This window comes from Marivita sp. (assembly GCF_022763305.1).
Classification (GTDB): Bacteria; Pseudomonadota; Alphaproteobacteria; order Rhodobacterales; family Rhodobacteraceae; genus Marivita.
The window spans coordinates 1-44,336 of the sequence record NZ_JALEGT010000096.1; the positions used below are offsets into that span (position 1 = coordinate 1).

At 63.5% G+C, this 44,336-nt stretch carries 41 protein-coding genes and 1 pseudogene; 28 read left to right on the forward strand and 14 right to left on the reverse strand.

Features of this window, described 5'->3' with window-relative positions; translation table 11 throughout:
• Positions 1-342: 342 nt before the first annotated feature.
• Positions 343-768, forward strand: a pseudogene (locus MRY75_RS16960) (transposase); the annotation flags it as partial.
• Here MRY75_RS16960 and MRY75_RS16965 read toward each other — a convergent pair.
• Together MRY75_RS16965 and MRY75_RS16970 are read right to left on the reverse strand one after the other, a co-directional pair.
• Positions 746-1,795 carry an AAA family ATPase gene (locus MRY75_RS16965; RefSeq protein WP_292309189.1) on the reverse strand — a complete coding sequence of 350 codons (1,050 nt, stop codon included), beginning with the start codon at positions 1,793-1,795 and terminating at the stop codon, positions 746-748. The pseudogene MRY75_RS16960 and the gene MRY75_RS16965 sit on opposite strands and share 23 nt — an antisense overlap.
• 421 nt (positions 1,796-2,216) lie before the next feature.
• The gene (locus tag MRY75_RS16970) at positions 2,217-4,508 is read right to left on the reverse strand and encodes an adenosylcobalamin-dependent ribonucleoside-diphosphate reductase (RefSeq protein WP_292309190.1); all 2,292 of its coding nucleotides are present in this window, start codon (positions 4,506-4,508) and stop codon (positions 2,217-2,219) included.
• 204 nt (positions 4,509-4,712) lie between these two features.
• Here MRY75_RS16970 and MRY75_RS16975 point away from each other — a divergent pair, with 204 nt between their 5' ends.
• From MRY75_RS16975 to MRY75_RS16985, 3 genes are all read left to right on the forward strand, one after another.
• Positions 4,713-5,144: a DUF1489 domain-containing protein gene (locus MRY75_RS16975; protein ID WP_292309191.1), complete on the forward strand. Its 432-nt coding sequence runs from the start codon at positions 4,713-4,715 to the stop codon at positions 5,142-5,144.
• A 93-nt stretch (positions 5,145-5,237) separates the two neighbouring features.
• On the forward strand, positions 5,238-6,104 hold the full coding sequence (yghU, locus tag MRY75_RS16980) for a glutathione-dependent disulfide-bond oxidoreductase (RefSeq protein ID WP_292309192.1): 867 nt from the start codon (positions 5,238-5,240) through the stop codon (positions 6,102-6,104).
• Between the two features lie 72 nt (positions 6,105-6,176).
• Positions 6,177-7,496, forward strand: coding sequence for an AarF/ABC1/UbiB kinase family protein (locus MRY75_RS16985; protein ID WP_292309193.1), 1,320 nt, complete (start codon positions 6,177-6,179; stop codon positions 7,494-7,496).
• A gap of 53 nt (positions 7,497-7,549) precedes the next feature.
• On the opposite strand, the gene hisG is transcribed toward MRY75_RS16985, so the two are convergent.
• From hisG to hisS, 3 genes are read right to left on the reverse strand one after another with little or no spacing between them, the layout of a single operon-like run.
• The gene (hisG, locus tag MRY75_RS16990; RefSeq protein WP_292309194.1) at positions 7,550-8,242 is read right to left on the reverse strand and encodes an ATP phosphoribosyltransferase; all 693 of its coding nucleotides are present in this window, start codon (positions 8,240-8,242) and stop codon (positions 7,550-7,552) included.
• Positions 8,239-9,318: an ATP phosphoribosyltransferase regulatory subunit gene (locus MRY75_RS16995; protein WP_292309195.1), complete on the reverse strand. Its 1,080-nt coding sequence runs from the start codon at positions 9,316-9,318 to the stop codon at positions 8,239-8,241. Before MRY75_RS16995 ends, hisG begins: the two co-directional genes overlap by 4 nt.
• A 17-nt stretch (positions 9,319-9,335) precedes the next feature.
• Positions 9,336-10,820: a histidine--tRNA ligase gene (gene hisS / locus MRY75_RS17000; protein WP_292309196.1), complete on the reverse strand. Its 1,485-nt coding sequence runs from the start codon at positions 10,818-10,820 to the stop codon at positions 9,336-9,338.
• A 211-nt stretch (positions 10,821-11,031) separates the two neighbouring features.
• Between hisS and MRY75_RS17005 the strand changes: the two genes are divergently transcribed.
• The gene (locus MRY75_RS17005) at positions 11,032-11,232 is read left to right on the forward strand and encodes a SlyX family protein (protein ID WP_292309197.1); all 201 of its coding nucleotides are present in this window, start codon (positions 11,032-11,034) and stop codon (positions 11,230-11,232) included.
• Positions 11,233-11,243: 11 nt separating this feature from the next.
• On the opposite strand, the gene MRY75_RS17010 is transcribed toward MRY75_RS17005, so the two are convergent.
• Positions 11,244-12,257, reverse strand: coding sequence for a hypothetical protein (locus tag MRY75_RS17010; protein ID WP_292309198.1), 1,014 nt, complete (start codon positions 12,255-12,257; stop codon positions 11,244-11,246).
• Positions 12,258-12,342: 85 nt separating this feature from the next.
• Complete coding sequence (dnaE, locus tag MRY75_RS17015; RefSeq protein WP_292309199.1) at positions 12,343-15,843, reverse strand: DNA polymerase III subunit alpha; 3,501 nt, start codon at positions 15,841-15,843, stop codon at positions 12,343-12,345.
• A 148-nt stretch (positions 15,844-15,991) separates the two neighbouring features.
• Between dnaE and MRY75_RS17020 the strand changes: the two genes are divergently transcribed.
• The 15 genes from MRY75_RS17020 to pepT all read left to right on the forward strand — a co-directional run bounded on the left by MRY75_RS17020 (position 15,992) and on the right by pepT (position 30,397).
• Positions 15,992-16,297 (forward strand): hypothetical protein, encoded by a 306-nt coding sequence (locus MRY75_RS17020; RefSeq protein ID WP_292309200.1) that lies wholly within the window; start codon positions 15,992-15,994, stop codon positions 16,295-16,297.
• A 74-nt stretch (positions 16,298-16,371) separates the two neighbouring features.
• Complete coding sequence (locus MRY75_RS17025; RefSeq protein ID WP_292309201.1) at positions 16,372-16,701, forward strand: metalloregulator ArsR/SmtB family transcription factor; 330 nt, start codon at positions 16,372-16,374, stop codon at positions 16,699-16,701.
• On the forward strand, positions 16,698-17,159 hold the full coding sequence (locus MRY75_RS17030) for an SRPBCC domain-containing protein (protein ID WP_292309202.1): 462 nt from the start codon (positions 16,698-16,700) through the stop codon (positions 17,157-17,159). Before MRY75_RS17025 ends, MRY75_RS17030 begins: the two co-directional genes overlap by 4 nt.
• A complete protein-coding gene (locus MRY75_RS17035; RefSeq protein ID WP_292309203.1) occupies positions 17,156-17,623 on the forward strand; it encodes an SRPBCC family protein in 468 nt (155 codons plus the stop codon). The genes MRY75_RS17030 and MRY75_RS17035 overlap by 4 nt, the downstream gene beginning before the upstream one ends.
• 169 nt (positions 17,624-17,792) lie before the next feature.
• Positions 17,793-19,193, forward strand: a complete 1,401-nt coding sequence (xdhA, locus tag MRY75_RS17040) for a xanthine dehydrogenase small subunit (protein ID WP_292309204.1) — start codon at positions 17,793-17,795, stop codon at positions 19,191-19,193.
• Complete coding sequence (gene xdhB / locus MRY75_RS17045) at positions 19,190-21,637, forward strand: xanthine dehydrogenase molybdopterin binding subunit (RefSeq protein ID WP_292309205.1); 2,448 nt, start codon at positions 19,190-19,192, stop codon at positions 21,635-21,637. The genes xdhA and xdhB overlap by 4 nt, the downstream gene beginning before the upstream one ends.
• Positions 21,627-22,568, forward strand: coding sequence for a xanthine dehydrogenase accessory protein XdhC (xdhC, locus tag MRY75_RS17050; RefSeq protein ID WP_292309206.1), 942 nt, complete (start codon positions 21,627-21,629; stop codon positions 22,566-22,568). Before xdhB ends, xdhC begins: the two co-directional genes overlap by 11 nt.
• Complete coding sequence (locus tag MRY75_RS17055; RefSeq protein ID WP_292309207.1) at positions 22,535-24,058, forward strand: ABC transporter ATP-binding protein; 1,524 nt, start codon at positions 22,535-22,537, stop codon at positions 24,056-24,058. The genes xdhC and MRY75_RS17055 overlap by 34 nt, the downstream gene beginning before the upstream one ends.
• Positions 24,045-24,215: a hypothetical protein gene (locus MRY75_RS17060; protein WP_292309208.1), complete on the forward strand. Its 171-nt coding sequence runs from the start codon at positions 24,045-24,047 to the stop codon at positions 24,213-24,215. Before MRY75_RS17055 ends, MRY75_RS17060 begins: the two co-directional genes overlap by 14 nt.
• On the forward strand, positions 24,212-25,297 hold the full coding sequence (locus MRY75_RS17065) for an ABC transporter permease (protein ID WP_292309209.1): 1,086 nt from the start codon (positions 24,212-24,214) through the stop codon (positions 25,295-25,297). The genes MRY75_RS17060 and MRY75_RS17065 overlap by 4 nt, the downstream gene beginning before the upstream one ends.
• The gene (locus MRY75_RS17070) at positions 25,297-25,602 is read left to right on the forward strand and encodes a hypothetical protein (protein WP_292309210.1); all 306 of its coding nucleotides are present in this window, start codon (positions 25,297-25,299) and stop codon (positions 25,600-25,602) included. The genes MRY75_RS17065 and MRY75_RS17070 overlap by 1 nt, the downstream gene beginning before the upstream one ends.
• Positions 25,593-26,525: an ABC transporter permease gene (locus MRY75_RS17075; RefSeq protein ID WP_292309211.1), complete on the forward strand. Its 933-nt coding sequence runs from the start codon at positions 25,593-25,595 to the stop codon at positions 26,523-26,525. Before MRY75_RS17070 ends, MRY75_RS17075 begins: the two co-directional genes overlap by 10 nt.
• Positions 26,526-26,586: 61 nt before the next feature.
• A complete protein-coding gene (locus MRY75_RS17080) occupies positions 26,587-27,687 on the forward strand; it encodes a BMP family ABC transporter substrate-binding protein (RefSeq protein WP_292309212.1) in 1,101 nt (366 codons plus the stop codon).
• A 140-nt stretch (positions 27,688-27,827) separates the two neighbouring features.
• Positions 27,828-29,090, forward strand: coding sequence for a SulP family inorganic anion transporter (locus MRY75_RS17085; RefSeq protein WP_292309213.1), 1,263 nt, complete (start codon positions 27,828-27,830; stop codon positions 29,088-29,090).
• 68 nt (positions 29,091-29,158) lie between these two features.
• Entirely contained in the window at positions 29,159-30,397 is a 1,239-nt protein-coding gene (pepT, locus tag MRY75_RS17090) for a peptidase T (RefSeq protein ID WP_292309214.1), read from the forward strand.
• A gap of 6 nt (positions 30,398-30,403) precedes the next feature.
• On the opposite strand, the gene MRY75_RS17095 is transcribed toward pepT, so the two are convergent.
• Both MRY75_RS17095 and MRY75_RS17100 read right to left on the reverse strand, forming a co-directional pair.
• Positions 30,404-31,153, reverse strand: coding sequence for a class I SAM-dependent methyltransferase (locus MRY75_RS17095; RefSeq protein WP_292309215.1), 750 nt, complete (start codon positions 31,151-31,153; stop codon positions 30,404-30,406).
• Positions 31,154-31,273: 120 nt separating this feature from the next.
• Complete coding sequence (locus tag MRY75_RS17100; protein ID WP_292309216.1) at positions 31,274-31,681, reverse strand: cytochrome c; 408 nt, start codon at positions 31,679-31,681, stop codon at positions 31,274-31,276.
• A 135-nt stretch (positions 31,682-31,816) separates the two neighbouring features.
• Between MRY75_RS17100 and MRY75_RS17105 the strand changes: the two genes are divergently transcribed.
• Positions 31,817-32,539, forward strand: coding sequence for a DUF1194 domain-containing protein (locus MRY75_RS17105; RefSeq protein WP_292309217.1), 723 nt, complete (start codon positions 31,817-31,819; stop codon positions 32,537-32,539).
• A 43-nt stretch (positions 32,540-32,582) separates the two neighbouring features.
• Here the strand turns inward: MRY75_RS17105 and MRY75_RS17110 are convergent, their stop codons facing one another.
• From MRY75_RS17110 to MRY75_RS17125, 4 genes are read right to left on the reverse strand one after another with little or no spacing between them, the layout of a single operon-like run.
• The gene (locus tag MRY75_RS17110; protein ID WP_292309218.1) at positions 32,583-33,062 is read right to left on the reverse strand and encodes a DUF6505 family protein; all 480 of its coding nucleotides are present in this window, start codon (positions 33,060-33,062) and stop codon (positions 32,583-32,585) included.
• Positions 33,059-33,766 carry a biotin/lipoate--protein ligase family protein gene (locus MRY75_RS17115; protein ID WP_292309219.1) on the reverse strand — a complete coding sequence of 236 codons (708 nt, stop codon included), beginning with the start codon at positions 33,764-33,766 and terminating at the stop codon, positions 33,059-33,061. Before MRY75_RS17115 ends, MRY75_RS17110 begins: the two co-directional genes overlap by 4 nt.
• Positions 33,763-34,827 (reverse strand): Mrp/NBP35 family ATP-binding protein, encoded by a 1,065-nt coding sequence (locus MRY75_RS17120; RefSeq protein ID WP_292309220.1) that lies wholly within the window; start codon positions 34,825-34,827, stop codon positions 33,763-33,765. The genes MRY75_RS17115 and MRY75_RS17120 overlap by 4 nt, the downstream gene beginning before the upstream one ends.
• Position 34,828: 1 nt before the next feature.
• The gene (locus tag MRY75_RS17125; protein ID WP_292309221.1) at positions 34,829-35,020 is read right to left on the reverse strand and encodes a DUF6494 family protein; all 192 of its coding nucleotides are present in this window, start codon (positions 35,018-35,020) and stop codon (positions 34,829-34,831) included.
• 98 nt (positions 35,021-35,118) lie between these two features.
• Between MRY75_RS17125 and MRY75_RS17130 the strand changes: the two genes are divergently transcribed.
• Positions 35,119-35,883 (forward strand): hypothetical protein, encoded by a 765-nt coding sequence (locus MRY75_RS17130; RefSeq protein ID WP_292309222.1) that lies wholly within the window; start codon positions 35,119-35,121, stop codon positions 35,881-35,883.
• A gap of 75 nt (positions 35,884-35,958) precedes the next feature.
• Here the strand turns inward: MRY75_RS17130 and MRY75_RS17135 are convergent, their stop codons facing one another.
• Entirely contained in the window at positions 35,959-37,929 is a 1,971-nt protein-coding gene (locus MRY75_RS17135) for a 4Fe-4S binding protein (RefSeq protein ID WP_292309223.1), read from the reverse strand.
• A 120-nt stretch (positions 37,930-38,049) separates the two neighbouring features.
• Between MRY75_RS17135 and MRY75_RS17140 the strand changes: the two genes are divergently transcribed.
• The 6 genes from MRY75_RS17140 to fdh3B all read left to right on the forward strand — a co-directional run bounded on the left by MRY75_RS17140 (position 38,050) and on the right by fdh3B (position 43,787).
• The gene (locus MRY75_RS17140) at positions 38,050-38,622 is read left to right on the forward strand and encodes a DUF3305 domain-containing protein (protein WP_292309224.1); all 573 of its coding nucleotides are present in this window, start codon (positions 38,050-38,052) and stop codon (positions 38,620-38,622) included.
• The gene (locus tag MRY75_RS17145) at positions 38,619-39,302 is read left to right on the forward strand and encodes a DUF3306 domain-containing protein (RefSeq protein WP_292309225.1); all 684 of its coding nucleotides are present in this window, start codon (positions 38,619-38,621) and stop codon (positions 39,300-39,302) included. The genes MRY75_RS17140 and MRY75_RS17145 overlap by 4 nt, the downstream gene beginning before the upstream one ends.
• Positions 39,299-39,913 (forward strand): molecular chaperone, encoded by a 615-nt coding sequence (locus MRY75_RS17150; protein ID WP_292309226.1) that lies wholly within the window; start codon positions 39,299-39,301, stop codon positions 39,911-39,913. Before MRY75_RS17145 ends, MRY75_RS17150 begins: the two co-directional genes overlap by 4 nt.
• Before the next feature lie 79 nt (positions 39,914-39,992).
• The gene (locus tag MRY75_RS17155) at positions 39,993-40,184 is read left to right on the forward strand and encodes a twin-arginine translocation signal domain-containing protein (protein ID WP_292309227.1); all 192 of its coding nucleotides are present in this window, start codon (positions 39,993-39,995) and stop codon (positions 40,182-40,184) included.
• 105 nt (positions 40,185-40,289) lie between these two features.
• A complete protein-coding gene (locus MRY75_RS17160; RefSeq protein ID WP_292309228.1) occupies positions 40,290-43,178 on the forward strand; it encodes a formate dehydrogenase subunit alpha in 2,889 nt (962 codons plus the stop codon).
• 15 nt (positions 43,179-43,193) lie between these two features.
• Positions 43,194-43,787, forward strand: coding sequence for a formate dehydrogenase FDH3 subunit beta (gene fdh3B, locus MRY75_RS17165; protein ID WP_085640627.1), 594 nt, complete (start codon positions 43,194-43,196; stop codon positions 43,785-43,787).
• Positions 43,788-44,336 lie beyond the last annotated feature (549 nt).

Sequence of the window (44,336 nt, forward strand, 5' to 3'; positions counted from 1 at the left end):
GCCTATCAAAAGCACCGAGTCAAAAAGATAAAGAAGCAATCCAAATCAGAAGGCCATTACGCTAAACTGTAGCACTTATTTTGAAGCAGGTCCTTAGCGCATAAGTTGGTCGGAAAGTTCTGCGATCACCTTTCGTTGCACCGCCAATCGTTGAACTACGCCCGCGAGAACGTACATATCTATCGTTCGACCAATGTACGACTGGATGAGAAAGATCACCGCGCTGCTGGAACCCCTGACAGACTACATCGGCACGGTGATTCAGGCGGCACGGGGCCGGCCTCGTTCCCAGACGACACCCTGATCCGGATGTAAAGCGATGGCAAGGCCGGGAAGTTCCAGACTGCTCGAATGTGGAGCTATGTCCGTGACGAACGGCCATGGTGCGGTCAGGCGCCACCATGCACCTGGTACCAGTTCAGCGAGAACCGAAAAGGCGAACACCCCGCGCCATCTCCAGGAATCCATGTCGTCCATGCAGATGGCTACAACGGGTTCAACGGTATCTTTGGCGACAATCTGGCCACCCAGCAGGCCTTCATTGCCTACGTGCAGCGCAAATTCGTCGATGTCTTCGAACGCGACGGATCGGCGATTGCCAAGGCGATCACACTATACGACAGCGGGGCGACAGGGGAAGGTTTATCACCCTGTCGCTCATTACTCAGCCTTCATCTTCAGAGAATATTGAACGGGAAGTATCTTTGGGCGTTGTCGCACAACAAGAGGCGCTCAGACATCACGGTCAATGAAGAAATGGCCGATTAATGGCTACATCTGCTGCGTCAAGCATCCGGACGACTGACCGCAGGCTTACCATCTGCTTCACCTCAAGGACATTGATAACCTCTAACACTGCATCGAGCGCATCATCTGGAAGCGCACGGCGCGAACCTTCTCTGATCGCAAACCCCAAGAGATCAGATTTGGACAGAGCCGAAAGCTGCATGGGAGGACATCGACTTAGAAATGGGGCAGGCAGACCATCTAGAGAATTTGCAGTCATCACCCAAGTGATCCAAGACATGTCGAACGACACCCGAAAATAAGGGCACGCCCATTTCGCTGCGGTAAGCCGCTCGAGGAGTGGAAGCATGCCTTCGCTGAGAGAAAATCTCTGCCCTTTATTCGAAACCACGAGACCGGCCTTTTCGACTTCATCGATTATGATGACGGGATTTGCGACACCGGTTGACATGATGCCGTCTAACGGTTTTCCTGGGCCTGCAGTGCTCCAGCCTCGCTGGGTGCCGACCACCGAAAAAGCGGCAGGCTCTCCCGTTGCTTCGATGATAGTTGTTGGAACAGACAGCTTCTCGGCGAGAAGGCGCGCCCAAAAACTTTTGCCGATTCCTGGCGGCCCTACCAATAGCAGTGGCTTCAAAAGTGGGGCGGGATCGCCGTTGCGCACAGACGCACGCATTTCCTGCCAAACGCGCTCGGTTGCTTCTGCCATCCATGGCATTTCGGCGTGGAGAGCACTTGCAATCTCATCAGCATGATGTTCTGACTCAATTGGTCGTAATTCAGCGCCGTGCCGGAGAACCTCCAGCTTCCTTCTATCCTCCTTGCTAAGGTGCGACATTCTGGTCGCGCGAGCGACTGCAGTGAGATAAGATTCTGTTCGCCGACTAATCTTCAATTGGTCTGCCTCACTCAGCATTAAGTCCTTCTTGGTCGCAACACGCGCTAAGCGCAGATTTTGAAGGTGCTGCCTCAAACGAGCCTCGATGTCGAAAGAAGTCGGCAACTCGTGGGGTGGGAAGGTGACGTCAACAAACTTGATCCGTGGCATTGGGTATCCTCTCTAATCCGGCGTGCCATTTAATCAGCAGCCAGTATCGCGCAGCGCAAAGCTGTTCGGTTGTCAGTAGGAGGATCCGGATCCCTGGCTTCGCTTTGAGTACAGATACCTTGTTCGGTCAACCACGTGGCGATGGCGACCGCTTGAAGAACAAAGATGTAAGCACCCGCTGTAAGGCCCGCGCAGAACCTAGTAATATCAGAGACTTAGTGTAAAGTGTTCAATATATACCCAACAAATGTCCGTTCTTGGGGCCTGAATGTCCCTCAATTGCCCGCATTTACAGCCTCTAGCAAAATCAATAGCTTATGCCGCAGTGGCAGAGCATGACCCGCCAAGTGGCGGCCGAAATGCCCAAAATGGCAAACTTACCCTGGGCATTTCAATAATCAACACCAACGACCCCGGCCAATTACCCGCACTTGCTGTGCCCACAAGACCCGCAGGTCATGCAGCCTTCGACCATGCGCATGTCGTACTGGCCGCAGCTGGGGCAGGCTTTGCCGCGACCGCCGGGCAGGTTGACCACCTGTGCCTGCGGATCGGATTTCAGCCCCATGCCTTCCCCCGCAAGGAACCCGATGGCGATCATGTGCTGTTCGATCACGCCGCCGATGGCGGCCAGAATCGACGGGATGTACTTGCCGTTCACCCATGCGCCACCCCGCGGATCGAAGACCGCCTTGAGTTCCTCGACCACGAAGGACACATCCCCGCCGCGCCGGAACACAGCCGATATCATCCGCGTCAGCGCAACGGTCCAGGCGAAATGCTCCATGTTCTTGGAGTTGATGAACACCTCGAAGGGGCGCCGATGCCCGCCGACAATGATGTCGTTGATCGTGAGGTAAATCGCGTGTTCGCTGTCCGGCCATTTCAGCTTGTAGGTAGCACCTTCCAATGCCTTCGGGCGGTCCAAAGGCTCGGACATGTAGATCACGTCGCCATGCGGCTGCTGCGGTTCTTCATCCGAGGATGTCACCACCTCCGGCGCGTCCGCCTTCTTTTCCTCAGCCACGGACAACACCGACCCTGTCACGTCATTCGGACGGTATGTCGTGCAGCCTTTGCAGCCGGTCTCGAACGCTTCCATGTAGACGTCCTTGAACGCCTCGAAGGAAATGTCCTCCGGGCAGTTGATCGTCTTCGAGATCGAGGAATCCACCCATTTCTGTGCCGCCGCCTGCATCTTCACATGCTCCAGCGGGGCCAGGGTCTGGGCGTTCACGAAATAGTCGGGCAACTCCCTGTCGCCAAACTTTTCGCGCCACATCTGGACGGAGTAATCGACCACCTCTTCCTCGGTCCGCGTGCCGTCCTTTTGCAACACTTTGCGGGTGTAGGCATAGGCAAAGACCGGCTCGATCCCCGACGACACGTTCCCGGCGTAAAGCGAGATCGTCCCCGTCGGCGCGATCGAGGTCAGCAGCGCATTGCGGATGCCGTGTTCGCGGATCGCATCGCGCACGTCCTCGTCCATCATCTGCATGGTGCCGGATGCGAGGTACTTTTCCGCATCGAAGAGCGGGAACGCGCCCTTCTCCTTGGCCAATTCGACCGACGCCAGGTAGGCGGCGCGGGCAATCGCGTGCAACCAGCGCTCGGTCTGGGTTGCGGCCTCGTCCGAGCCATAGCGCAGACCCAGCATCAGCAGCGCATCCGCCAACCCGGTCACGCCCAAACCGATCCGCCGTTTGGCCTGCGCTTCGGCCCGCTGCGCCTCGAGCGGGAATTTCGACGCGTCCACCACGTTGTCCATCATCCGCACGGCCGTCGCGACCAACTCGTTCAGCGCGCCTTCGTCCAGCGCCGCCGCGTCCTCGAACGGGTCCGTCACCAGCCGGGCAAGGTTGATCGACCCCAGAAGACACGCGCCATATGGCGGCAGCGGCTGTTCCCCGCAGGGGTTCGTCGCGGCGATGGTTTCGACATAGCTCAGGTTGTTGGCCTGATTGATCCGGTCGATGAAGATCACCCCCGGTTCGGCATAGTCGTAAGTCGCGCGCATGATCCGGTTCCACAGATCCCGCGCCTGCACCGTGCGATAGACTTTGCCCTCGAACACCAGATCCCACGACCCGTCCGCCTTGACCGCCTCCATGAAGGCGTCCGTCACCAGCACCGACAGGTTGAACATGCGCAGCCGCGCCGCATCCGCCTTGGCGCCGATGAACTCTTCCACATCCGGGTGATCGCAGCGCATCGTGGCCATCATCGCGCCCCGGCGCGAGCCCGCCGACAAGATCGTGCGGCACATCGCGTCCCACACATCCATGAAAGACAGCGGCCCCGACGCATCGGCGGCAACCCCTTTGACATCGGCGCCCTTGGGCCGGATCGTGCTGAAATCATACCCGATTCCACCGCCCTGCTGCATGGTCAGCGCGGCCTCTTTCAGCATCTCGAAAATGCCGCCCATGCTGTCGGGGATCGTGCCCATGACAAAACAGTTGAACAGCGTCACCGACCGCGCCGTACCGGCCCCTGCCGTGATCCGCCCCGCAGGCAGGTACTTGAAATCCTCCAGAGCGCCGTAGAAACGCTCTTCCCAGACCGCAGGCTCCGCTTCTACCTCGGCCAGAGACCGCGCGATCCGCCGCCACGTGTCCTCGACCGTCCGGTCCAGCGGCGCGCCATCCGCCTCTTTCAGACGGTACTTCATATCCCAGATCTGTTCAGCGATCGGCGCGGCAAAACGGGTCATGGCAGCGATTCCCCTCTGATGGAAGACCGACAGGATACCCTGTCAGGGAAAAACAACAATTAGTTTTGATGGGACGAAAAGACTACCACATTCGGTAGGACTTGGGGAAGACTCTGTGGATAACCCCATGAAAACCCTGTGCAGCCACGTCGCCCCTTGAACCCCCTTCTCCGACGTCTAATCTCCGCTGCAAGGGAGATCCCAATGGCAGGCACCGTCCATCTCATCAAACTCTCGGTCGGCTCGGACAGTGTCGAACAGATCGAGGATTGGCAGCAGAACCGTTCGAAGCAGCGGGTCAACGGCCAGTATTTCCACCTCACCCGCATGTGGCCCAAACGCGAGGCGGACTTGCTCAACGGCGGCTCGATCTACTGGGTGGTCAAGGGTCTGGTGCAGGCCCGCCAGCGCATCATCGCACTTGAGGAAATCACCGGCGACGATGGCATCCGCCGCTGCGGCATCGTTCTTGACCCCGAACTGATCCGCACCGCCACCGCCCCCAAACGCCCGTTCCAGGGTTGGCGCTACCTCAAACCGGAAGACGCCCCGCCCGATCTGGGCAAATCGCGCCTCAACGACGACACCCTGCCCCCCGAACTGGCGGGCGCACTGGCTGAAATCGGTGTGCTCTGACCGAACCGCACAGGTCCTCTGCGTTTCTGCACTGGCAGTTTCAGGATCAATGCATAGCTTGGGCGCACCCTCGCAGCGAACAGGAAAACCGACATGACCGACAGCTACACCCCTCCCAAAGTCTGGACATGGGACAAGGAAAACGGCGGCAAGTTTGCCAGCACCAACCGCCCCATTGCGGGCGCGACCCATGACAAGGAATTGCCGGTCGGCACCCACCCGTTTCAGCTTTACAGCCTTGCCACCCCGAACGGCCAGAAGGTCACGATCCTGTTCGAGGAATTGCTGGCAGCCGGTCACACCGGCGCGGAATACGATGCGTGGCTTATCAAGATCGGCGATGGCGACCAGTTCGGATCGGGTTTTGTCGACATCAACCCCAACTCCAAGATCCCCGCACTCATGGACCGCTCCGGCGACACACCTGTGCGCGTCTTCGAATCCGCCGCGATCCTGATGCACCTGGCCGAGAAATTCGACGCCTTCCTCGGGCCGAAGGAAAACCGCGCAGAGATGCTGAGCTGGCTCTTCTGGCAGATGGGCAGCGCGCCCTATCTGGGCGGCGGGTTCGGCCATTTCTACGCCTACGCGCCCGAACCGATGGAATACCCGATCAACCGTTTCGCGATGGAGGCCAAGCGCCAACTTGACGTGCTTGATCGGCAACTGGCCGACCGCGATTTCATCAGCGGGCCGGATTACACCATCGCCGACATGGCGATCTGGCCGTGGTATGGCGGGCTGGTTCTGGGCCGCCTCTACAACGCAGGCGCATTTCTTGACGTCGAAAGCTACACCAACGTGGTCCGCTGGGCCAAAGCCATCGACGCCCGCCCTGCCGTCAAACGCGGCCGCATGGTCAACCGTGCCTTTGGCGACCCCAGCGAACAACTGCACGAACGCCACGACGCGTCGGATTTCGACACAAAGACGCAGGACAAGATCGCAGCCGCCGAGTGACCCGCCGCAGCGCGCCGCGACAATCGGCGCGCGGATATTGCCGCATCCCAGCGCGGCCTTATCTCACGCGGCATGAAGGATGAGTTCGACAGCCGCAGCCGCGCCGTCCCCACCGGACGTGCCGCCCGTGCTGCCCGCATGGGCGGGCTGGCCGGGGGTCTTCTGACCTCCGCCGCCGCAGCCGGCGCGCGCTCGCTGTTTCAGGGCCGCAAACCGTCGCCCCGCGACATGTTCCTCACCCCGGCAAACGCCCAGCGCCTGACGCGTGAGCTTTCGCAGATGCGCGGTGCCGCGATGAAGATGGGGCAGCTTCTCTCCCTCGAAGCAGGTGATCTGCTGACCCCCGAACTCGCCGCCGTGCTCCGCCCGTTGCAGGCGCAGGCGCATTTCATGCCGCCCGCGCAGCTCAAACAGGTGCTGACCAAAGCCTGGGGCGCAGATTTTACCAAACGGTTCAAAAAATTCGACGTCCGCCCCATCGCCGCCGCCTCCATCGGGCAGGTCCACCGGGCGCAAACCCAGGATGGCCGCGATCTGGCGATCAAGGTTCAATATCCCGGCATCCGCGACAGCATCGACAGCGACCTGCGCAACCTCGCCAGCCTGATGCGCCTCTCGGGCATGATGCCCAAGGGCCTCGACCTCGCTCCGCTGTTCGAGGACGCCCGCGCGCAACTGCATGAAGAGGCGGATTACGAACAGGAGGCCCGCAGCCTGCGCCAGTTCGGAGACCTCCTGCAAGACGACCCGCACTTCATCGTCCCGCAGGTCCATGACGACCTCTCCACCCGCGACATCCTCGCGATGGCGTTCATCCCCTCCGATCCCATCGACACGCTCGAAGATGCAGACCAGACCACCCGGAACCGGATGGCGGAACGCCTGATCGCCCTGATGATGCGCGAGGTGTTCGACTTCCACCTTGTCCAGTCCGACCCCAACTTCGCCAATTTCCGCTGGCAGCCCGAGACCGGCAAACTGGTCCTGCTCGATTTCGGCGCAACCCGCCGCCTGACGCCCGACCTGGTGACCCGCGCCCGTGCCATCCTGCGCCCCGCGCTCGACAATGTCCTGCCCGGCATCGGCACCGCCCTGCGCGACCTTGGCCTGCTTGCCGACGCCCTGCCGGACAAAACCCGTGCCGAAATTCTGAGCATGGTCGAAACGGCCAACGCCCCAATGCTGCACCCGGACGGGTTCGATTTCGGCGACACATCCCTCGTGTCAGACCTGCGCGACCGGGGCATGGCGCTTGGCCGCGACCGGTCGATCCAGCACATCCCGCCGACCGAGGTGCTCTACCTGCAACGCAAGGCCGCCGGGCTGTTTCTGCTGGCGACGCGCCTGCGCGCGCAGGTCACGCTGCGCGACCTGTTCCAGACTTACGCATAACGCGCCCAAACGCGTTGACGCGTTTGGGCACTCCGTCGACGGAGTGACCCGCGCTACAGCCCCAGCCGCTCGATCAACGCCCGCAGGTTCACCCGCTCCTGATCCGTCACCTCGGCCCGCCTGCTCCGGAACAGCGTCGCCTGGCTTTCCAGAATCGGCGGTTCATTCAGGATTTTCAGGTGGTTGGCCCGCAACGTCTCCCCGGTCGAGGTGATATCCGCAATCGCCTCAGCCGTCAGGTTCTTGACCGTGCCTTCGGTCGCCCCCTGACTGTCCACCAGCTGGTAATCCGCCACGCCGCCCCGGCGCAGATAGTCCCGCACCAGCCGGTGATACTTGGTGGCGATCCGCATCCGGAACCCATGCCGCGCGCGAAACGCTGCCGCGGCACCGTCCAGATCATCCAGCGTGTCCACATCGACCCAGCAATTCGGCACTGCCACGATCAGGTTCGCATGGCCAAACCCCAAAGGCGCCAGCGGTTCGACCTTCTGATCCCACTGTACCAGCTTTTCCTGAATGAGGTCGTTGCCCGTCACCCCAAGGTGAATGCGCCCCGCCGCCAGTTCGCGCGGGATTTCCCCGGCCGAGAGCAGCACAAGATCAACGCCGTCGACCCCGTCCACCGCACCGGCATATTCGCGCTCCGACCCCGTCCGCGTGAGCGTCACGCCCCGCGCGCCGAACCAGTCGAAGGTCTTTTCCATCAGCCGCCCCTTGGACGGCACACCCAGCTTGACCGTCATGGCAGCCCCCCAAGATCAAGCACCAGATCCGGCCGGATCACGCCACCCACCGCAGGGATCTCGCGCCCCTGTCCAAGCCGCCGGGTCAGCGCGTCATAGCGCCCGCCCGTCGCGACAGGAGGCAGATCGGGCCGCGCCTCGGAATAGAAGCCAAAGACAAACCCGTCGTAATACTCCATCGACGTGCGCCCGTAGGACGCCTCAAAGGGCAGATTTTCCACATCGACGCCCCGCCGCGCCATCGCCTCGCACCGCGCCTCGAACCGGTCGAGCGCGGGCAGCAGGCCCGGCATGTCCACCGCAATATCGCGCAGGTGTTCCAGCGCGTTGGGGCAGGTTTCCGACACCGACAGCACAGCGGTGATCAGATCGACCATCTCGGCCGACATCGCCGGTTCCGCCCCATCCGCGCGCAGCGCGTCGATCCGGGTTTCGATCTCGCGTTCGCTGCGCAGCCCGATCATGACGCCTGCATCCTGCAAAGGAGCCTCCGAGGCCAGCAGCGCCGCCCGCGACGGCGGCACGGGCGCAAGCCCGGCAAAGCGTTTGACCAGCGCCGTAAATCGCGCAGGCCGCCAGATGTGGCGCATCAAGGCCGCGCGCCGGTCCTCGGTCGTGGCAAGCCCCCGCACCATCGCGATGAGGATGCCGATGTCCCCGGTCGCCGCGCGCAGTCCCAGCGGGGCGAGCACATCGGAAAACTGTCCGAACACATCCGCATCCGCCGCCGCCGCATTGGCGCCGCCGAATTCCTCGTAACCGACCTGCATGTATTCGCTGCGCCGGTCCGGGTGGTCTTCCTGCTTGCGGAACACTTCACCGAAATAGGTGTAGCTGGCCGGCAGACCGTCACCCGCCATGTGGTACTGCACCACCGGCACGGTGAAGTCCGGGCGCAGCATCATCTCGCCGCGTTCCGGATCGGTCGTCACATAGGCCCGCGCGCGGATGTCCTCTCCGTAAAGGTCCAGCAGCACCTCGGCCTGCAGCAGGATGTCGGTTTCAAACCGTGCAGCCCCTTCGGCAACGAACCCGTCGCAGATGGATTCAGCCTCGATCCGGACGCGGGACTTCATGGGAATGTCCTGCGCCATCAGGAATAGCTTTCGAGGATCTCGCGCACCTTGGACACAAGCTGATCGCGCGGCACTTCGAACTGGTTCGGGCGGTCCTGCCATTCCTCGAGGCTGGCACTTTCCGCGATCTTGGCCCCAAGGATCAGGTCCTTGATCTGCACCACGCCATTGGCCTTTTCATCCCCGCCTTCGATCACGGCAACCGGCGAATTGCGCTTGTCCGCGTATTTGAGCTGATTGCCGAAATTCTTGGGATTGCCCAGATAGACCTCGGCCCGGATGCCCGCGCTGCGCAGTTCTGCCACCATCGCCTGATAATCGCCCATCCGGTCGCGATCCATGACGGTCACCACCACCGGGCCCTGCGTCTTGCTGCCGATCCGGCCTTTTTCGCGCAGAGCGGCCAACAGGCGATCCACACCGATGCTGACCCCCGTGGCGGGGACCGGCTGGCCGGTAAAGCGCTTGACCAGATCGTCATAACGCCCACCGCCCGCGACCGATCCGAACTGCCGTTTGCGGCCCTTTTCATCAAGGATTTCAAAGGTAAGCTCGGCCTCGAAAACGGGGCCGGTGTAATAGCCCAGACCGCGCACCACCGACGGGTCGATGACGATGCGGTCCGGCCCATAGCCGCCAGCAGCCAGCAGATCAGCGATCTGCTCAAGCTCTGCCACACCCTCTGCCCCAATCGCGCTGTCACCAACCGCCGCCTGCAGATTCTCGATCGTCTGCGCCGCAGTTTCGCCTTTGGAGGTTAAGAACGCGATAACAGGCTCGGCCTGCGCATCGCTCAGGCCAACACCGTCGATATAGGCACCGGACGCATCCAGCCGCCCCTTGCCCAGCAACTCGCGCACACCGGCTTCACCCACCTTGTCGAACTTGTCGATGGTGCGCAGAACGGCGTCGCGCTGCCCCTCGTCATCAAGCCCCATCGCCTCCAGCACACCGTTCAGAACCTTCCGGTTGTTCACCCGAACGATGTAATCCCCACGCGGAATGCCCACGACCTCCAGAGTGTCCGCGAGCATCGCGCAAATCTCGGCATCCGCCGCGACCGAAGCGGACCCGACCGTATCCGCATCGCATTGATAAAACTGCCGAAACCGCCCCGGCCCCGGCTTTTCGTTGCGCCAGACAGGCCCCATCGCATAGCGCCGGTAAGGCAGCGGCAGATCGTTGCGGTGCTGGGCATAGACCCGGGCCAGAGGGGCCGTCAGATCATAACGCAGCGCCAGCCAATCACCCGCCGCGCCATCCTCGTCCTCCTGCCACGCGAAAACGCCCTCGTTGGGGCGGTCTACGTCCGGCAGGAACTTGCCCAGCGCCTCGACCGTCTCCACCGCCGAGCTTTCCAGCGCGTCGAACCCGTACCGATGATAGACCCCGGCGATCTGCGCCAGCATTTCGGCGCGTTCGGTCACTTCGGTGCCGAAATAATCGCGGAAGCCCTTGGGCGTCTGCGCCTTGGGCTTGGGGGCTTTCTTGTCTTTGGCCATGGTCAATTCCCGATCGGGCTTGCGTGTCGCGCCTCCTCTAAACGCTGGAAACCGAGGGGGCAAGCAGAGCCGCGTCACCGCTATGGGCGAAGAGGTTAACAAATAGGTAAAAGGGCCGGATCGGACCCAATGTTTCGCGCGCGAAACAATAGGTCCGGTTGCGGACCTACTGCCTCTTGCCAAGACCCGCGCCCATGCGCATCTGTTGTGCATGGATACAACCGCCCTCGAAGAACGCATCGCGCATCTGCTGCGCGTCACGGACGACCTGTCCGACACCGTGGCCCAACAGGCCAAGGAGATCGACCGCCTAACCGCGCGGGTCGAGATGCTGATGATGCGCGAAGCGGAACGCGAGGCCGAGGGAACCGGCGGCGTTGTGCTGGGCGACGAACGCCCGCCGCATTACTGATCCCGACCCCGTCAGTTGCCGCGAATATCGGTTTCGATCACTTCGCCGTCATGCAGGAGAATGGTCTTCCATTCCGGGTTTGATCCAAAGGTTTCATACACGCTGACAAAGGCCGTATCCCGCGCAAGACGCGACATGGATGACCCGCAGGGTTTGCCTGTGCCGACCCGACAAATGCGGGACTTCAGCGTTTCATAGGCCGCATCGGTGGCGGAATAGGGCTGCACCTTGGACGGCAGACCATAGCGCAGTTGCTCGTGGGTTTCAGGGCTGCCGAACATGGCAAGCGCCGCCGTGAACTGACGCACGCAACCGTCGTCAAAGCCTGTCAGATAGAACGTGTGCGGAGCAACATTGCCGGGCTGGCTGTCATAGAGCTCATAGGTCGAGCGGCCGTCGGGATAGCGTTCGACCCGTGTTCCCAGCTCGCGTGTGGACAGATCACAGACACGGGCCAGCACGCCATAGGGCAGCTGGGTTCCCTTGGCGACGATCTGATAATCCGGTGCATCCCGCGCCGGACCGGCTGATGGCGCCGGTGCCGCAACATCGTCCACCTGCCCCTCCGCAGGGAGGGCGGCAAGCTGTGTTGCATCGTCTGGCTGGGCGTCTGACTGACGGGCTCCTGCGGCGGCACGGCTCAGGAACCCAAGCAAACCGCGGCGTGGGGGCTCTGTGGCATCCTCGGATGACGCGTCGGCTTCGGTCTCGGCCACGGCGGCCACGACCACTGGCTCTTCCGTATCCGCTGTTTCGAGGCTGGATGTCGCTTCATCCGGCGCAGCCGCGTCTCTGCCGAACAGCCGCCCGAACAACCCGCGCGGTTGCGGTGCCTCGACCCTGTCGGCTTCAGTCGGACCAGTGATCTCATCGTCTGCGCGAATGTCACTCTCGCCGCGCAAGGCGGCCTGGATCTCGGTGTCGCTGACATCGGTGTCGGACAAGCGCGGCACGTCGCGCAGGGGGTCACTGGCACATCCGGCAAGCAGACTGCCAACGATCAGGATCACGGCAAAACGAAACATGTCACCCCCCAACTTGACGCCGCACCCTAGCGAGGCCCCGCACCCCCGTCCAGCCGCGCCTGCGCGACTTTCCGCCCTTGGCAGATCAGAGCTCTTCGACGTCGAGCACACCGCCCAGCGACTTGATGGCGCCTTTGATTTCGGGTGTCACGGGGAATTCGCGGGCCAGCGCCACATCAACTTCCCCCGGCAGCCCCGGCGCGTTGAGACAGCAGATGCGGATCGGCCCCTTTCCGGCCTTGGGCAACTGGTCCGCCGCGCGGGTCAGGACCGACGCCACATGCGGGACCGCGTCTGGCGCATCGACGAAGATGCGCAATCCCATGCTGACCGCATCCGCAACGGCGGACTCGACCGGCGCCACGGACCGCCCCAGCAGCTTGAGCTGGTCGGATTCCAGCGTGGCCTCACAAGTGACCATGACCTTCGATCCGGTCTCCAGATGATCGCGAGCGGCCTCGAGCGTATCAGAAAACAGCGTGACCTCATAGGCCCCGGTCGGATCGCTGAGCTGGGCAAAGGCAAAGCGGTTGCCGCGCGCGGATTTGCGCTCCTGCCGCCCCGCAACAACCCCGGCCATCTTGACCACGCAGGGTCCGTTCTGCGCCTTGGCAAGAACGTCATCCAGCGTCATCGCGCCCTTGCGCTTGAGCGCGGTCATGTAGTCGTCGAGCGGATGGCCCGACAGGTAGAACCCCACGGCCTTGAACTCTTCCGACAGACGTTCAGCGGGCAGCCAGTCCGTCACGGGCGACAGGCGCGGTTCCGGCAGGTCGTCGCCCGCTTCGCCGAACAAGGACACCTGCGCCGAAGCGCGCTGTTCGTGGATCGCCGCGGAATAGCCGACCAGCGCATCAAGGCTTTCGAACACCCGCCTGCGGTTGCGATCAAGCTGGTCAAACGCACCGGACCGCGCCAGCATCTCCAGCGGCCTTTTGCCCACGCGTTTCAGATCGACCCGTCTGGCCACGTCGAACAGGGTGACAAATGGTTTCTCGCCACGCGCCTCGGTGATCAGCTTCATCGCGTCCACACCGACGTTCTTGAGCGCGCCCAGCGCGTAGACCAGCGCCCCGTCCTGCACGTCGAACATCGCCTCAGACCGGTTCACGCAGGGCGGCACCCACGGCAGGCCCAGCCCTTTCTTCACCTCTTCGAAATAGGTGGCCAGCTTGTCAGTCAGGTGAATATCGCAGTTCATGACGCCCGCCATGAACTCGACCGGGTGGTTCGCCTTGAGCCACGCCGTCTGGTAGCTCACCACCGCATAGGCGGCGGCGTGGGATTTGTTGAAGCCGTAATTCGCAAACTTCTCCAGAAGGTCGAACACTTCCGAGGCTTTCTTGGCCTCGACGCCATTCTCTGCCGCGCCCTTTTCGAACTTGGGGCGTTCGGCGTCCATCGCCTCCTTGATCTTTTTGCCCATCGCGCGGCGCAGCAGGTCCGCGCCACCAAGGCTGTAGCCCGCCATGACCTGCGCGATCTGCATCACCTGTTCCTGGTAGACGATGATGCCCTGCGTTTCCTCAAGGATGTGGTCGATCAGCGGATGGACGGATTCCCGTTCCCGCAGGCCGTTCTTGACCTCGCAATAGGTGGGGATGTTTTCCATCGGGCCGGGACGGTAGAGCGCCACAAGCGCCACGATGTCTTCGATACAGGTGGGCTTCATGCGCTTGAGCGCATCCATCATCCCCGAACTTTCCACCTGGAACACGGCAACGGTTTTCGCGGCGGCGTAAAGCTTGTAGGTCGCCTCGTCATCCAGCGGAATCTGACCGATGTCATTCTCGGCCCCTTCGAAAGGTGCATAAAGCTCTGTCCCATCCGCCGCGATATGCAACGGGCGCCCGGACTTGAAGATCATGTCCAGCGCGTATTGGATGACCGTCAGCGTCTTGAGGCCAAGGAAGTCGAACTTCACCAGACCCGCCTGTTCCACCCATTTCATGTTGAACTGCGTCGCCGGCATGTCCGACCGCGGGTCCTGATAGAGCGGCACCAGCTCGTCCAAAGGCCGGTCCCCGATCACCACACCTGCAGCATGGGTGGAGGCGTTGCGCAGCAGCCCTTCGACCTGCTGGCCATAGGTCAGAAGCCGGTCCACTACCTCTTCCTCGCGCGCCGCCTCGCGCAGGCGCGGTTCATCCTTGAGCGCCTTTTCGATGCTGACGGGCTTGACCCCTTCGACCGGGATCATCTTCGACAGGCGGTCCACCTGCCCGTAGGGCATCTGCAACACCCGTCCCACGTCGCGCACCGCCGCCTTGGACAGAAGCGCACCGAAGGTGATGATCTGGCCAACCCGGTCCTTGCCGTACTTGTCCTGCACGTAGCGGATCACCTCTTCGCGGCGGTCCATGCAGAAGTCGATGTCGAAGTCGGGCATCGACACACGTTCCGGGTTCAGGAAGCGTTCGAACAGAAGCTGGTAGCGCAGCGGATCAAGGTCCGTGATGGTCAGCGCATAGGCCACCAGAGAGCCCGCGCCCGAGCCCCGCCCCGGCCCCACCGGGATGTCGTGGTCCTTGGCCCATTTAATGAAGTCGGCCACGATCAGGAAGTAGCCGGGAAAGCCCATGCCTTCGATGATGCCCAGCTCGAATTCGAGCCGCTTCTCGTATTCCTCGACCGGCGCGGCATGCGGGATCACCGCAAGGCGGTCCTTCAGCCCCTGCCGCGCCTGACGCTTGAGTTCCTCGACCTCGTCATCCGCGAATTTCGGCAGAATCGGATCGCGCCGGTACGCCATGAAGGCACAGCGTTTCGCGATTTCCACCGTGTTTTCAATCGCCTCGGGCAGGTCGGCAAACAGCGTCACCATCTCCTGCGGCGACTTGAAGTAATGCTGCGGCGTCAACCGCCGGCGCGGCTCCTGCTGGTCGACATAGGCACCGTCGGCGATACAGATCAGCGCGTCATGCGCCTCGTACATGTCGGATTTCGGGAAATAGACATCATTGGTCGCCACCAGCGGCAGACCCATCGCATAGGCCATCTCCACGAAGGGCCGCTCGGTCAGGCGTTCAGCCTCCGGCAGGCCGTTTTCCCCCGGATGGCGCTGCAACTCGACATAAAGCCGGTCGCCGAAGATCTCGGCCAATCGCTGCATCACCGCCTCGGCGGCACCGCGATTGCCCTGTTGCAGGATGCGGCCCACCGCGCCATCCGGCCCGCCGGACAGGCAGATCACGTCTTCGCTGTGCTGCGCCAACTCGTCCAGCGTCACATGCGGCAGTTCCCCGTCATGACGCAGGTAAAGACAGGAGTTGAGCTTCATCAGATGCTCATACCCGGTCTCGGTCTGCGCCAGCAGAACCACCGGCGCAGGCGGCTTGGCCCGCTCGCCCGGCGCAGGATCGGCAACCCGCAGGTCGACCTGGCACCCGATGATCGGCTGCACCCCGGCACCCGCCGCCGAGACCGAAAACTCCAGCGCTGCAAACAGGTTGTTGGTGTCCGTCAATGCAACGGCCGGCATGTCCTTGGTGATGCAGAGATCGGGCAACTTCTTGAGCCGCACCGCGCCCTCGAGCAGCGAGTATTCGGAATGCACGCGCAGGTGAATGAATCGGGGATCAGCCATGCGGTCACACTATGCAGGGTCCGCGGCGCTGAAAAGCCCAAGCGGTGGTCGTTGCGAGAAGAAAAGACGGTGCTTTACATTTCCGACTAAATCAGTCAGTAATTGCGCTGCAATACCTGACAAAAGGAATCAACAAATGTATGGGACAGTGATCAAGACAGCATGCGTGGCCGCCTGCATCGGCACGATGGCCGCCGCCTCGGGGCCGGGCGAAACGCACCATGACGGGACAAGCTACCTCGCAGAAGGCGTGATGACCTACGAGGTCTTCGAAGCCTCGGTCGAGCATGTCGATCTCATGGGGTGCCCGGCGGATTTCGACGCCGACGCCAATTTCTGCCGCATGACACTGGCATCGGACCTCGCCCATGTCTTCGTGTTCTCTTATGGCGGCAACCAACCGCTTCTCGCGGTAAAGAGCTACGAACTTGGCGACGGGTTCCTGCCGTTCTGATTACCAAAATCAAAAGTTAGCCACATGGCTAGGTTTTTCTTGACGCAGGCCAGCTCCTGCCATTACCTAGCCATATGGCTAACCAACTCGATTCCGTTTTCTCCGCAATGGCCGACCCGACCCGCCGGGCGGTGATCGAACGCCTGCTCGACGGCCCTGCCAGCGTGTCCGACCTGCACGGCCCGCATGACATGGCGCTGCCGTCTTTCCTCAAACATTTGGGCAAGCTCGAAAAGGCCGGTCTGGTGCGGTCCGAAAAAACCGGCCGCACCCGCATCCTGCACATCGAGGCCGCCCCCATGGTCGCCGCTGAAGACTGGCTCACCCGACAGCGCAGGCTGTGGGAAGGGCGTCTCGACCGGTTGCAGGCGCTGGCCGAAGCTCTTGAAAGGCCCAATACATGACCGCCCCCATCGCCACCTTCCGTCTGACCCGCACCATCGCAACCCCGCAAGACCGCCTCTGGCATCTGCTGACCGACAGCAAATCGCGCGAACTCTGGGGCGCGCCGTCGGACGATGCCGTATTGGTGCTCGAAACCACCGACCTGCGCGAAGGCGGGCAGGAACGCCACCGCTGCGGACCGGCGGACAATCCCGAATTCACCGTCGACACCCATTGGTATCACATCGACGCCCCCACCCGCGCCTGTTTCACCGAGACGGTCATCGCAGGCGGGCAGCGCTTCGGCGTGTCGCTGGTCACTTACGTGCTGGCGCCGGACGACCCTGCAACCACCCTCACCGTCGATGTCGCCGTGGCCTCGATGACCGGCGAGGACATGCAGGGCGATTTCGACGCAGGCTGGACCAGCGGACTCGACCGTCTGGAGCGCCTCATCCGCTCAGGAGAGCTGAAATGACCTTCAACCCGAGCACCGACCTTCAAATCGAACGGCTGATCAGGGCACGTCCCGAAACCATCTGGCGCTGCTGGGAAGAGCCGGACCTCTTCAAGCAATGGTTCACCCCGCCCCCCGTCGAAGTGACCGAAGTCGAGAACGACTTGCGCCCCGGTGGTCGCGCCTTCAACGTTATGAAACTGCCTGATGGCACCCTGATGGAAAACGACGGCTGTTTCCTGCTGGCCGACAAATACAGCCGGCTGGTCTTTACCGATGGCGTTCTGCCGGGCTTCCGCCCCGCGCCGACCCCCGCCTTCATGACCGCCGATGTCCGTCTGATCCCGCAGGACAGCGGCACGCTGTACCACGCGCTTGTCATGCACTCCGATTCGGAAAAGCGCGATGCACATGAAAAGATGGGCTTTTTCGACGGCTGGGGCACCAGCCTGCACCAGTTGGCCCAGCTCGCCGAACGCCTCTGAAACAGGCACTCGTCCCGGCGTCATCGGCATTTCAGGACAAAATCGCTTGCCAAACCGGGCCCCGCTTGCCTAGCCTCACAGCACGACAGGGATAACCCAGCGCGTTTTCTACGCCGCATCGAGGGCGCGCATATAACGGGGCATATTGGTAAGGCGGCAGGTTTTTCACATGGATATCACCTTTCTTCTGAACGGAGAGAGCGTGGAGCTGCGAGACGTGTCCCCCACGGCAACGCTGCTCGATTGGCTGCGCGAAGAGCGCGGCCTCACCGGCACCAAGGAAGGCTGTAACGAAGGCGATTGCGGGGCCTGCACGGTGATGGTCACCGATGCGCGCGGCGCACGGGCGCTGAACGCCTGCATCCTCTTCCTGCCCCAGCTTGACGGCACTGCCGTGCGCACGGTCGAAGGCATCAGCGCCCCCGACGGCAGCCTGCACCCTGTGCAGCAGGCGATGATCGACCACCACGGCTCGCAATGCGGCTTCTGCACGCCCGGTTTTGTCGTGTCGATGGCGGTTGCGCATCTCAACGGCGACCGGAACCACGACGACGTACTGGCGGGCAACCTCTGCCGCTGCACGGGCTACGCCCCGATCATCCGCGCGGCGGAGGCGGCCACCGATCAGCCCGCGCCCGATTGGCTCAGGGACACGCCCCCAGCTTCTCTGGTTCAAAAATACCTTTCGGGGGGTCTGGGGGGCAGACAGCCCCCCAGCCTCTCCGCCACGGAAACGCTGGACGAGCTCGCTGCCGCCTACGCCGCCCGTCCCGAAGCGACGCTGATCGCGGGCGCTACGGATGTGGGGCTGTGGGTCACCAAATCCCTGCGCGATCTGCAGGACGTGATTTTCCTCAACCGCTGCACCGAACTGCAGCAGATCGAGGAAACGGGCGATCACTTGCGCATCGGTGCAGGTGTCACCATGGACCGCGTTCTGAAAGCCGTCAAAAACCTGCACCCGTCTTATGCCGAGATGATCCGCCGCTACGGCTCGACCCAGGTGCGCGCGGCGGCGACCATCGGCGGCAACATCGCCAATGGCTCGCCCATCGGGGACAACCCGCCCGCGCTGATCGCACTGGGGGCCACGCTGCACCTGCGGGCGGGGGACCACCGCCGCGATATGCCATTGGAAGAGTTCTTTATCGACTACGGCAAACAGGACCGCGCCAAGGGCGAATTTGTCGAGGCCGTCACGCTCCCGCGCCACGCGCCGGGGTTGAAGGTTTACAAGCTCTCCAAACGCTTCGATCAGGACATCTCCGCCGTCTGCGGGGCGTTCAACATCACCGTGACAGACGCCACGGTCACGGACGCCCGCATCGCCTTTGGCGGCATGGCGGGTACGCCGAAACGGGCGAAAGCGGTCGAAGCCGCCCTGACCGGCAAGCCGTGGACCGAGGCCACGATCCGCGCCGCGATGGCACAAATGGCCGAGGACTACACGCCCCTGTCCGACATGCGCGCCTCAGCCGATTACCGCTTGCGGACGGCCGAAAACATGCTCCTGCGCTACTGGCACGAGGATCAGGGCATCGCGTCCAACGTGCTGGAGGTGTCGGCATGACAGTCGCAAAACCCCTACCCCATGACGCGGCGCATCTGCATGTCACCGGACAGGCCCGCTATGTGGATGACATCCCGACGCCCAAAGGCACGCTGCATCTGGCTTTTGGTCTGAGCAGTATCGCCGCCGGGCGGATCACCGCGATCAATCTCGACGCCGTGCGTGCAGCCCCCGGTGTGGTGGGTGTCTGGGAAGCCAAGGACCTGCCCAGTGACTGCGATTGTTCACCCTCGGCCCATGACGAGCCGATGCTGTCGGGGGCCACGATCCAGTACCTTGGCCAGCCGATCTTTCTGGTCGCCGCCACCAGCCACCTCGCCGCCCGCAAGGCGGCGCGTCTCGGGCAGATCAGCTATGCCGAACGCGACGCGATCCTGACCATCGACGAGGCTTTGGCCGCCGACAGCCGCTTCGAGGACGGCCCGCGCATCTGGGAAAAGGGCGATGCGGGTGAGGCCATCGACACCGCCCCGCGCCAGATCAGCGGCGTGATTGAAATGGGCGGGCAGGAGCATTTCTACCTCGAAGGCCAATCCGCCATGGCCCTGCCGCAGGAAGGCGGCGACATGGTGGTGCACGCCTCGACCCAGCACCCGACCGAGATCCAGCATAAAGTGGCCCACGCCCTGCACCTGCCGATGCACGCGGTGCGGGTGGAGACACGGCGCATGGGCGGCGGGTTCGGCGGCAAGGAAAGTCAGGGCAACGCTTTGGCGATTGCCTGTGCCGTGGTGGCCGCGGCCACCGGCAAACCCGCCAAAATGCGTTACGACCGCGACGATGATTTCATGATCACCGGCAAGCGGCACGATTTCCGCATCGAATACCGCGTCGGGTTTGATGATGAGGGTGTGATCTCGGGTGTTGAGTTCGAGCAGTACACACGCTGCGGCTGGGCGCAGGACCTATCCCTGCCGGTCGCAGACCGCGCGATGCTGCATGCCGACAACGCCTATCACCTGCCCCATGTGCGGATCGAAAGCCATCGTTTGAAAACCAACACCCAGAGTGCGACGGCGTTCCGGGGTTTTGGCGGACCGCAGGGGATGCTCGGGATCGAGCGTGTGATGGATCACATCGCGCATGATCTGGGGCTCGACCCGGTCGCGGTGCGTCGGGCGAATTACTATTCGGCAGAGGTGGAGGGGGGCGTCGCCAGTGCAGCTCGGACCAATGGCGCAGCACTGGCGACCCCCGCGCCTTCGGCGCCCCCCCGGAGTTTATCCAGCAAGATGAAGGAGCAGGACATCGCGTCACGCGGCTCCGAGGAGCTGGTGGAGAACACCGGTGCTGAGGGGGCGGTCGCGGGGCAGACCACGCCCTACGGGCAGGTGGTCGAGGATTTCATCCTGCACGACATGACGGATCGGTTGCTGGACGGCGCGGATTACGAGGCGCGGCGTGCCGCGGTGGCGGAGTGGAACGCGGGCAATGCGGTGATCAAGAAGGGACTTGCTTTTTCACCGGTGAAGTTCGGGATTTCCTTCACGCTGACGCATCTCAATCAGGCGGGCGCTTTGGTGCATGTGTATCAGGACGGCTCCATCCACATGAACCATGGCGGCACCGAGATGGGACAGGGGCTGTTCCAGAAGGTGGCGCAGGTGGCCGCTGACCGTTTTGGCGTGCCGCTGGAGATGGTGAAGATCACCGCGACGGACACCGGCAAGGTGCCCAACACCTCGGCCACAGCGGCCTCTTCGGGGTCGGATCTCAACGGTATGGCGGTCAAGGCGGCCTGTGACACGATCCGCGACCGGATGGCGAACCATCTGGCGAGCCTGCATCAATGCGACGCGCGGGATGTGGTGTTTGCGGATGGTCAGGTGCGCGTTCAGGGCGAGACCTACAGTTTCGCACGTGTCGCGCAGATGACCTATGAGGCGCGGGTGAGCCTGTCGGCCACGGGGTTCTATCGCACGCCGAAACTGAGCTGGGACCGGATCAAGGGTCAGGGAAGACCGTTCTTCTATTTCGCCTATGGCGCGGCACTCAGCGAAGTGGCGGTGGACACGCTGACCGGCGAGTACCGCGTCCTGCGCACCGACATCCTGCACGATGCCGGATCGTCGCTGAACCCCGCGCTGGACATCGGGCAGGTGGAAGGCGGGTTCGTGCAGGGCGCGGGTTGGCTCACGACCGAGGAACTGGTCTGGGATCAGGCGGGCCGTTTGCGCACCCACGCGCCCTCGACCTACAAGATCCCCGCATGTTCGGACCGCCCGGACGTGTTCAACGTCGCGCTCTGGGACGGGCGCAACCGGGAGGACACGATCTACCGCTCCAAGGCGGTCGGAGAGCCGCCCTTCATGCTGGGCATGTCGGTGTTTCTGGCCCTGTCCGATGCGGTGGCCTCCTGCGGTGACGGCTACCCGACGCTGGACGCGCCCGCTACGCCCGAACGGGTGCTGACTGCCATCGAAAGGGTGCGCGATGGCGTTTGATCTCAATGCCTTACGCGTTGCCGTTGCGGCACATGGCCGGGTTGCCCGCGTGGTAATCGCCGAGGTGCAGGGGTCATCGCCGCGCGAAGTTGGCGCGGCGATGCTTGTCTGGGACGGCGGGCAATCCGGGACCATCGGCGGCGGCGCGTTGGAGTATCAGGCCGCGCAACAGGCGTTTGTCCGCGAAGGGTTCAGCCGCCATCCGCTGGGGCCGGAGCTGGGCCAGTGCTGCGGTGGCTCGGTTACGTTGCTCACCGAAGTCTTTGACGCCAACCGGCTTGCCGACTTGGACGGCGAAACCATCATCGCGCGCGGGCCGGGCGAGATGCCTCTGGCGGTCAAACGCCTGACCACCTGCGCGCGCAATCAGGGCGTGGACCTGCGCCCGCGGATGGTGCAGGGCTGGTTTGTGGAACCCGTTGCACAGACCGCACAGCCCGTTTGGATCTGGGGCGCGGGCCATGTCGGACGGGCGCTGGTGGATGTGCTGCACCCGATCCCGGAGTTCGAGATCACCTGGGTCGACACCGCTCCCAACCGCTTTCCCGACGCCATCCCCGAGCGCGTCAGCGCCCTGCCCGCCAGCGACCCTCTGCGTGTCGTGCCGCATGCGCCGCAAGAGGCCGCGCATCTGGTTCTGACCTATTCCCATGCGCTTGACCTGAGCCTCTGCGATGCGCTTCTGCACCACGGTTTCGGATTTGCCGGGCTGATCGGGTCCGACACGAAAAGGGCCCGATTTACTTCCCGCCTTCGCAAGATGGGGCACAGTGACGCCCAAATATCTCGCATTTGCTGTCCTATTGGGCAAAAATCCCTTGGAAAGCACCCTCAGGCGATTGCCGTCGGGGTTTCCGCCCAGCTATTGAGCCTTGCAACGACCAAATCAGGTGCCCTTTGCCCGACGACCTCCTTCGCCTCGACGGCCTGACCAAAGCCTATCCCGGTGTCGTCGCCAATGACGACGTGTCCTTCGACATCCGCGAAGGGGAAATCCACGCATTGCTGGGCGAGAACGGTGCGGGCAAGTCGACGCTGGTCAAGATGATCTACGGGCTGGTGAAGCCGGACAAGGGCAGCATGACGCTGCGCGGCAAACCCTACACGCCGTCCGAGCCCAGCGCCGCGCGGCAGGCCGGGGTGGCGATGGTGTTTCAGCATTTCTCGCTCTTCGACGCGCTCGACGTGGCCGAAAACGTGGCGCTGGGGATGGAGAACCCGCCCAAGCCCCGCGACCTGGCCCGCCAGATCCGCGAGGTGTCGGAAACCTACGGCCTGCCGCTCGATCCGTCGCGCACCGTCGGCACCCTCTCGGCGGGCGAACGGCAACGCGTTGAAATCATTCGCTGTCTCCTGCAGGATCCGAAACTTCTGATCATGGACGAGCCGACCTCGGTGCTGACGCCGCAGGAGGTGGAGATCCTGTTCGAGACCCTGCGCAAGCTGAAATCCGAGGGCACGGCGATCCTTTATATCAGCCACAAGCTGGAAGAGATCCGCGCGCTTTGCGATCATGCGACGATCCTGCGGCTGGGCAAGAAGGTGGCGACCTGCACGCCGTCCGAAACCACCGCGCGCGCGATGGCGGAAATGATGGTGGGGTCCAGCTTTGCCTCACCTGCCGCCAAGGCCAAGACCCCCGGAGAGGTGCTCTTGCGGGTCGACAACCTGACCATGCCCGCGCCCGGTGCCTTCGGCACGCCCCTGCGCGGGATCAGTTTCGAGCTGCGCGCGGGCGAGGTGCTGGGCTTTGGCGGGGTTGCCGGCAACGGGCAGGACGAATTGCTGCTGGCGCTGTCGGGCGAACGCACCTCCCAGCGCGGCACGATCTGGGTCAAGGGCGCGGATGTGAGCCGCGACGGACCGGTGGAGCGCCGCGCGGTGGGCTTTCTGACCGCACCGGAAGAACGGCTGGGCCACGCGGCGGCCCCGAACATGAGCCTGACGGAAAACGCGGTGCTGACGGCGGGACGGCGGCAACGGCTCGTGAACCGGGGCTTCATCAACTGGGGTCGCGCCGACGGCTTTGCGCAGGACGTGATCAAACGCTTCGACGTTCGCACGCCGGGCACTCATGTGGCCGCGCGGGCGCTTTCGGGCGGCAACCTGCAGAAATTCGTCATCGGTCGCGAGGTGGCGCAGAACCCCGACATCCTTGTTGTCAACCAACCGACATGGGGTGTCGATGCGGCAGCCGCTGCAGCGATCCGTCAGGCGCTGCTGGATCTGGCGGCGCAGGGCGCGGCGATCCTCGTGGTAAGTCAGGATCTGGACGAGTTGATGGAAATCGCGGACCGCTTCGGCGCGCTGAACGAAGGGCGGCTGTCGGCGCTGCGACCAGTCGCGGATCTGAGCATCGACGAGATTGGTCTGATGATGGGCGGCGCGCATGACATGGAGGTGGCCCATGTTGCGGAGTGACGCCTTTGCCCGAGTAAAGTATATGGAGGCGACCGATCAAATGCATATTTATGAAAAGAAGAAGCCTGGATTCGGCGCAGCCTGCCCTGCTTCTTCTTTTTCCAAGTACGCACATTCCGACAAAAGCCAGCATGTGACGCAGGAGGGTGGCCTGTGATCCGGCTTGAAAAACGCCCGCAGCCGTCAAAAGCATGGACAGTGGCGACGCCGATCCTTGCCGTGGTTCTGACCATGATCTTCGGCGGCATCATGTTCGGCCTGATCGGCACCTCGCCGGTCGAGGCGATCCGGACGATCTTCTGGGATCCGCTGTTTCATCCTCAGTTTTCCGGGTTTTCGCGGCCGCAGCTGCTGGTCAAGGCCGGGCCGCTGATCCTGATCGCAATCGGGCTGTCGATCGGCTTCAGGGCAGGCATCTGGAACATCGGGGCCGAGGGCCAGTACATCATGGGTGCCATCTGCGGCGCGGGGGCGGGACTTGCGCTCTACCCGATGGAGTCGGCGTTGATCCTGCCGCTGATGGTGGTGGCGGGCGCTTTGGGAGGCTGGGCCTGGGCGATGATCCCGGCGCTCCTGAAGGTGAAGTTCGGAACCAACGAGATCCTTGTCTCGCTGATGCTGGTCTATGTGGCCGAAAACCTTCTGGCCTCGGTCTCCTCCGGCCTCCTGCGCAACCCCGAAGGCATGGGCTTTCCCGGCTCGCGCAACCTGTCGCAATGGTCGTCCTCGCAGAACCTCGAGCTGATCCCGAACACCGGCATGCATCTCGGCGTGCTGGCAGCGTTCATCGCGGTGATCCTCGCCTATGTGCTGCTGACGCGGCACATTCAGGGCTACAACATTCGCCTGACCGGCGAAGCGCCGCGGGCCGCGAAATTCTCGGGCGTGTCGCCTGCGCGCACCATCCTGTTCTGTCTGGGGCTTGCCGGCGCACTGGCCGGCATGGCGGGGCTTTTCGAGGTCACGGGACCGGCGGGGCAGATCAGCATCGACTTTGGATCGGGCTATGGCTTCACCGCGATCATCGTGGCCTTCCTTGGGCGCCTGCACCCGGTGGGTATCCTGCTGGCGGGGCTGCTGATGGCGCTGACATACATTGGCGGCGAACTGGCGCAGCTCATGCTGGGTGTGCCCGGCGCGTCGATCCAGCTGTTTCAGGGGATGCTGCTGTTCTTCCTGCTGGGGGTGGATGTTCTGACCAATTATCGCGTCCGGTTCGGCGCGGCGGAGGTGGCGTGATGGGATCCTGTATCCTCAAACCCGCGTTCATGGGCCTGATGATGGGCGCGATGATGCTCTGGATGCTGCATGGCTGGCTGATCGGCGAGGGCCCGGCGAACATGGTGCTCTTCGTGCTGGGGCATGTGGCCGTCGTGGCCGCCATCGCGCTGATCGCGGCACTGGGTCTGCACCGGCGCTTTCCGGGTCTGACGCGACTGACGCAGCATCGACCCAGCCTTTCGCATATCGTCATCATGCTGGGCAGCGCCGCGCTGTTTGCGCTGGTCGTCCACCTTGTGCATGGAGCGCCGACATGGACCTGAGCGCCATCAACCCCGTCCTGCTGGTCGCGTCGATCATGATCTCGGCCACGCCGATCCTGCTGGCCGCCATCGGAGAGATGGTGGTCGAGAAATCCGGCGTTCTGAACCTTGGCGTCGAGGGCATGATGATCACCGGGGCGGTGATCGGCTTCATCGTCGCGGTCAACACCAGCGCGCCGCTTCTGGGCTTTGTCACGGCAGCGGTTGCGGGGGCGGTGCTGTCGCTCGCCTTTGCACTGCTGACGCAGGTCTTTCTGTCGAACCAGGTCGCAACGGGGCTGGGCCTCACACTGGTCGGTCTGGGGTTGTCGTCGCTTCTGGGCAAACCCTACGAGGGCGTCAAAGCCCCGACCCTGCCCAAGCTCGACATCCCGCTGCTGGGCGATCTTCCGGTTCTGGGGCGGATGCTCTTTTCGCATGACATCATGGTCTATTTCAGCCTCGCGCTGGTTGCGGCGGTCTGGGCGTTTCTCAGGTTCACGCGAGCCGGGCTGATCCTGCGGGCGGTGGGCGAAAGCCACGACAGCGCGCATGCCCTGGGCTACAAGGTGATCCGCGTCCGGGTCCTCGCCATCATGTTCGGCGGGGCCTGTGCCGGGCTGGGTGGCGCCTATCTCAGCCTTGTGCGCGTGCCGCAATGGACCGAAGGCATGACCGCCGGTGCGGGCTGGATCGCGCTGGCCATCGTGGTCTTCGCCAGCTGGCGCGCCGGCCGCGTTCTCATCGGTGCCTATCTTTTCGGCGGCATCACGGTGCTGCAACTCAATCTTCAGGCCGCCGGAATGACCTGGGGGGTGCAGTACTTGTCGATGTCCCCATATCTGATAACGATCCTCGTGCTCGTTTTCATCTCGTCCAACCGCAGCCGCAGCAGTCACGATGCACCGGCCAACCTTGGGCAGACCTTCCACGCGACCCGGTAGGAAAACCGGGCGTATCCACTCAAACGGGGCGTCTGACGTCCCACCAATCGGGAGACCATACATGATCCGTAGAACCTTGCTTGCGACCGCCGCAGCCGCAGCCACGCTGGCGGCCGCCCCTGCCCTTGCGCAGGACCCGACCGAAGCCTGTTTCGTCTACGTCGGACCCATCGGCGATGGCGGCTGGACCTACCAGCACCATCAGGGCGCACTGGCCGTCAAGGAAGAGTACGGCGACAAGGTCAACATCCGCTGGCAGGAAAGCGTGCCGGAAGGCGCCGATGCCGAGCGCGTCATCACACAGATGGCGATCTCGGGCTGTGACATCATCTTCACCACGTCCTTCGGCTATATGGATCCGACCAACAACGTCGCGGCCAAGTTCCCGGACGTGAAGTTCGAGCACGCCACCGGCTACAAGCGCGAGCATCCGAACGTGTCCACCTACAACGCGCGCTTCTACGAAGGCCGTGCGGTTGTGGGCCATATCGCGGGCAAGATGACCCAGACCAACAAGATCGGCTATATCGGCTCTTTCCCGATCCCCGAGGTCATCATGGGCATCAACTCCTACTTCCACCACGCCAAGCTGGCGAACCCGGATGTGGAACTCGTGGTCACATGGGCCTACACATGGTTCGACCCCGCGAAAGAAGCCGACGCGGCGCGCGCCATGCTCGATCAGGGTGTCGACGTGATCACCGCACATACCGACTCCACCGCGCCGCTGGCGGAAATCGCCAAGGAAAACGGCAACGCGTGGGGCTTTGGTCAGGCGTCCGACATGGCAGCCTTCACCACCAACGATGACGGCACCCCGGGGCCGCGCATCGCGTCGATCATCGACGAATGGTCGCCCTACTATGTCAAGCGCGTCGGCCAGCTGATGGACGGCACCTACGAGCAGATCGACAGCTGGGCGGGCATGCCGGAAGGTGAAGTCGTGATCGGAACGATGAACGACGCGATCCCGGACGATGTGAAAGCCGAAGCACAGGCCATGATCGACGCCATCACCGCGGGCGAATACCACCCGTTCACCGGCCCGATCAACAAGCAGGACGGCAGCGCATGGCTGGCCGAAGGCGAGACCGCCGATGACGGCACGCTGCTGGGCATGAATTTCTACATCGAAGGCATCACGGGCGACATCCCGAACTGATCGGGAGACCTGCGTTCCCAGAACCACAGCCAACGCCTGGAGATTTCTCCGGGCGTTTTTTCATGACCGCGCGGACACGTCGCTGCCTGCTGCTCGTCTTGCAAAATGACAATGCCCCGGCGCGCTCCTAATCTGCCGGCATGAAGCCACAGATTCTGTCCACCTTGCCCGGCTATACCGCTGCGCTGTTCCGGCGCGACGTGATCGCCGGACTCACGGTGGCGATGGTGGCCTTGCCGCTGAGCCTTGCCATCGCGATCGCCTCCGGAGCCGATCCGGCCCAAGGACTTGTCACGGCAATTGTCGCAGGCTTCCTGATCTCGCTTCTGGGAGGCAGCCGGGTTCAGATCGGCGGGCCCACCGGGGCATTTATCGTCGTCGTCTTCGGCGTGATCGCGGATCATGGCTATGACGGGCTGGTCCTTGCAACGCTGATGGCCGGGCTGATCCTGCTGGCTGCGGGATATTTCCGCGCCGGCAGCCTGATCCGCCTTATTCCCGAACCGGTGATCAACGGCTTCACCATCGGCATCGCCATCATCATCGCGACAAGTCAGCTCAAGGATCTGTTCGGGCTGAGCGTGGCCGATGTACCGGCCGAGTTTCTGGCCAAGCTCGAGGTGCTTTGGGCGGCCCGGCCCGATTTTTCGACCGTGTCCGCGTTGGTGGGGATCGGCACCATGCTGCTCATCACGCTTTTCCGGCGTGCGGCCCCTGCATGGCCCGGACTGATCGTGGCGGTTGCGATCACCTCGGCGGTGGTGGCGATCATGGATCTGCCAGTCGATACCATCGGTTCCCGGTTTGGCGCGCTGCCGAACACCCTGCCCTGGCCGTCGATGCCGAAGATCACGCTGGGCAGGATCATCGAGCTTCTGCCCTCGGCGGTCATCATTGCCTTTCTCGCCGGGGTCGAGTCGCTTCTTTCGGCAATGGTGGCCGACCGGATGATTTCCAGCCAGCACCGGCCCAATGCGGAACTGCTGGCGCAGGGGGCCGCGAATATCGGATCGGCACTGTTTGGCGGCATGCCTGCAACCGGCGCCATCGCGCGCACAGCAACGAACATCCGTGCCGGGGGGCAGACGCCCGTGGCGGGCCTCGTGCACGCAGTGACCATCCTGATCGTCATGATCGTGGCGTCCGGACTGGTGGGCTACATGGCCATGCCGGCACTGGCGGGACTGCTGATCCTGACGGCATGGAACATGAGCGAGCCGCACAAATGGCGCGATCACATCAGGCAGCGCCGCTCCGATCTCGTCCTTCTGGTGCTGACCATGGGGCTTACGGTGCTGGCCGATCTCACCATTGCCATTGGGGTCGGTGTCGCGCTGGGTCTGGCCTTTCGTCTGCAGCGCCGGAATGCTCCGGCGTCGGATTGGTCCGAACCGGACCGGTAGTAGACTGCGGGCTTGACTCTCCGCCCCGGCTCCTGCCCCTTCGCGATCAAAACCGACAGGAGCGCCGCATGTCCCAATTTCACGAAGAGTTGAAAACCCGTCTCGTCCGCTATTGCGCCATCGACAGCCAGTCGGACATGGACCGCCCCGGCGCGCCCTCGACCGAGTGCCAGCACGACATGCTGGATCTCATGGTGTCCGAGCTGACCGAGATGGGCGCGCAGGACGTCACCAAGACGCCCTATGGCACCGTGATCGCCACGATCCCCGGCACAGCCCCCGGCCCGACCATCGGCTTTCTGGCGCATGTGGACACCGCACCTCAGTTCAACGCAACGGGAGTGAAACCCCGGGTGATCGAAGGCTACAACGGCGGGGTCATCACCTATCCCGACGATCCCGATCTGGTGCTTGATCCGACGGCATTCCCCTATCTCGCGGGCAAGGTGGGCGATGACATCGTGACCGCCTCTGGTCTCACGCTGCTGGGGGCTGACGACAAGGCGGGTGTGGCCATCGTGATGACTGCAGCCCGGCATCTGCTGCAGAACCCGGACATCCAACGCCCCACAATCCGTGTTGCCTTTACCCCGGACGAGGAAATCGGGCACGGCGTCGATCCCAAGCTGCCCGCCGATCTGGCTGTGGATTTCGCCTATACCCTCGACGGCGGCGATCTGGGCGAAGTGACCTACGAGACCTTCTCGGCCGACTTTGCCGTTGTCACCGTGACCGGCGTGTCGATCCACCCCGGCTGGGCCAAGGGCAAGCTGGTGAATGCGATCCACCTTGCGTCCAGGATCGTCGACACCCTGCCACAGGCCACCATGACCCCCGAAACCACCGATGGCATCGACGGGTTCATCCACGCGGTGGACATGAAAGGCAGCGCGGACAGAATGGAACTGCGCTTCATCCTGCGGGATTTCGAACGCGAGGGGCTCGAGGCCAAGGGCGCGCTTCTGCGGCAGGTCTGCGAGGCTATCGCAGCCACCGAACCGCGCGCGGAAATCACCTGCACCATCACCCCGCAATATCGCAACATGCGCTATTGGCTCGAGACGGATATGACCCCGGTCGATCTGGCCCGCGATGCGCTGCGCGACCTCGGGATCGCCGAAAAATCCGTGCCCATCCGGGGTGGGACCGATGGGTCACGGCTGACGGAAATGGGCGTGCCCTGCCCCAACCTGTTCACCGGCATGCAGAATGTGCACGGCCCGCTGGAATGGGTGTCGGTACAGGACATGACCCACGCCACCGATCTGTGTCTGCGGATCGCCGAGCGTGCCGCAGAGCGCGGCTAGGACCGGTCAGTCCTCGTCGTCGTCCGACCAGCGTTTCATGTAGTCGGTCTGGTACACCCCACCCTGCGCCTGCTGCGTCAGCGGCTTGCGCACCACGTAATGCAGGATCACCGGCGACCCGGCGGGCAGCTCGCCCCGTATGCGGGGCCGCACGCCGGTGTCGTTGGGGTTCGTGGTCCGTGCCGTCTTGCGCGCATGGGCCGGGCGGATCGGCTGCAAAAGCAGGTCGAGCACCTCGTATCCCATCGCCTTTTGCCAGAAGCCGTACACCATCTCCGGGGTGATCTGGTAGAACCCGTGGTTGATCCAGTTGTTGCAGGGCGAATGCCCGATCAGCACGCCCCCCGGGCGCAGCATCCGGTCGATATTGCGATAGGCGGTGGGCAGTTCAAACACATGCTCGCAGGTGCCGCCGTCATAGATCACGTCGAACCGCGCGGCCAGGTCGTCCCCAACGGGCTGGGTCAGATCGTGGATGACGCTCGCGTTCTCGAAATCCGAAAAATCGAGCGAATCCACACTGTCGAAGCCCAGCTTGGCAAAGAACGTCTCGCTGTAAGCGTTGTCCGGGTTGCGCAGGTCATCCTCGGTCAGGCCCGGCAGATGGGTCTGGATCGCCGCTTCGAAATCCTTGGCCGACGGCCCTCGTCTGCTACCGACAAAGCCCTGCCGCCCCAGCATGAGGAACGCGCCGCCCAGCTGGTGCCCCTTGACGGTTTCGATCAGCAGCGTGCCCAACGTATCCGGTATCGACATGACCTGTTCTCACCTATCACCCTTGCCCGGCACCATCCGCCGGGACCGAGGGCAATGCAACCCGCCCCAGGCCGAAGGCGCGGGACAGCGATGCGCGAAAACACCATGTGGACGAGGCGCTTAGTTGGTCTCCTGCAAGGACTGCAGATAGCCCACCAGATCGGCAATCGGTTCGGAGACAAGCACCGGCTGACCGCTGGGCAGCTTCATCGGTGTGTTCGCGACCCCTTCGAAATAGGGGCCATAGACGGGCATGGGCGACCCGTGGCTGACCAGCGGGTCGGTGCCGTCGATCCGCTTGAGCACCCGCTCCAGCGGGAAGGTGCCGTCATGCCGCGCCGACAGGGCCGTCAGATCCACGGGCTGCAACACCAGCGCACCGGCCAAAGGCCCCTGCCCCTTGGCATCCGCGCCGTGGCAGGTGGCGCAATGGGTCTGGAACAGGGCGCGCCCCTGATCGGCATCCTGCGCCATCACCGGCGCGGCTGTCAGGGAGAGAACGGAAAGGCAGGCAAGAACACGTCGCATGAGAGGGACTCCGTCTGTCTTAGAATACCCCGAGTCTGCCCCGACTGGCCCCGCGCGGCGTTGATCCGGATCAAGCCTTTTGCACTGGGCGGGAAACGGACTACCTCCCATGAAGTGATCGTTGGAGGGTTCGACATGCGCGCTGTGGTCCTGTCTATCTGTCTTCTCTTTGCCGCGCCCGCGATGGCGCAGGACACCGATCTCGAACTGGTGCTGCTGGCGGATGCGTCCGGCTCCATCGACCAGCGCGAGATCGACTTTCAACGACAGGGCTATGCGCAGGCGATCACCGACCCCGAGGTTCTCGCCGCCATCGCCAACACCGCCTATGGCTCGATTGCCGTGACCTATGTGGAATGGGCTGCCAACACGGCGGTGGTCGCCGACTGGATGAAGATCGACGGGCCGGAAAGTGCTGCGGCCTTCGCCGCCGAATTGCTCAACAAACCGCGTCAGGCCTATGGACGCAATGCCATCGGTGCTGCACTGCTCGACGGGTTGCGGCTGATGGAGACGAACCAGTACGACGGCTGGCGGCGGGTGATCGACTTTTCCGGCGACAGCGTGCGCAGCTATTCCGGACCCTCGATTGCCGAAGCGCGGGCAACGGTGGTGGCTGCGGGCGTGACGATCAACGCCCTTCCGATCCTGCGCCCCGACGATCCCGGCCGCGCACAGGGCGGACTCGAAGCACAATACGAGGCGCAGATCATCGGCGGATTGGGCGCGTTTGTGGTGACGGCCGAAAACCGCGAGTCCTTTGCAGAGGCGGTGAAGCGGAAGCTGATCCTGGAGATCTCGGGCGAGATGCCGGGGCAGGACGTGGCGGAGGTGGAAAGGCTCTTCGAAGAGCCTTAGACCGCGATTTCGAAATCGCGGATCAAGCGTCTTCGAAGACGCTTCACTCGTCCAGCGACCCGTGCACAGCCAGCAGCGTCAGTTCCGCCTCCTGCGGTTCAATCACCCGGAAACTTTCCTTCACTCCGGCCTCGGTCAACTCGCGGCTCACCGTCAGCAGGGTGTTGGGCGCGTGTTCGTCACACAACTCTGCCATATGCGCGATCTCGGCTTCGGCCACCGGGCGCGCGGCCTCAACGGACGGCGCGCCGTAGATGTCGACGAAATGCTGGGCAAGGCCCTGCACCAAAGCGGCGTGCTCCACCGGCTCCATCTGCGTCACCGCAACAAAGCTCACCCGGCCAAAGGTCTCGGCCCCGAGCCAGCCATTGGTGAAGGCCTGTTTCGCGCGGCCCTCAAGATCGGCCTCGGACCAGTTGGAAAACTCGAACCCGCCCGAAATGCACCATTCCCCGGTGCGGGCCGGGGAATGAAAGACGCGCTGGTCGCTTTCGTCGAAATGGATGGCGCGGGCCAGTTTCATGAACGGATCTCCAGAAGGTCGGTCACGGGCAGCAGCATGGTCTGCCCGTCGGTCCGAAGCAAGAGGCCAAGCTTTTCGTCCAGTCCGAGGAAGTGCCCGCTCTTGCCAAGGAAGGTTCCGTCCTGTCCCATCCCATGTGCCAGGCCGGACCATTCGGCGTGCAGCGGGCCCATGCCCTCATCCTCCCACCGGCTGATCCAGTTGAGCAGATGCCGCGACCAGCTTTCCAGCAGATCAGTCGGGGTCAGGTCGCCGCAGCCTTCGCTCATGAGGTCGGTCTCGTCCGGGGTTTCCCCACCGGCCACATTGGGCCGGGCAAAGACGAGATCAAACCCGGTGACCAGCCAGCCCGGCTCTGCGGTGCTGTCCGACGTGTCCGTCGCCCCGCGAATGGACCCGCAGAGCGCGCCGTTCACCCGGATCGGCCCATCCCAACACAGATGCACCGCTAGTTCGGACGGGCCCAGCGCACCCAGCGCGTTCTGCAGCGCAACCCCGGTCAGCGGCAGCATCGCCGCCGCGTCGGCCAGCGGCACTTCGGGGGCCAGCACGATGGCCGCCTGCAACCGCTCGGGCGTCACGTCATAGAGGATCGTGCCCGCATCACAGCCCCGCGCCGCCTCTGAGCACGCCGCCTCGAACGGGTCGGCCCCCGCCGCGTTGATGCCCTGCATCAAGGGCGGGAACACCGGACCAGAGGTCATGCCTTGCCAGCAGAGATCAGCGTGCGGGCCAGATCGCGGAACGCCCCGGCCTGTGCGCTGTCGGGTTTCGACACGACGATCGGCGCGCCGCCGTCTGCCGCTTTGCGGATGTCCAGATGCAGCGGGATTTCCGCCAGCAGAGGCACACCCAGCTTGGCCGCTTCCGCCGCAACGCCACCATGGCCGAAGATGTGCTCTTCATGGCCGCAGTTCGAGCAGATATGCGTCGACATGTTCTCGATCAGGCCGACAATCGGCACGTTCATCTGGTTGAACATGTCGATCCCCTTGCGCGCATCCAGAAGTGCGACGTCCTGCGGGGTGGAAACCACCACCGCGCCATCGACATGCGCCTTCTGCGACAGGGTCATCTGCACATCCCCAGTGCCCGGCGGCAGGTCCACCAGCAGCACATCCAAGGCGCCCCATTGCACCTGCATCATCATCTGCTGCAACGCCCCCATGAGCATCGGCCCGCGCCAGACCACCGCCTGACCTTCGTTCACCATGAGGCCGATGGACATCATGGTCACGCCGAAATTGCGCATCGGCAGGATCGTCTTTCCATCCGGGCTGGCAGGACGACCGGACACACCCAGCATCCGCGGCTGGCTTGGGCCATAGACGTCGGCATCCAAGAGACCGACCTTGCGACCCTCGGCCGCCAGCGCACAGGCGAGATTCGCCGACACGGTGGATTTGCCGACGCCGCCCTTGCCCGAGGCAATCGCGATGATCCGGTCCACACCGGGGATCTTCTCGGGGCCTGCGGGTTTCGGCCGTGCGCCACCTTTCAGGTCAGGCGGAGGCTTCGGTGCGGAATGCGCGGTCATCACCGCCGACACGCTCTTGGCGCCCAGCGCCCTGACCGCGTCCTCTGCGGCCTGACGCACCGGGCCATAGGCATTGGCCTGATCCGGCGCGACCTCGACCACGAAGCGCACCGCGTCGCCATCCACATTCAGGGCGCGGACAACACCCGCAGCCACGATATCCTGTCCCGAAACCGGATCGGTCACGGCTTTCAGCGCGGCCAGAACCGCGTCACGAGTCAGTGCCACGTCAGTCCTGTCCCTTGATCGTTCCGGTGACGACATGTTCGAGATCGAGCCCGTCGATCGTCAGCACCATTTTGGCTTCGAATGTCTTGCCGCTGGTCTCGGCATCGCGCATCGCCTCTTCGATGGCCTGCTGGGACGTCACCCCAACCTGCTTGAGGAACTTGCGCATCGACATGTTGAAATCATCGCTCATCGGTTGTCTCCCCTGTGGCTCCATCCGCTCCCCGCGAGCTAGAGCGTTGACGGGTGTAAGCCAGCACCTTTAGGCTTTCAAGCAAGGAGGAGGCCCCAATGACCGCAATCCCGATCCTGTCGCGCGCCACGTTTGCCCTTGGGCTTGTGCTGACCGGTGCCACCGCCCTGACTGCACAGGAAGACAAGACCTTTACGCTGGCTGCCCCCGACGCCTTGGCAGAGAGCGGGTTGCTCGGATACATCCTGCCGCGCTTTTCGCTCAAGACCCAGACGCGGATCACACTGGCGGGTCCCGACGCGGTCGCGGATGCGCGGTTCGGCGACACGGGAATGCTGGCCTTCGAGGGGCTTGGTACGGTGTGGCGGTTCGACAGCGGCACGGACCCGGACGCCCAGCGCTTCGCCGACTGGCTGCGCTCGGATGTCGGGCGCAACACGGTGGACAGCTACGCGGTTGAGGGCGCCGCGCTGTTCACCTCCGAGGTCGAAGTGACACAGGTGGTCGTCGAAGTCAGCTATGACGGAGATGCCCAGCGCGGCGAGACCGCGTCGCTTGCCTTCTGCGGGCGCTGCCATGTGGTGAGCGAGAAGAACCGGATGAACTCCATCGGGTCGACGCCATCCTTTGCCGTGCTGCGGACACTGACCGATTGGGAATATCGGTTCCAGGCCTTCTACGCACTCAATCCGCACCCGGCCTTCACCCAGATCGCGGACGTGACCGACCCCTTCGATCCATCGCGCCCGTCGCCGATCGCGGCGGTCGAGATGACGCTGGACGATCTGGAGAACATCATGGCGTTCGTGCAGGGGATCGCGCCTGCGGATTTGGGCGGGCCTGTCCAATCCCTACAGGATTGAGGCAGAACGCCCTTGGCAGGGCGTGCCACCGCGATTTCGAAATCGCGGCAAGCGCGGTCGAACGCGCTTGCCCGCTCAATGATCCTTTCGCTTCGAATAGGGCGAGTCGGTCAGGTAATCATCCGTCGTGCGCGGGATGCGCGGCTCGCCCAGCGCAAACGGGTTGTTCTGGGAATGATACTGCGCCTGGATCCGGCAATTGTCGCACATCTGGATCATCTTCGCCGCATCGCTGGTGGCGAACATGGAGTGCTTTCCCGCCAGTTTCTCGGTGATCTTCTCGATGGTCGATTTCACCCCGAACAGCGCCCCGCACTCGATGCAGGCGAAGGGTTCCTCTTCGTTCAGCACCACCTGGCTGAACGCCGCATCGGTGAGGTTCATGCGCGGCTCCAGCGTGATCGCGGTCTCCGGGCAGATCGTGGCGCAGATGCCGCATTGCAGGCAGGCGTCCTCCTGGAACAGCAGTTGCGGCAGGTCCGGGTTGTCGCCCAGCGCGCCCGAGGGGCAGAGCGACACGCAGCTCAGACACAGCGTACAGGCGTCCTTGTCCACCAGCACCGCCCCGTAGGGCGCGTTCTGCGGCAGCGACAGAATCTCGGCCTCGGGGTTCAGAGACTTGGCCGCGACGCGGGCCACCTGACGGCGGGTGCCGATGGGCAGGCTTGGCGAGGCCACAGGCTTCGGAACAGCGTCCCCGTAGAGATGATCGCTCAGCGCGTCGGGATCGACCATGTCGATCACCTGGACCCGCCCTTCACCGGACAGGGCATTCGCCAACATTGCCTCGTGCTCCGGCGTGTCCCGTTCGGTGCGCGGGGCCAGCAGCACTTCGACCGACGCAAATCCACAGCTCAGCGCCGCCAGCATCTCGGCGTGGCCAAAGGCGGCAAGGCTGTCCATCGCAAAGGGAATCACATCTGCAGGCAGGCCCCGGCCAAAGCGCGCGGCGAGGCGGATCATCTCGCCCCCATGATCGGCATCATGCACCAGCAGGCGCGGGGCAATCCCTCCCGCCTTGCGATAGGTGGAGGACAGCGCATCCAGCCGCCGGAACACGGCAGACACCGGCGGCGCGTCATAGGCGATGGCGCCCGACGGGCAAAGTGCGGCACAGGCCCCACAGCCCGCACAGATCATCGGGTCGATGGCGACGTGATCCCCGTCCGAAGTGATCGCCCCGGTCGGGCAGATGTTGAGACATTTGGAACAGCCGGTCTGTTCGGCACGGCTGTGGGCGCACAGCGCCGGCTCCAACGCGATATAGAGCGGCTTTTCAAACGTGCCGACCATCTGGACCGCTTCGGCCAGCAGTGCCGCCACCGCTCCGGGCTGGCGCGGATCGGCGCGCAGGTATCCTTCGCGCTTGTGCGGCGCGGGCACGAAGGGTGTGTCCCCGGTGAGGTCGATCACGAGGTCGCATTCGGACACGGCGCCGTCCTTGGGCGCGCTGAAGGTGAACGCCCCACGTCCGCCCGGCAGAAGCTGCGCAAAACCGTCGATCCGGACGTCGAACTGCCCCAACGCACCGGTCAGGCTACGCACACGCCCTCGCACCACGTCGAACCGGCGGTCCATCGGAACATCGGACGAGTCGGTCTGCAGAACCGTCACCGCCAGGGTTTCGCAAAGCTGTTCGGCGGCAGGAAACGCGGCGTCGCCCGCGCCCACGATCAGGCAGGTGCCTTCGCTGACCACATCCACCACCTTGGGCGCGGGCAAGGTCAACACCGCTTCGGCCGCGAGCGCCGCCTGTTTTGGTCCGGCCTTGGCCGCTTCGTCGCTCCAGCCGGCGCGGTCGCGGATATCAACGAGGTTTGGCGCGTCGATGCCCAGCTCTTCGGCCAACATGTCGAAGAAAGCACCTTCCTGCGCGCAGGCGATGATGACGTCGCCTGCTTCCATCGCCTTGGCGGCGGCCTCGGCCTGCGTGCCGCAGAGATTGGTGTAAACCTTTGACGGATCGAGCGAAGTTGCCGCGTCGATGGCGCTGGCGTCAACGGTCTGACTGCCGAGGCAGTCGCAAAGAAGCAGTCTGGTTCCCATGTTGGCCCTTTCGCGGCACGCGCCGGCGTGGTCTCTCGGTGAGGGTGTGATATTTTGACATAACCAAGGGCTATGCTAGGCAGATGTCAACCGCGCCCGTGAGGCTGGACGAGGGAGGACATGCGTTTGACCAACACAGACACCCGTTCCATCGAGATGCCGGTGGGCGTTGTGATGCAGCGCCGCCCCGGCGTGACCCGATGGCAGAAATGGGCCTACTCGACCGTGGCTTTGCTGCCCGGTGCGGGGCCTGCGCATTGGAAACTGTTGCGCGAAGACGGCGACGTTTCCGAGTTCCATGTTGGCACACGCAGCCTCACCCTGTGGCGCACCGATGCCGAGGCCTATCGCATCGGGCTTTCGGAAAAGACGGTCTGCGCCTATGTGGTTCTGCAACCCGGCGAGGACGACTGGCCCTACAAGGTCAAGCTGATCACGGCGAACCCGCATGAGGCGATGCAATATGCCGATGGCGGCGAGGACCTTGTGGAAAAGGTTCCGATGCCCCCGGCGCTTGTCGCTTGGGTGCAGGAGTGGACCGACCTTCATTTCGTGGAAGAGCCCTTCGTGAAGCGCAAGCGCAAGCGATATCATGAGGACAAGGCCGAGGACGGGATCGGCGACCCGCGCATCGCGCAGGCCAGCGATGTCTATCGTGCGCCGTCCAGCGCCCGGCAGGCGCGCAAGCCATGAGCCGGGGCGCGGATTTCTGGTCGCGCCGCAAGGCGCGGGTGCAGGCGGAAGAGGCCGAAGAGACCCGCAAGGCCGAAGCGGCCGAGGTCGAAGCCAGGCAGAAGCAGCTTGAAGACAAGACCGATGCCGAAATCCTTGAAGAATTCGGCCTGCCCGACCCGGACAATCTGGAACCCGGTCAGGACATCGCGGGCTTCATGAACAAAGCGGTGCCCGAACGTCTGCGCCGCCGGGCGCTGCGCCAGCTGTGGCGGCTCAATCCGGTGCTCGCCAATCTGGACGGTCTCAACGATTACGACGGCGATTTCACCAATGCCGCAACCGATGCTCCGGGGGTCAAAACGGCCTACCAGGTGGGCAAGGGATTGCTGCGCCATGTGCAGGCCCTCGAGGCGCAGGAGCGCGCCAAGACGGCGGCGGCCCGTGGGGAAGACATTGATACCCCAGAGAATCTGTCGGAAATCGCCGACTCCGATGCGCTTGGCGAAGAATTTCCGGAAAACGAGCCGCTTCCGGAAATTATGCAAAGGGGTGCAATTTCTGCACCTGCATCTACGACCATAGTCGAAGGCCATCCGAACGAGGACGAATATGCCAACGGCACACCGTTGGATACAGTAACGAGGGAACCGACGCGTCCACGCCGGATGCGCTTCAGAACGGAGAACGAGACAGGATGACGATGAGCGCGGCTCAGACCTCGCCAACGGTGTCGGAAGAAGACCGCCTGCGCGCGGATCTGTACAACTTCCTCGGCCTAATCCTGTCGGCGCCTCCCGATGAGTTCTTGCTGGCCCAGACCGCAGGTCTGTCCGGTGACGACACGGAGCTTGGGCAGGCGATCACACGGCTTGCCGGGTGCGCCGCGACAACAACTCCACAGCAGGCCGAACGCGAATTCAACAAGCTGTTCATCGGCCTCGGTCGGGGTGAGCTGCTGCCCTATGCCAGTTTCTACCTGACCGGGTTCCTGCACGAAAAACCGCTTGCCGTTCTGCGCAGCGACCTTGCCGCGCGCCGGATCGAGCGCGCGCCCAATGTCTATGAACCCGAAGACAACATCGCCACGCTGATGGAAGTGATGGGCGGTCTGATCGTCGGGCGCTTTTCGACCCCGTCCTCGCTCGAAGATCAGAAGCTGTTCTTCAACCGGCACATCGCGCCGTGGGCGGGCCATTTCTATGCCGATCTGGAAACCGCGACTTCGGCGATGCTCTACAGCGCCGTGGGATCGGTCGGAAAGGCTTTCATGCAGATCGAACGCGACGCGTTCAGACTGACCCCGGCCTAGGCCGGATCAAGACCGGGCGGGCCACCGCCCTTTCGCGGCCGATGCGCCGCATCAAACAGGAAGAAGGGAGGAACCTTCCATGACCGAGAAAACCGAGGCGGCATCCAGCCGTCGTGATTTTCTGAAACTGGCAGGCACAGCAGCACCGGCTGCCGTGGCGGCAGTCGCGGTTTCGGGCACCGAAGCCGAAGCGGCGGAAACTCCGGTGGCCAACGGCCGCATGCAGGACACCCCGCATACCCGCGCCTACCTTGCCAGCGCCCGTTTCTGACGAAACGGACCAACCCAGACTTCCCTGACCCGACCGGGATGTGACCGGTCGCAGGATGCAACCCCGCCAACGGCGCGCTGCGCCAGGTAGCTTGAAAGGGACACCATGCTCAGAAAGAAAACCGGAGGGCTGACCCGGCGCGCTGCGCGGACAGGCCTGATTTCGGAAATCTCGAACAAATCCGTCGACCGACGCGCCTTCCTGCGCGGATCGGGCCTTGCCATCGGCGGTCTCGCCGCGATCAGTGCCACGGGCGGCACGGTCACGCAGGCGAGCGCGCAATCCGCCGTCAACAGCGCCGTCCAGACCGTGAAATCGGTCTGCACCCACTGCTCGGTCGGCTGTACCGTTGTTGCCGAAGTGAGCAACGGAGTCTGGATCGGGCAGGAGCCCGGCTGGGACAGCCCGTTCAACCTTGGTGCGCACTGCGCCAAAGGGGCCGCCGTCCGCGAGCACGCCCACGGTGAACGCCGCCTCAAGTACCCGATGAAGAAAGAGGGTGGTGAGTGGAAGCGCATCAGCTGGGAGCAGGCGATCAACGAGATCGGCGACAAGATGCTTCAGGTGCGCGACGAAAGCGGCCCGGATTCGGTCTACTGGCTCGGCTCCGCCAAGCACAATAACGAACAGGCCTACCTGATGCGCAAGTTCGCGGCCTATTGGGGCACGAACAACATCGACCACCAGGCGCGGATCTGTCACTCGACCACCGTTGCGGGCGTTGCGAACACATGGGGCTACGGCGCCATGACCAACAGCTACAACGACATCCACAACAGCCGCGCGATCTTCCTGATCGGTGGCAACCCGGCCGAAGCGCACCCGGTGTCGCTGCTCCACATCCTCAAGGCGAAAGAGCAGAACAACGCACCGGTCATCGTCTGCGACCCGCGCTTCACCCGCACGGCCGCGCATGCTGACGAATATGTCCGCTTCCGTCCCGGCACCGACGTGGCGCTGGTCTGGGGTATCCTGTGGCACATCTTCGAGAACGGCTGGGAGGACAAAGAGTTCATCCGCACCCGTGTCTGGGGCATGGACCAGATCAAGGAAGAAGTCGCCAAGTGGAACCCCGAAGAGGTCGAGCGCGTCACCGGCACACCCGGTTCGCAGCTCGAGCGGGTGGCCCGCACGCTGGCCAACAACCGTCCCGGCACCGTGATCTGGTGCATGGGCGGCACCCAGCACACCAACGGCAACAACAACACCCGCGCCTACTGCATCCTGCAGCTTGCCCTTGGCAACATGGGCACCTCGGGTGGCGGCACCAACATCTTCCGCGGCCATGACAACGTGCAGGGCGCAACCGACCTGGGCGTTCTTGCCGACACCCTGCCCGGCTATTACGGCCTGGCTCCGGGATCGTGGGCCCACTGGGCGCGCGTCTGGGAAGAAGATCTGGACTGGCTGAAGGCCCGGTTCTCGCAGGAAACCGTCGGTGAGACACCGATGATGAACCTGACGGGCATCCCGGTATCGCGCTGGATCGACGGTGTTCTGGAAGACAAGGAAAACCTTGATCAGCCGGACAACACCCGTGTGATGGTTCTGTGGGGCCATGCGCCCAACTCGCAGACCCGTCTGCCGGAAATGAAGACGGCGATGGAAAAGCTCGACACGCTGGTCGTGATCGATCCTTTCCCGACCGTGTCCGCCGTGCTGCATGACCGCACCGATGGCGTGTACCTGCTGCCGGCGACCACGCAGTTCGAAACCCGGGGCTCTGTCACCGCGTCGAACCGCTCGATCCAGTGGCGCGATCAGGTCATGGCACCGATGTTCGAGTCGAAGACCGACCATGAGATCATGGCGCTCTTCGCGCAGAAGTTCGGCTTCCACGACCGCATCTTCCGCAACATCGCGATGGAAGATGACGGTCTGACCCCAGTGATCGAAGACCTCACCCGCGAGTTCAACCGCGGCATGTGGACGATCGGCTATACGGGTCAGTCGCCGGAGCGGCTCAAGCTGCACATGGCGAACCAGCACACCTTCGACCGCACCACGCTGCGGGCTGTGGGTGGCCCCGCCGATGGCGACTACTACGGCATGCCGTGGCCCTGCTGGGGCACGCCCGAGATGAAGCATCCGGGCACAGCGAACCTCTATGACATGTCGCTGCCGGTCTCCAAAGGTGGTCTGACCTTCCGGGCCCGCTTCGGCGTCGAGAAGGACGGCGACAACCTGCTGGCCGAGGGCGTCTATTCGCAAGGGTCGGAAATTCAGGACGGCTACCCCGAATTCACCATGCAGATGCTGATGGATCTGGGCTGGGACGGCGACCTGACCGCAGAAGAGCGCGCGGCAATCGACGCCGTGGCGGGTCCGAACACCAACTGGAAGACCGACCTCTCGGGCGGCATCCAGCGGGTGGCGATCAAGCACGAATGCGCGCCTTTCGGCAACGCCAAGGCCCGTGCCGTCGTGTGGACCTTCCCGGATCCGGTGCCGGTGCACCGCGAACCGCTCTACACCAACCGCTACGACCTCGTGGCCGACTATCCCACCTACGAGGACAAGAAGTTCTGGCGTGTGCCGACGATGTACAAGTCGATCCAGGCCAAGGATTTCTCGGCGGATTACCCGATTGTTCTCACCTCGGGCCGGCTGGTCGAATACGAGGGCGGTGGCGACGAGACACGGTCGAACCCGTGGCTGGCCGAACTGCAGCAGGACATGTTCATCGAGATCAACCCGCGCGATGCCAACAACCTAGGTGTGCGTGACGGGGCACAGGTCTGGGTGGAAGGCCCTGAAGGCGGCAAGGTCAAGGTCATGGCCATGCTGACGGAACGGGTTGCTCCGGGTGTGGCGTTCATGCCGTTCCACTTCGGCGGGCATTTCCAGGGCGAAGACCTGCGGGGCAAGTACCCGGAAGGTGCCGACCCCTATGTGCTGGGTGAATCGACCAACACCGCGCAGACCTACGGGTATGACTCGGTGACCCAGATGCAGGAAACCAAAGCAACGCTTTGCAAGATCATGGCAGCGTAAGGAGGAGAAAAAGACATGGCACGCGCTAAATTTCTAGTCGACGCCGAACGCTGCATCGAATGCAACGCCTGCGTCACGGCCTGTAAGAACGAGCACGAGGTTCCTTGGGGGATCAACCGCCGGAAGGTGGTCACGATCAACGACGGCAAACCCGGCGAACGCTCGATCTCGGTGGCCTGCATGCACTGCTCGGACGCGCCCTGTATGGCCGTCTGCCCGGTGGACTGCTTCTACCAGAACGAAGAGGGTGTGGTCCTGCACTCCAAGGACCTCTGCATCGGCTGCGGCTACTGCTTCTACGCCTGCCCCTTCGGCGCACCGCAGTACCCGCAAGCAGGCAACTTCGGGTCGCGCGGCAAGATGGACAAGTGCACTTTCTGCGCCGGTGGCCCGGAAGAGAACCACTCCACCGCCGAGTTCGCCAAGTACGGCCGCAACCGCATCGACGAAGGCAAGCTGCCGATCTGTGCGGAAATGTGCGCCACCAAGGCCCTGCTCGCCGGGGATGGCGACGTGGTGTCGGCGATCTACCGCGAGCGCGTCGTGGCGCGCGGGTTCGGCTCGGGTGCATGGGGCTGGGGTACAGCCTACGACCAGAAAGACGGCTGATCCGTTCAGGTCCCGTCAGCAAGACATCAAAAGCCCCGGAGATCGCTCCGGGGCTTTTTCGTTGCGGTGCGCCGGGCGCAAGCCGAATCAACGCAAGTGGCACCGGTCGGGTGTTCTCCCGCCGGGTGGTTCTGGTGCAGGCCGGGCCTTAGCCCGGCATTTGGTCATAAGGAAAGCAGCGGCGCCGCCCCGTGGGCCTGACGGTTCTCTCGAGTCCGCGATTCAACGCGCGACCTGTGCTCTGGGTCTCAGAGCCTTGCAAGACCGGTCTCTCATGGTCAGCCTTCCGGCATACGAGAGAACTATCAGTATCGTCTGCGCGGCATGGGAGTGACCCTTCCCGCTCAAAAGCTTTTGTGGGCGTGGGTATCGGACGCGTGGGTTAAGAACCGGGAAACGGACCGTGCGGCGCGCGGTCTTTCGAAAGACCGGGACGACGGCTTGAAACCGTGTCACACGCGCGTTCGAACGCGCGTTTTCACAGAGCCTGCGAAGGCTCTGACCCGCATTTTCGAACATGCGGCCGCAGCTCAAAGGTCGAGATCCACC

What these genes read in the sequence shown, in the direction of transcription:
- MRY75_RS16965 (WP_292309189.1), bottom strand. Translation starts at nt 1,795, where the DNA reads ATGCCACGGATCAAGTTTGTTGACGTCACCTTCCCACCCCACGAGTTG.
- MRY75_RS16970 (WP_292309190.1), bottom strand. Translation starts at nt 4,508, where the DNA reads ATGACCCGTTTTGCCGCGCCGATCGCTGAACAGATCTGGGATATGAAG.
- MRY75_RS16975 (WP_292309191.1), top strand. Translation starts at nt 4,713, where the DNA reads ATGGCAGGCACCGTCCATCTCATCAAACTCTCGGTCGGCTCGGACAGT.
- yghU (WP_292309192.1), top strand. Translation starts at nt 5,238, where the DNA reads ATGACCGACAGCTACACCCCTCCCAAAGTCTGGACATGGGACAAGGAA.
- MRY75_RS16985 (WP_292309193.1), top strand. Translation starts at nt 6,177, where the DNA reads ATGAAGGATGAGTTCGACAGCCGCAGCCGCGCCGTCCCCACCGGACGT.
- hisG (WP_292309194.1), bottom strand. Translation starts at nt 8,242, where the DNA reads ATGACGGTCAAGCTGGGTGTGCCGTCCAAGGGGCGGCTGATGGAAAAG.
- MRY75_RS16995 (WP_292309195.1), bottom strand. Translation starts at nt 9,318, where the DNA reads ATGAAGTCCCGCGTCCGGATCGAGGCTGAATCCATCTGCGACGGGTTC.
- hisS (WP_292309196.1), bottom strand. Translation starts at nt 10,820, where the DNA reads ATGGCCAAAGACAAGAAAGCCCCCAAGCCCAAGGCGCAGACGCCCAAG.
- MRY75_RS17005 (WP_292309197.1), top strand. Translation starts at nt 11,032, where the DNA reads ATGGATACAACCGCCCTCGAAGAACGCATCGCGCATCTGCTGCGCGTC.
- MRY75_RS17010 (WP_292309198.1), bottom strand. Translation starts at nt 12,257, where the DNA reads ATGTTTCGTTTTGCCGTGATCCTGATCGTTGGCAGTCTGCTTGCCGGA.
- dnaE (WP_292309199.1), bottom strand. Translation starts at nt 15,843, where the DNA reads ATGGCTGATCCCCGATTCATTCACCTGCGCGTGCATTCCGAATACTCG.
- MRY75_RS17025 (WP_292309201.1), top strand. Translation starts at nt 16,372, where the DNA reads ATGGCTAACCAACTCGATTCCGTTTTCTCCGCAATGGCCGACCCGACC.
- MRY75_RS17030 (WP_292309202.1), top strand. Translation starts at nt 16,698, where the DNA reads ATGACCGCCCCCATCGCCACCTTCCGTCTGACCCGCACCATCGCAACC.
- MRY75_RS17035 (WP_292309203.1), top strand. Translation starts at nt 17,156, where the DNA reads ATGACCTTCAACCCGAGCACCGACCTTCAAATCGAACGGCTGATCAGG.
- xdhA (WP_292309204.1), top strand. Translation starts at nt 17,793, where the DNA reads ATGGATATCACCTTTCTTCTGAACGGAGAGAGCGTGGAGCTGCGAGAC.
- xdhB (WP_292309205.1), top strand. Translation starts at nt 19,190, where the DNA reads ATGACAGTCGCAAAACCCCTACCCCATGACGCGGCGCATCTGCATGTC.
- xdhC (WP_292309206.1), top strand. Translation starts at nt 21,627, where the DNA reads ATGGCGTTTGATCTCAATGCCTTACGCGTTGCCGTTGCGGCACATGGC.
- MRY75_RS17060 (WP_292309208.1), top strand. Translation starts at nt 24,045, where the DNA reads ATGTTGCGGAGTGACGCCTTTGCCCGAGTAAAGTATATGGAGGCGACC.
- MRY75_RS17070 (WP_292309210.1), top strand. Translation starts at nt 25,297, where the DNA reads ATGGGATCCTGTATCCTCAAACCCGCGTTCATGGGCCTGATGATGGGC.
- MRY75_RS17075 (WP_292309211.1), top strand. Translation starts at nt 25,593, where the DNA reads ATGGACCTGAGCGCCATCAACCCCGTCCTGCTGGTCGCGTCGATCATG.
- MRY75_RS17080 (WP_292309212.1), top strand. Translation starts at nt 26,587, where the DNA reads ATGATCCGTAGAACCTTGCTTGCGACCGCCGCAGCCGCAGCCACGCTG.
- MRY75_RS17085 (WP_292309213.1), top strand. Translation starts at nt 27,828, where the DNA reads ATGAAGCCACAGATTCTGTCCACCTTGCCCGGCTATACCGCTGCGCTG.
- pepT (WP_292309214.1), top strand. Translation starts at nt 29,159, where the DNA reads ATGTCCCAATTTCACGAAGAGTTGAAAACCCGTCTCGTCCGCTATTGC.
- MRY75_RS17095 (WP_292309215.1), bottom strand. Translation starts at nt 31,153, where the DNA reads ATGTCGATACCGGATACGTTGGGCACGCTGCTGATCGAAACCGTCAAG.
- MRY75_RS17100 (WP_292309216.1), bottom strand. Translation starts at nt 31,681, where the DNA reads ATGCGACGTGTTCTTGCCTGCCTTTCCGTTCTCTCCCTGACAGCCGCG.
- MRY75_RS17105 (WP_292309217.1), top strand. Translation starts at nt 31,817, where the DNA reads ATGCGCGCTGTGGTCCTGTCTATCTGTCTTCTCTTTGCCGCGCCCGCG.
- MRY75_RS17110 (WP_292309218.1), bottom strand. Translation starts at nt 33,062, where the DNA reads ATGAAACTGGCCCGCGCCATCCATTTCGACGAAAGCGACCAGCGCGTC.
- MRY75_RS17115 (WP_292309219.1), bottom strand. Translation starts at nt 33,766, where the DNA reads ATGACCTCTGGTCCGGTGTTCCCGCCCTTGATGCAGGGCATCAACGCG.
- MRY75_RS17125 (WP_292309221.1), bottom strand. Translation starts at nt 35,020, where the DNA reads ATGAGCGATGATTTCAACATGTCGATGCGCAAGTTCCTCAAGCAGGTT.
- MRY75_RS17130 (WP_292309222.1), top strand. Translation starts at nt 35,119, where the DNA reads ATGACCGCAATCCCGATCCTGTCGCGCGCCACGTTTGCCCTTGGGCTT.
- MRY75_RS17135 (WP_292309223.1), bottom strand. Translation starts at nt 37,929, where the DNA reads ATGGGAACCAGACTGCTTCTTTGCGACTGCCTCGGCAGTCAGACCGTT.
- MRY75_RS17140 (WP_292309224.1), top strand. Translation starts at nt 38,050, where the DNA reads ATGCGTTTGACCAACACAGACACCCGTTCCATCGAGATGCCGGTGGGC.
- MRY75_RS17145 (WP_292309225.1), top strand. Translation starts at nt 38,619, where the DNA reads ATGAGCCGGGGCGCGGATTTCTGGTCGCGCCGCAAGGCGCGGGTGCAG.
- MRY75_RS17150 (WP_292309226.1), top strand. Translation starts at nt 39,299, where the DNA reads ATGACGATGAGCGCGGCTCAGACCTCGCCAACGGTGTCGGAAGAAGAC.
- MRY75_RS17155 (WP_292309227.1), top strand. Translation starts at nt 39,993, where the DNA reads ATGACCGAGAAAACCGAGGCGGCATCCAGCCGTCGTGATTTTCTGAAA.
- MRY75_RS17160 (WP_292309228.1), top strand. Translation starts at nt 40,290, where the DNA reads ATGCTCAGAAAGAAAACCGGAGGGCTGACCCGGCGCGCTGCGCGGACA.
- fdh3B (WP_085640627.1), top strand. Translation starts at nt 43,194, where the DNA reads ATGGCACGCGCTAAATTTCTAGTCGACGCCGAACGCTGCATCGAATGC.